The organism is Streptomyces spororaveus (genome assembly GCF_016755875.1).
Taxonomy (GTDB): domain Bacteria; phylum Actinomycetota; class Actinomycetes; order Streptomycetales; family Streptomycetaceae; genus Streptomyces; species Streptomyces spororaveus.
Genome location: NZ_BNED01000005.1, coordinates 5,499,908 through 5,557,030 on the forward strand (window position 1 = coordinate 5,499,908; position 57,123 = coordinate 5,557,030).

The 57,123-nt window shown below is 72.6% G+C and carries 46 protein-coding genes and 1 pseudogene (2 of these 47 only partly in view); 18 read left to right on the top strand and 29 right to left on the bottom strand.

The annotated features are described in order from the left end of the window. From Sspor_RS27285 to Sspor_RS27310, 6 genes are all read right to left on the bottom strand, one after another. Positions 1–259: the start of a siderophore-interacting protein gene (locus Sspor_RS27285; protein ID WP_202201475.1), read on the bottom strand. The gene continues 641 nt to the left of window position 1, outside the view; the window shows 259 of its 900 coding nt (coding positions 1–259); it begins with the start codon at positions 257–259; its stop codon lies off the left edge, out of view. 66 nt (positions 260–325) lie between these two features. Next, a complete protein-coding gene (locus Sspor_RS27290; RefSeq protein WP_202201476.1) occupies positions 326–1,357 on the bottom strand; it encodes an ABC transporter substrate-binding protein in 1,032 nt (343 codons plus the stop codon). 280 nt (positions 1,358–1,637) lie between these two features. Further along, positions 1,638–2,798, bottom strand: a complete 1,161-nt coding sequence (locus Sspor_RS27295) for an acyl-CoA dehydrogenase family protein (protein WP_202201477.1) — start codon at positions 2,796–2,798, stop codon at positions 1,638–1,640. 7 nt (positions 2,799–2,805) lie between these two features. After that, positions 2,806–3,723 (bottom strand): hydroxymethylglutaryl-CoA lyase, encoded by a 918-nt coding sequence (locus tag Sspor_RS27300; RefSeq protein ID WP_202203895.1) that lies wholly within the window; start codon positions 3,721–3,723, stop codon positions 2,806–2,808. A gap of 11 nt (positions 3,724–3,734) precedes the next feature. After that, positions 3,735–5,798 carry an acetyl-CoA carboxylase biotin carboxylase subunit gene (locus Sspor_RS27305; protein ID WP_202201478.1) on the bottom strand — a complete coding sequence of 688 codons (2,064 nt, stop codon included), beginning with the start codon at positions 5,796–5,798 and terminating at the stop codon, positions 3,735–3,737. A 16-nt stretch (positions 5,799–5,814) separates the two neighbouring features. After that, positions 5,815–7,431, bottom strand: coding sequence for a carboxyl transferase domain-containing protein (locus tag Sspor_RS27310; RefSeq protein ID WP_202201479.1), 1,617 nt, complete (start codon positions 7,429–7,431; stop codon positions 5,815–5,817). Positions 7,432–7,543: 112 nt separating this feature from the next. Here Sspor_RS27310 and Sspor_RS27315 point away from each other — a divergent pair, with 112 nt between their 5' ends. After that, complete coding sequence (locus tag Sspor_RS27315) at positions 7,544–8,122, top strand: SACE_7040 family transcriptional regulator (protein ID WP_202201480.1); 579 nt, start codon at positions 7,544–7,546, stop codon at positions 8,120–8,122. A gap of 56 nt (positions 8,123–8,178) precedes the next feature. Further along, positions 8,179–8,991, top strand: coding sequence for a phosphatase (locus tag Sspor_RS27320; RefSeq protein WP_202201481.1), 813 nt, complete (start codon positions 8,179–8,181; stop codon positions 8,989–8,991). A gap of 79 nt (positions 8,992–9,070) precedes the next feature. Here the strand turns inward: Sspor_RS27320 and Sspor_RS27325 are convergent, their stop codons facing one another. Then, entirely contained in the window at positions 9,071–9,604 is a 534-nt protein-coding gene (locus Sspor_RS27325; RefSeq protein ID WP_202201482.1) for a hypothetical protein, read from the bottom strand. Positions 9,605–9,660: 56 nt separating this feature from the next. On the opposite strand from Sspor_RS27325, the gene Sspor_RS27330 reads away from it, so the two are divergent. Continuing rightward, on the top strand, positions 9,661–10,512 hold the full coding sequence (locus Sspor_RS27330; protein WP_202201483.1) for a DUF4253 domain-containing protein: 852 nt from the start codon (positions 9,661–9,663) through the stop codon (positions 10,510–10,512). Positions 10,513–10,524: 12 nt separating this feature from the next. Here Sspor_RS27330 and tesB read toward each other — a convergent pair whose 3' ends face one another. Both tesB and Sspor_RS27340 read right to left on the bottom strand, forming a co-directional pair. After that, positions 10,525–11,403 (bottom strand): acyl-CoA thioesterase II, encoded by an 879-nt coding sequence (gene tesB, locus Sspor_RS27335; protein WP_202201484.1) that lies wholly within the window; start codon positions 11,401–11,403, stop codon positions 10,525–10,527. Positions 11,404–11,429: 26 nt separating this feature from the next. Next, positions 11,430–12,587 carry an acyl-CoA dehydrogenase family protein gene (locus Sspor_RS27340; RefSeq protein ID WP_202201485.1) on the bottom strand — a complete coding sequence of 386 codons (1,158 nt, stop codon included), beginning with the start codon at positions 12,585–12,587 and terminating at the stop codon, positions 11,430–11,432. A gap of 247 nt (positions 12,588–12,834) precedes the next feature. On the opposite strand from Sspor_RS27340, the gene Sspor_RS27345 reads away from it, so the two are divergent. Then, positions 12,835–13,824 (top strand): hypothetical protein, encoded by a 990-nt coding sequence (locus Sspor_RS27345; protein WP_202201486.1) that lies wholly within the window; start codon positions 12,835–12,837, stop codon positions 13,822–13,824. 122 nt (positions 13,825–13,946) lie between these two features. On the opposite strand, the gene Sspor_RS27350 is transcribed toward Sspor_RS27345, so the two are convergent. After that, positions 13,947–15,359 carry a PucR family transcriptional regulator gene (locus Sspor_RS27350; protein WP_202201487.1) on the bottom strand — a complete coding sequence of 471 codons (1,413 nt, stop codon included), beginning with the start codon at positions 15,357–15,359 and terminating at the stop codon, positions 13,947–13,949. Positions 15,360–15,475: 116 nt separating this feature from the next. On the opposite strand from Sspor_RS27350, the gene speB reads away from it, so the two are divergent. Next, entirely contained in the window at positions 15,476–16,438 is a 963-nt protein-coding gene (gene speB / locus Sspor_RS27355; protein WP_202201488.1) for an agmatinase, read from the top strand. 5 nt (positions 16,439–16,443) lie between these two features. After that, entirely contained in the window at positions 16,444–18,111 is a 1,668-nt protein-coding gene (locus tag Sspor_RS27360; protein ID WP_202201489.1) for a thiamine pyrophosphate-binding protein, read from the top strand. A gap of 39 nt (positions 18,112–18,150) precedes the next feature. Here Sspor_RS27360 and Sspor_RS27365 read toward each other — a convergent pair whose 3' ends face one another. Further along, on the bottom strand, positions 18,151–18,381 hold the full coding sequence (locus Sspor_RS27365) for a hypothetical protein (protein ID WP_202201490.1): 231 nt from the start codon (positions 18,379–18,381) through the stop codon (positions 18,151–18,153). Positions 18,382–18,628: 247 nt separating this feature from the next. On the opposite strand from Sspor_RS27365, the gene Sspor_RS27370 reads away from it, so the two are divergent. Beyond that, complete coding sequence (locus Sspor_RS27370; protein ID WP_202201491.1) at positions 18,629–22,546, top strand: ABC transporter ATP-binding protein; 3,918 nt, start codon at positions 18,629–18,631, stop codon at positions 22,544–22,546. Between the two features lie 29 nt (positions 22,547–22,575). On the opposite strand, the gene Sspor_RS27375 is transcribed toward Sspor_RS27370, so the two are convergent. Then, entirely contained in the window at positions 22,576–23,130 is a 555-nt protein-coding gene (locus Sspor_RS27375) for an EF-hand domain-containing protein (RefSeq protein WP_202201492.1), read from the bottom strand. Positions 23,131–23,374: 244 nt separating this feature from the next. Here Sspor_RS27375 and Sspor_RS27380 point away from each other — a divergent pair, with 244 nt between their 5' ends. Together Sspor_RS27380 and Sspor_RS27385 are read left to right on the top strand one after the other, a co-directional pair. Continuing rightward, entirely contained in the window at positions 23,375–23,773 is a 399-nt protein-coding gene (locus Sspor_RS27380; protein ID WP_237404046.1) for a hypothetical protein, read from the top strand. An 84-nt stretch (positions 23,774–23,857) separates the two neighbouring features. Beyond that, a complete protein-coding gene (locus Sspor_RS27385) occupies positions 23,858–25,291 on the top strand; it encodes a serine protease (protein WP_202201494.1) in 1,434 nt (477 codons plus the stop codon). 98 nt (positions 25,292–25,389) lie between these two features. Here the strand turns inward: Sspor_RS27385 and Sspor_RS27390 are convergent, their stop codons facing one another. The 3 genes from Sspor_RS27390 to Sspor_RS27400 all read right to left on the bottom strand — a co-directional run bounded on the left by Sspor_RS27390 (position 25,390) and on the right by Sspor_RS27400 (position 29,416). Next, positions 25,390–27,141 carry a glycoside hydrolase family 3 protein gene (locus tag Sspor_RS27390; RefSeq protein WP_202203896.1) on the bottom strand — a complete coding sequence of 584 codons (1,752 nt, stop codon included), beginning with the start codon at positions 27,139–27,141 and terminating at the stop codon, positions 25,390–25,392. Positions 27,142–27,254: 113 nt separating this feature from the next. Beyond that, positions 27,255–28,250: an AraC family transcriptional regulator gene (locus Sspor_RS27395; protein ID WP_202201495.1), complete on the bottom strand. Its 996-nt coding sequence runs from the start codon at positions 28,248–28,250 to the stop codon at positions 27,255–27,257. A gap of 272 nt (positions 28,251–28,522) precedes the next feature. Next, positions 28,523–29,416: a LysR family transcriptional regulator gene (locus tag Sspor_RS27400; protein ID WP_202201496.1), complete on the bottom strand. Its 894-nt coding sequence runs from the start codon at positions 29,414–29,416 to the stop codon at positions 28,523–28,525. Between the two features lie 100 nt (positions 29,417–29,516). Here Sspor_RS27400 and Sspor_RS27405 point away from each other — a divergent pair, with 100 nt between their 5' ends. Then, positions 29,517–30,497 (top strand): EamA family transporter, encoded by a 981-nt coding sequence (locus Sspor_RS27405; RefSeq protein ID WP_202201497.1) that lies wholly within the window; start codon positions 29,517–29,519, stop codon positions 30,495–30,497. On the opposite strand, the pseudogene Sspor_RS27410 reads toward Sspor_RS27405, so the two are convergent. Both Sspor_RS27410 and Sspor_RS27415 read right to left on the bottom strand, forming a co-directional pair. Next, positions 30,403–30,915 (bottom strand): annotated as a pseudogene (locus tag Sspor_RS27410) (GNAT family N-acetyltransferase); the annotation flags it as partial. The gene Sspor_RS27405 and the pseudogene Sspor_RS27410 sit on opposite strands and share 95 nt — an antisense overlap. Before the next feature lie 56 nt (positions 30,916–30,971). Continuing rightward, positions 30,972–31,523 carry a DUF937 domain-containing protein gene (locus Sspor_RS27415; protein WP_202201499.1) on the bottom strand — a complete coding sequence of 184 codons (552 nt, stop codon included), beginning with the start codon at positions 31,521–31,523 and terminating at the stop codon, positions 30,972–30,974. Between the two features lie 265 nt (positions 31,524–31,788). On the opposite strand from Sspor_RS27415, the gene recD2 reads away from it, so the two are divergent. Next, complete coding sequence (gene recD2, locus Sspor_RS27420; RefSeq protein WP_202201500.1) at positions 31,789–34,047, top strand: SF1B family DNA helicase RecD2; 2,259 nt, start codon at positions 31,789–31,791, stop codon at positions 34,045–34,047. A 182-nt stretch (positions 34,048–34,229) separates the two neighbouring features. Next, positions 34,230–35,519: a citrate synthase gene (locus Sspor_RS27425; protein ID WP_052871576.1), complete on the top strand. Its 1,290-nt coding sequence runs from the start codon at positions 34,230–34,232 to the stop codon at positions 35,517–35,519. Between the two features lie 394 nt (positions 35,520–35,913). Here the strand turns inward: Sspor_RS27425 and Sspor_RS27430 are convergent, their stop codons facing one another. From Sspor_RS27430 to Sspor_RS27440, 3 genes are all read right to left on the bottom strand, one after another. Continuing rightward, positions 35,914–38,193 carry a heavy metal translocating P-type ATPase gene (locus tag Sspor_RS27430; RefSeq protein WP_202201501.1) on the bottom strand — a complete coding sequence of 760 codons (2,280 nt, stop codon included), beginning with the start codon at positions 38,191–38,193 and terminating at the stop codon, positions 35,914–35,916. A gap of 113 nt (positions 38,194–38,306) precedes the next feature. Continuing rightward, positions 38,307–38,540 carry a heavy-metal-associated domain-containing protein gene (locus Sspor_RS27435; protein ID WP_202201502.1) on the bottom strand — a complete coding sequence of 78 codons (234 nt, stop codon included), beginning with the start codon at positions 38,538–38,540 and terminating at the stop codon, positions 38,307–38,309. A 246-nt stretch (positions 38,541–38,786) separates the two neighbouring features. Further along, positions 38,787–39,482, bottom strand: coding sequence for a TetR/AcrR family transcriptional regulator (locus Sspor_RS27440; protein WP_237404047.1), 696 nt, complete (start codon positions 39,480–39,482; stop codon positions 38,787–38,789). A 146-nt stretch (positions 39,483–39,628) separates the two neighbouring features. Here Sspor_RS27440 and Sspor_RS27445 point away from each other — a divergent pair, with 146 nt between their 5' ends. Beyond that, on the top strand, positions 39,629–41,866 hold the full coding sequence (locus tag Sspor_RS27445; protein ID WP_202201504.1) for an MMPL family transporter: 2,238 nt from the start codon (positions 39,629–39,631) through the stop codon (positions 41,864–41,866). Positions 41,867–41,950: 84 nt separating this feature from the next. Here the strand turns inward: Sspor_RS27445 and Sspor_RS27450 are convergent, their stop codons facing one another. The 3 genes from Sspor_RS27450 to Sspor_RS27460 form a co-directional block, all read right to left on the bottom strand. Next, the gene (locus tag Sspor_RS27450) at positions 41,951–42,151 is read right to left on the bottom strand and encodes a helix-turn-helix transcriptional regulator (protein ID WP_030384769.1); all 201 of its coding nucleotides are present in this window, start codon (positions 42,149–42,151) and stop codon (positions 41,951–41,953) included. Between the two features lie 234 nt (positions 42,152–42,385). Continuing rightward, the gene (locus tag Sspor_RS27455; RefSeq protein ID WP_202201505.1) at positions 42,386–43,396 is read right to left on the bottom strand and encodes a Gfo/Idh/MocA family protein; all 1,011 of its coding nucleotides are present in this window, start codon (positions 43,394–43,396) and stop codon (positions 42,386–42,388) included. Between the two features lie 26 nt (positions 43,397–43,422). Continuing rightward, on the bottom strand, positions 43,423–44,337 hold the full coding sequence (locus Sspor_RS27460) for a sugar phosphate isomerase/epimerase family protein (protein WP_202201506.1): 915 nt from the start codon (positions 44,335–44,337) through the stop codon (positions 43,423–43,425). A 41-nt stretch (positions 44,338–44,378) separates the two neighbouring features. Here Sspor_RS27460 and iolC point away from each other — a divergent pair, with 41 nt between their 5' ends. From iolC to Sspor_RS27480, 4 genes are read left to right on the top strand one after another with little or no spacing between them, the layout of a single operon-like run. Continuing rightward, positions 44,379–45,344, top strand: coding sequence for a 5-dehydro-2-deoxygluconokinase (gene iolC / locus Sspor_RS27465; protein ID WP_373318833.1), 966 nt, complete (start codon positions 44,379–44,381; stop codon positions 45,342–45,344). Beyond that, positions 45,328–46,218 (top strand): 5-deoxy-glucuronate isomerase, encoded by an 891-nt coding sequence (iolB, locus tag Sspor_RS27470; RefSeq protein WP_373318834.1) that lies wholly within the window; start codon positions 45,328–45,330, stop codon positions 46,216–46,218. The genes iolC and iolB overlap by 17 nt, the downstream gene beginning before the upstream one ends. Further along, positions 46,215–48,089, top strand: coding sequence for a 3D-(3,5/4)-trihydroxycyclohexane-1,2-dione acylhydrolase (decyclizing) (gene iolD / locus Sspor_RS27475; protein WP_202201507.1), 1,875 nt, complete (start codon positions 46,215–46,217; stop codon positions 48,087–48,089). The genes iolB and iolD overlap by 4 nt, the downstream gene beginning before the upstream one ends. Positions 48,090–48,101: 12 nt before the next feature. Next, a complete protein-coding gene (locus Sspor_RS27480) occupies positions 48,102–49,601 on the top strand; it encodes a CoA-acylating methylmalonate-semialdehyde dehydrogenase (RefSeq protein ID WP_202201508.1) in 1,500 nt (499 codons plus the stop codon). A gap of 110 nt (positions 49,602–49,711) precedes the next feature. On the opposite strand, the gene Sspor_RS27485 is transcribed toward Sspor_RS27480, so the two are convergent. The 6 genes from Sspor_RS27485 to Sspor_RS27510 form a co-directional block, all read right to left on the bottom strand. Beyond that, complete coding sequence (locus Sspor_RS27485; protein WP_202201509.1) at positions 49,712–49,882, bottom strand: hypothetical protein; 171 nt, start codon at positions 49,880–49,882, stop codon at positions 49,712–49,714. Positions 49,883–50,558: 676 nt separating this feature from the next. Next, positions 50,559–51,617 (bottom strand): WxL protein peptidoglycan domain-containing protein, encoded by a 1,059-nt coding sequence (locus Sspor_RS27490; RefSeq protein ID WP_202201510.1) that lies wholly within the window; start codon positions 51,615–51,617, stop codon positions 50,559–50,561. Positions 51,618–51,709: 92 nt separating this feature from the next. Then, on the bottom strand, positions 51,710–53,005 hold the full coding sequence (locus Sspor_RS27495; protein ID WP_237404048.1) for a hypothetical protein: 1,296 nt from the start codon (positions 53,003–53,005) through the stop codon (positions 51,710–51,712). Positions 53,006–53,218: 213 nt separating this feature from the next. Continuing rightward, the gene (locus Sspor_RS27500) at positions 53,219–54,445 is read right to left on the bottom strand and encodes a S8 family peptidase (protein WP_237404049.1); all 1,227 of its coding nucleotides are present in this window, start codon (positions 54,443–54,445) and stop codon (positions 53,219–53,221) included. Between the two features lie 160 nt (positions 54,446–54,605). After that, a complete protein-coding gene (locus Sspor_RS27505; protein ID WP_202201512.1) occupies positions 54,606–56,318 on the bottom strand; it encodes a serine/threonine-protein kinase in 1,713 nt (570 codons plus the stop codon). 172 nt (positions 56,319–56,490) lie between these two features. Continuing rightward, positions 56,491–56,925, bottom strand: coding sequence for a GNAT family N-acetyltransferase (locus tag Sspor_RS27510; protein ID WP_372499657.1), 435 nt, complete (start codon positions 56,923–56,925; stop codon positions 56,491–56,493). A 109-nt stretch (positions 56,926–57,034) separates the two neighbouring features. On the opposite strand from Sspor_RS27510, the gene Sspor_RS27515 reads away from it, so the two are divergent. Then, on the top strand, positions 57,035–57,123 hold the 5' end (the start) of the coding sequence (locus Sspor_RS27515) for an alpha/beta fold hydrolase (RefSeq protein WP_202201513.1). 682 nt of this gene lie beyond the right edge of the window; the window shows 89 of its 771 coding nt (coding positions 1–89); the start codon lies at positions 57,035–57,037; its stop codon lies off the right edge, out of view.

Here is a 57,123-nt window from a genome sequence, read left to right on the forward strand (position 1 = left end):
GCTCCTCGTCCGTCATCCCGCGCCAGGCGGCGAACCAGGTGTCCTCGTCCGTGGACGGGAGCACCGTGTGCTCCTGGCCGGACGCGGGCAGGAAGAGCGACAGGCTCTGGTCGAAGCCGCCCGAGCGGAAGCCCGCGAGGGACTCCCCGCCGAAGGTGACCCGCAGGAACGAGTGGCCCAGACGGAGCGTGCGGAGCACTTCGAGCCCGAAGAACCGGAAGTGTGCGACGGCCGGGGCGTCGGATGCGGTGGCGGTCATGCGGAGAGGTCCCCCTGGGGAGTCGGTACGGCGTGCCTGGCGCCCGGGGTCACCGGGCGCCGGGGGTCAGCTGACCTTCTTGGCGTTCTGGATGGACTTCGCGAGGTCTTCCAGGATCTGCGCGCACTTCTCGTACGAGTAGATCGGCTCGGTCACGCGGGGGACGACCTGACCGGCCTTGACGGCGGGCATCTCGACCCAGGTCGGACGGTCCTTCAGCTGCTCGGGCTGCAGCGTGCCGGTGCGGTTGTCGAGCAGGATGACGTCGGCCTTGTACTTGCCGGCGTTCTCCCAGCTGAGGCTCTCGAAGAAGCCGCCCTCGTCCAGCTTCTCGGGGGTGACGAACTCGACGCCGAGCTGCTTGAAGTACTTCAGGTCGGCCGCGGTGTCCGGGGTGGACGCGTAGAACAGGGCGTCCGAGCCGGAGCCCACGAGCACCTTGACGCCCGGGTTGGCCTTGGTGGCCTCGCGCACCTTCGCGGCGGCGGCCTCGAAGCGGGCCTTGGAGTCCACGGCCTTCTTGGAGTTCATGTCCGCGCCGAGGGACTTGGCGAGGTCCGCGGTGCGCTCCAGCGCCTTGTCGAGGGTGACGTCGCCGCCCACCTTGACCGCGGCGGCCGGGGCGAGCGCGAGGATCTTGTCCTTGGAGGCCTCCGGGACGTACCAGTAGGTGCCGTCCCAGGTGTTGGTGAGCAGCACGTCGGGCTGCAGGGCGGCGTACTTCTCGACGTTGAACTCGTCGTAGACGTTGCCGAGGATCTCGACCTTGGAGATGTCCAGCGAGCCGGCCTGGACGTCGGCCTTGCCGTCGGTGGTCTTGGTCGGGCCGAACACGCCCTTGACCTTGATGCCGTAGTCGTGCAGCGCGGCGGCGGTGCCGGTGTAGGCGACGATGTTCTTCGGCTTGGCCTTGGTGGTGACGTCCTTGCCGAGGTCGTCCTTGAAGGTCCAGGCGGCGGACGCCGAGGCGCCGTTGTCCTTGTCACCCTTCGCCGAGTCGGTGCCGCCGCATGCGGTCAGGACCGCGACGAGGCCGAGGGCGCCACCGGCCGCGACGAACCCGCGGCGGGTGAAGGAGGAGGTTCGGGACTTGGGCATGTCGATGTCCGCTTTCATGCGTGCAGGGGCGGCCACTGGGCCGTTCGGTGAGAAGGTTAGCCTAACCTAAGGCCAAATCCGGCGGCTGGGCAAGATCCGGCCGTGAGTTGGATCACCCCCGGCGGAACCGGCGGTGACCGGCCCGATTTCCCTACCGTCCGGCGCACGGCACCGAGTTGCCGCGAGGCGCCGACCGGACCCCTGACACGCCGATGTCCGGGGCGGGTGTCGTACCCGCCCCGGACACCGGTGCGTTCGGCTCGGCCGGAAGCCGGTCGGCTCAGCCGGCGAAGCCCAGCTCACGGGCGATCAGCATGCGCTGGACCTCGCTCGTGCCCTCGCCGATCTCCAGGATCTTGGAGTCCCGCCACATCCGGGCCACCGGGTACTCGTTCATGAAGCCGTAGCCGCCGTGGATCTGCGTCGCCTCGCGCGCGTTGTCGACCGCGACCGTCGAGGAGTACAGCTTCGCGATCGCCGCCTCCTTCTTGAACGGCTCCCCGGCCACCAGGCGGGAGGCCGCGTCGCGCCAGCCGATGCGGGCCATGTGGGCGCGCATCTCCATGTCGGCCAGCTTGAACTGGATGGCCTGGTTGTCGCCGATCGCCTTGCCGAAGGCGTGCCGCTCCTTGGCGTACTTCACCGACTCGTCCACACAGCCCTGCGCGAGGCCGGTCGCGAGCGCCGAGATGGCGATCCGGCCCTCGTCGAGGATCCGCAGGAACTGCGCGTAGCCGCGGCCCTCCTGGCCCACCAGGTTGGCCAGGGGGACCCGTACGCCGTCGAAGGACAGCTCGCGGGTGTCCGAGGAGTTCCAGCCCACCTTGGAGTACGGGGCGGCCACCGTGAAGCCCGGGGTGCCGGACGGGACGATGATCGAGGAGATCTCCGGGCGGCCGTCCGCCTTGCGGCCCGTCACGGCGGTGACCGTGACCAGACCGGTGATGTCCGTACCGGAGTTGGTGATGAAGCACTTCGAACCGTTGATGACCCACTCGTCGCCGTCCTTGACGGCGGTCGTGCGGGTGCCCCCCGCGTCGGAGCCCGCACCCGGCTCCGTCAGCCCGAAGGCGCCGAGGATCTCGCCGGAGCACATCTTCGGCAGCCACTGCCGCTTCTGCTCCTCGGAGCCGAAGAGGTAGATCGGCATGGCGCCGAGCGAGACCCCGGCCTCCAGGGTGATGGCGACCGAGGAGTCGACGCGGGCCAGCTCCTCCAGGGCGATGCCGAGGGCGAGGTAGTCCCCGCCCATGCCGCCGTACTCCTCCGGGAAGGGCAGGCCGAACAGGCCCATGCGGCCCATCTCGGCGACGATCTCGTAGGGGAACTCGTGCCGCTCGTACAGGTCGCCGATCTTCGGGGCGACGACGTCGTGGGCGAACGCCTCGACGGTGCGGCGGAGTTCCTCGTGCTCAGGGGTGAGCCGGTGGTCGAGGGACATGGTGTGACTACTCCTTGTGGGAGAGGGCGCGGACGGTACGGGAGGGGCTGGGGCGTCCCAGCTGTTCGGCCATCCACACGCTCGTGGCGGTGAGGGCGGTCAGATCGACCCCGGTTTCGATGCCGAGGCCGTCGAGCATCCACACCAGGTCCTCGGTCGCGAGGTTTCCGGTGGCGCTCTTCGCGTACGGACATCCGCCGAGGCCGCCTGCGGAGGCGTCGACGGTGGTCACGCCGTGCTGGAGCGCGGCGAGGGTGTTGGACAGGGCCTGGCCGTAGGTGTCGTGGAAGTGCACGCCGATCCGGTCGGTGGTGACCCCGGCCTCGTTCAGCGCGGCGAGCAGCGCCTGGACATGGCCCGGCGTGGCCACGCCGATCGTGTCGCCGAGGCTCAGCTCGTCACAGCCGAGGTCCAGCAGGGCCTTGGCGACGGAGACCACCTGGTGGACCGGGACCGGGCCCTCCCAGGGGTCGCCGAAGCACATCGACAGATAGCCGCGGACATGCGCCCGGCCCTCCTTGGCGCGGGCCACGACGGGCTCGAACATGGCGAGGGACTCGGCGACGGTGCGGTTGAGGTTGCGGGACGCGAAGGTCTCGGTGGCCGAGCCGAACACCGCGATGCGCGTGGCCCCGAGGGCGAGCGCGCGGTCGAGGCCGCGCTCGTTGGGGACGAGGACGGGCAGCCGCGCGTCGACGTCGGCGAGCTGCGGGAACAGCTCCTCCGCGTCGGCCAGCTGGGGCACCCACTTGGGGTGCACGAAGCTGGTCGCCTCGATGGTCGTCAGCCCGGCGGCGGCGAGGCGGTGGATGAACTCCGCCTTGACGGCCGTCGGGACGGCGCCCTTCTCGTTCTGCAGCCCGTCGCGGGCGCCGACCTCGTGGATGCGGACCCGGGCCGGGAGACCGGGGGCCGGGACGTTCATGGGCAGGCGGTTCACGCGCCCTCCTCCTCGTCCGGGGTGACGACCGCCAGGACCTGGTCCATGGCCACCGTGCTGCCGGTGGACACGTCCAGCTCGGTGACCGTGCCGGCATGCGGGGAGGAGATGACGTGCTCCATCTTCATCGCCTCGACGACCAGCAGGCTCTGGCCCGCCGCGACCTTGTCGCCCACGGCCACCTTGACCACGGTGACGGTGCCGGGCATCGGGGCGGCGAGGGTGTCGGCGCCGGCCCGGCCGGCGCCGCTCAGGTTCGCCACGACGGGGTCGTGGCGCTGGACGTGCCAGCTGTCCGCGTCCCGGCCGAGCCAGGTCCCCTCCGGGCTGGTGGCGTGGCTGAAGCGGTGCGTGACGCCGTCGAGTTCGACGGTGACGGTGTCCGGGGTGCGGCTGACGATCCGGCCGCGGGCCGGTGCGCCGGGGCTCTGCCCCGGACCCCGCGCCCCGATCGCCGGCGAGGCTGAATCCGCCCCGGCGGGGCCGGAAACGAGGATCTCCGCGTCGGTGCCCAGGGAGCGCGTGCGGACCTCCACCGGGTCCTGGCCCGGCAGGCGGAAGTGGTGGACGGTCCAGGCCGGAGTACCGCCGAGGCGCCAGCCGTCGGCGGCGTCGAAGGGGTCGGCCCACCCCGTCGCCCGCGGCTTCGCCACGGTGCCGGCCAGCAGCGCGGCGGCCGCGTACACCTCGTCCGGGACGCCCTCCGGCAGGAGCGACGGGAGGTCGCGCTCGACCAGCCCCGTGTCCAGGTCGCCGGAGACGACGTCCGGGTGGGCCAGCAGCCTGCGCAGGAAACCGGCGTTCGTCTGGACGCCCAGGATCACGGTGTCGGCCAGAGCACCCCGCAGCAGCCGCAGCGCACTGGCGCGGTCCGGGCCGTGGACGATGACCTTCGACAGCATCGGGTCGTACGTCGAGCCCACCGGAACGCCCGCCGTCAGCCCGGAGTCCGTGCGCACCGCACCGCCCGAGGGCTCGGACAGGGCCAGCACGGTGCCGCCGGACGGCAGGAAACCGCGCGCCGGGTCCTCCGCGCAGACACGGGCCTCGATGGCGTGCCCGGTCAGCGTCACCTCGGACTGGGTGAAGCCCAGCGGCGCGCCCGCCGCCACCCGCAGCTGCTGCTCCACTAGGTCCAGCCCGGTGATCAGCTCCGTCACCGGGTGCTCGACCTGGAGCCGGGTGTTCATCTCCATGAAGTAATAGGAGGCGGGGTCGTTGCCCGGCACGATGAACTCCACCGTGCCCGCGCCGACGTACCCGCAGGAGCGGGCCGCGTCGACCGCCGCCGCCCCCATCGCCGCCCGGGTCTTCTCGTCGAGCAGGACCGACGGGGCCTCCTCGATCACCTTCTGGTGCCGGCGCTGCAGCGAGCACTCGCGCTCGCCCAGGTGCACCACGTTCCCGTGGGCGTCCGCCAGCACCTGGATCTCGATGTGCCGCGGCCGGTCCACCCACCGCTCCACCAGCAGGGTGTCGTCGCCGAAGGAGGACCGCGCCTCGCGGCGGGCCGCCGCGATCTCCTCGGCCAGCACCGCCTCGTCGCGGACCAGCCGCATGCCCTTGCCGCCGCCGCCCGCCGAGGGCTTCAGCAGCACCGGCATGCCGATCTCCGAGGCGGCCGCGACCAGTTCGGCGTCGGTCAGGCCACTGCCCGAGGAGCCGGGGACCACGGGCACGCCCGCAGCCTTCACCGTCTCCTTGGCGCGGATCTTGTCGCCCATGAGGGAGATGGCGGAGGCGGGCGGCCCGATGAAGGCCAGCCCGGCGTCCGTACAGGCCTGGGCGAAGGCGGCGTTCTCGGCGAGGAAGCCGTAGCCGGGGTGGACGGCCTCGGCGCCGGTGCGCCGGGCGGCGTCCAGCAGCCGCTCGACCGACAGGTAGCTCTCGGCGGCCGCGGCCGGGCCGATGCGGACGGCCGTGTCGGCCTCCCGGACGTGGCGGGCGTCCGCGTCGGCGTCGCTGAAGACGGCCACGGAGCGGATGCCGAGCTCCCGCAGGGTGCGGATGACCCGTACGGCGATCTCGCCGCGGTTCGCGACCAGAACAGTGCTGAACATCAGTGAGGTCCTCACGTCACATACGGAAGATGCCGAAGCCCGAGTCGCCCAGCGGGGCGTTCGCGCACGCGGTCAGGGCCAGTCCCAGCACCTGCCGGGTTTCCATCGGGTCGATGACCCCGTCGTCCCACAGCCGCGCGGTGGCGTAGTAGGCGTTGCCCTGCTCCTCGTACTGCGCGCGGACCGGGGCCTTGAAGGCCTCCTCGTCCTCGGCGGCCCATTCCTGGCCCGCGCCCTCGATCTGGTCGCGCTTGACCGTGGCGAGCACCGAGGCCGCCTGCTCCCCGCCCATCACGGAGATCTTGGCGTTGGGCCACATCCACAGGAAGCGGGGCGAGTACGCCCGGCCGCACATCGAGTAGTTGCCGGCGCCGTACGAGCCGCCGACCACCACCGTCAGCTTCGGCACCCGGGTGCAGGCCACGGCCGTCACCATCTTGGCGCCGTGCTTGGCGATGCCGCCGGCCTCGTAGTCCTTGCCGACCATGAAGCCGGAGATGTTCTGGAGGAAGAGGAGCGGGATGCCGCGCTGGTCGCACAGCTCGATGAAGTGCGCGCCCTTCTGCGCCGACTCGGCGAACAGGATGCCGTTGTTGGCGACGATCCCGACCGGGTGTCCGTGGATCCGGGCGAAACCGGTGACCAGCGTCTGGCCGAACTCGGACTTGAACTCCTGGAAGCGGGAGCCGTCCGTGATCCGGGCGATGATCTCGCGGGCGTCGTACGGGGTGCGCGAGTCGACGGGGACCGCGCCGTACAGCCCGTCCGGGTCCACCTTGGGCTCTTCCGGCGCCTCGACCGACCAGGGCAGGGCCCCGCGCTCGGGCAGGGTCGCCACGATGTTCCGTACGATCCGCAGCGCGTGCGCGTCGTCCTCCGCGAGGTGGTCGGTCACACCGGAGATCCGGGAGTGGACCTCGCCGCCGCCGAGATCCTCGGCCGTGACCACCTCACCGGTGGCGGCCTTCACCAGCGGCGGGCCGCCGAGGAAGATCGTGCCCTGGTTGCGGACGATGACGGCCTCGTCACTCATGGCTGGGACGTAGGCCCCGCCCGCCGTGCAGGAGCCGAGGACGGCGGCGATCTGCGGGATACCGGCCCCCGACATGCGGGCCTGGTTGTAGAAGATGCGGCCGAAGTGCTCCCGGTCGGGGAAGACCTCGTCCTGCATGGGGAGGAAGGCGCCGCCGGAGTCGACCAGGTAGAGGCAGGGGAGACGGTTCTCCAGGGCCACCTCCTGGGCGCGGAGGTGCTTCTTGACGGTCATCGGGTAGTACGTGCCGCCCTTGACGGTGGCGTCGTTCGCGACGATCACGCATTCGCGGCCGCTGACCCGGCCGATGCCCGCGATGACCCCGGCGGCGGGGGCCGCGCCCCCGTACATGCCCTCGGCGGCCAGCGGGGCCAGCTCCAGGAAGGGCGATCCGGGGTCGAGGAGGGTGTCCACGCGGTCGCGCGGGAGGAGTTTCCCGCGGGCGGTGTGGCGGGCGCGGGCCTTCTCGCCGCCACCGAGCCGGGCCGCGTCGAGCCGGGCGCGCAGGCCCTCGGTCAGCTCGCGGTGGGCGGCCTCGTTGGTCCGCCAGGCCTCGGACGCCGGGTCCGCGGCGCTCGTCAGCACTGGTGCCTGCTGCATCGGTCGAGCTCCCTTGCTCGTTCCACCTGCTCGGTGCACGCTGTTAATGGTCGTTAACGTGTCTGGGCCTTAGGTTAACGACCGCTAACGGCCCTGTCTAGAATGGTTTCCCATGAGCACCAGAGCGGCCGCACCCACCCGTCGCGAGCAGATCCTCAGTGAGGCCGCTCGTCTCTTCGCCGCGCGTGGGTTCCACGGCGTGGGCGTCGACGAGATAGGGGCCGCGGTGGGCATCAGCGGCCCCGGGCTGTACCGGCACTTCGCGGGCAAGGACGCCATGCTCGCCGAGCTGCTCGTCGGCATCAGCGAGCGGCTGCTGACCGGCGGCCGGCACCGGGTGGCGGAGGCGGCGGGCGACCCGGAGCGGGTGCTGTCCTCCCTCGTCGACGGCCACATCGACTTCGCGCTCGACGACCGGGCGCTGATCACCCTGCACGACCGGGAGCTCGACCGGCTCCGGGAGGCCGACCGCAAGCTCGTACGGCAGCTGCAGCGCCAGTACGTGGAGCTGTGGGTGGAGGTCGTACGGGAACTGCACCCGCAGGTCGCCGAGGCGGAGGTACGGGTCGCCGTGCACGCGGTGTTCGGCCTGCTCAACTCCACCCCGCACCTGGCGGCCTTGGGGCGCGAGGCGGTGGAATCGCTGCTGCGGCGCCTCGTCCACGGCGCGTTCGGGGCGCTGTCGGCGTGAGCCGGGGCGTCCGCCGACCGGAATGGACGCGCCGCCTCCGGCCCGGCGGCGGCAGAATGGCCCGTATGCCGAAGCCGATAGAGACGCCCGTACCCACCCGCGCCGAGCTCATCGACCACCTGGTCCGCACCCGGATCTCGGGGCAGGTTGCCACGCCGCGCGAGAACAACCTCAGCCACTACCGCAAGCTCGCCAACGGCGACCGGCACTACTGGCTCGGCCTGGAACTGGGCGACCGCTGGACGGACGAGCAGGACGTGCTCGCGGTGATGGCGGAGCGGTGCGGGGTCGTGGACGACCCGGCGTTCCGGTTCGGCCAGGACACCATCGACCCGGAGCTGACCGTGGCCGGCCTGGACCGCCTGGCGGCGCGACTGCGCAAGGCGGCGGCGGACCGGCAGAGCGTGCTCTTCGCCACCGGCCACCCGGGCGGCCTCCTGGACGTCCACCGGGTGACGGCGGCGGCCCTGCGGGCGGCCGGGTGCGAGATCGTCGTCATCCCGCAGGGCCTGGTGGCGGACGAGGGCTCGGTGTGGCAGTTCGCCGACGTCGCGGTCCTGGAGCGCGGCGCGACGCTGTGGCACACGCACTCGCCGGAGCCGATGGCGGCGATCCTGGACGGCCTCGCGGCGGAGAACCGCCCGCTGCCGGACCTGGTCGTCGCGGACCACGGCTGGGCGGGCTGCGCGGCCCAGCGCGGCCTGGACGCGGTGGGCTACGCGGACTGCAACGACCCGGCGCTGTTCATCGGCGAGGCGGAAGGCACCCTCCAGGTGACGATCCCCCTGGACGACCACGTCCGCGACCCCCGCTTCTACGACCCGATGGTGGCGTACATCCTGGACGCGGCGGGCCTGCTGGGGGAGTAGGGGGCGGGCGAGGGCCTCGCCGGTTCGTCCGTGGCGGCGAACCGGCGAGCCCCCCGCTCCCCGCGCGCGAGGCCTCGTCTCAGTGGGCCGTGGAATCCCTTGTGTAGCGCTCGCCCTTGCCGTCGTCCTGACGCAGGTACATCTGGTCGTAGGGTCGCTTCCCCACCCAGATCGCGTTCAGGGCGCAGTGAGCCGGCCGCTCGTGACCGGTCGCGAATTCGATCCGGACGCCCGGGCGTTCGTCCGGGACGGTATCGAACGTCCATGTGCCGTCACCGGATGCGCGGGGGACGGCGTTCCGCATGTTTTCCGGGACGCAGTACCGGTCCTGCGTGATGTTGCCGAACGAGACGGCTCCGTCCTCCGTGAACACGACCCGGCCGCCTTTGTTGCTCTGCCAGGTGCCGGTGATGTCCGACGCTTCGAGCTCCTCGGTGCCGCGCGGCTCCGACCCGCAGGATGTGACCGCGAAGCTTGTGGCAAGGAGAAGCGCGAGGACTTCGGAGTGCCGTAGGAGTCGTTTCAATGATCGCCTCGGGGTGGATGTATGGATGGCCCGTCGCTCCGGATCTGCCGGAGCGGTGCGGAGCCGGTCGTGCCGATCATCGCCCACTCGCGCGCACTTCCGGGGGGTGACCCGTTGTCAGTGGCGGTGGTTACGGTCGGTTCATGTCGAAGTCTTCGAAGGCGCGCAGCCCGTTGTCCGTGCTGGCCGACGATCCTCAAGGGCGGTCTCTGGGGCTGGAGTTGCCCTCGGGGGTGCTCGTGGATGCGCCCGGACGGCGGCGGTGGGGCAAGGCGTCCGAGCCGTTGTTGTGGGTGTCCGACGAGGCCGTGGGGGTCGGGGCGCTCGCCGCTCACCGGAGTCCGGCGCTCGCCGCCGCCGGGCTGCAGGCCGTGCTGTTCCAGGACCGGCGGGGGCTCGAACGGTGGTGGCAGGAGCGGGAGTTCCGGCCGGAGCGGATGTCCGACCCCGACGACCACCACGTCGAGCCGGTGCTGCGGGAGTTCTGGAGCGCGGTGGTGCCCGACCCCGAGGAGGGTGCGGAGGGGGAGGAGCTCATCGCTCCCTTCGGCCGGGACTGGCCCGGGCTCGCGGAGGGCGGGCCGCAGGCCCCGGACGATCCGGACGCCGTGGCCTGTGGGCTCGCGGACGAGCTGATAGCGAGCGGCGCCCTGCCGAGTCCCCGGCTCGCCCTGGTCCCTGCGGGCCGCGGGGCCGACGTACCGACCGTGATGGGCTGGGGCGGGCCGGCCAACCACGAGAACGACACCGCCCTCATCAGCACCGTCCTGCGCTCCTGGGAGGACCGCTTCGGGGCCCGCGTCGTCGCCCTCGGCTTCGACGAGCTCCATGTGTCCGTGGCGGCCCCGCCGCGTACGACCGCCCACGCGCTCCCCGTCGCCGCGGAGCACTTCGCCTTCTCGCCCGACAACATCTGGCAGGGCTCCGGCAGCATCCGCGCCTACGCCGACGAGGCGGTCACCGGCAGCAACCACTGGGGGTTCTGGTGGGACTGAGACGGGCGCGGGTCACGCACGCGGGACGCGTACGACACCCTCCTGGATGACCGTCACGGCCAGCCGGCCGTCCTGCGTCCAGATGCGGGCCTGGCCCAGGCCCCGGCCCGCGGCCGCCGAGGGCGACTCCTGGTCGTACAGCAGCCACTCGTCCGCGCGGAACGGCCGGTGGAACCACATCGCGTGGTCCAGCGAGGCGCCGACCACGTCGCCCACCGCCCAGCCGCCCCGGCCGTGCGCGAGCAGCACCGAGTCGAGCAGGGTCATGTCGGAGACGTAGGTGGCCAGGCAGGTGTGCAGCAGCGGATCGTCGCTGTCGAGCTTGCCGGCCGTACGGAACCACACCTGCGAGCGCGGCTCCACCGGCTCGCCGACGCTGCCCCAGGGCGGGGTCGTGGCGTAGCGCAGGTCCACCGCCTCGCGGGTCTCGATCAGCCGCTCCACCGTGCCGGGGTCGCGGAAGATCTCGCGGTACGCGGGCAGCGACTCGGCCGCGGTGGGCAGGGACTCCGGGTCCGGGGCGGACGGCATGGCGACCTGGTGGTCGAGGCCGTCCTCGTACTTCTGGAAGGACGCGGAGAGGTGGAAGATCGGCTGGCCGTGCTGGACGGCGACGACCCGGCGCGTGGTGAAGGAGCGCCCGTCGCGGATCCGGTCCACCGAGTAGACGATGGGCGCGGAGGTGTCCCCGGTGCGCAGGAAGTAGGAGTGCAGCGAGTGCGCGGTGCGGTCCGCGGGGACGGTCCGGCCGGCCGCGACCAGGGCCTGGGCCGCGACCTGGCCGCCGAAGACGCGCGGTACCAGCGAAGGCCGGCTGGTACCGCGGAAGATGTTCTCCTCGATCTGCTCGAGGTCGAGCAGATCGAGGAGCGTCGTCAGTGCGTCGTTCATGGGGGAAGGGTAGGTGCCCGGATTCCCTACAGGCCCATGGACTTGGCGATGATGGACTTCATGATCTCGCTGGTGCCGCCGTAGATGCGGTTGACGCGGTTGTCGGCGTACAGGCGGGCGATCGGGTACTCGTTCATGTAGCCGTAGCCGCCGTGCAGCTGGAGGCAGCGGTCGATGACGCGGTGCGCGACCTCGGTGCAGAACAGCTTGGCGGAGGCGGCCTCGGCCGGGGTCAGCTCGCCGGCGTCCAGGGCCTCCAGGGCGCGGTCGGCGACGGCCTGCGCGGCGTCCACCTCGGCCTGGCAGGCGGCCAGTTCGAACTTGGTGTTCTGGAAGTGCGCGACGGGCTTGCCGAAGACGGTGCGCTCCGTGACGTACTGCTGGGCGAACCGGACGGCCGCGGCGGCCTGGGCGTACGCGCCGAAGGCGATGCCCCAGCGCTCGGAGGCCAGGTTGTGGCCGAGGTAGTAGAAGCCCTTGCCCTCCTCGCCCATCAGGTCCTCGACCGGGACCTTGACGTCGACGAACGCCAGCTCGGCGGTGTCGGAGGTCTTCAGGCCCAGCTTGTCGAGCTTGCGGCCGATGGAGTAGCCCTCGGACTTGGTGTCCACGGCGAAGAGGGAGATGCCGAAGCGGCGGTCCTCGGCCGACGGGGCGGAGGTACGGGCGCAGACGATCACGCGGTCGGCGTGGACGCCACCGGTGATGAAGGTCTTGGAGCCGTTGAGGACGTAGTGCGTGCCGTCCTCGGAGAGCTTGGCGGTGGTCTTCATGCCCGCGACGTCGGAGCCGGTGCCCGGCTCGGTCATCGCCAGAGCCCACATCTCCTCGCCGGAGACGAACTTCGGCAGGAAGCGCTTCTTCTGCTCGGTGTCGGCCAGCATCTTGATGTAGGGGAGGGCGAGCAGCACGTGCACGCCGGAGCCGCCGAAGTTGACGCCCGCGCGCGAGGTCTCTTCGTAGAGGACGGCCTCGAACTTGTGGGTGTCCAGGCCCGCGCCGCCGAACTCCTCGGGCACGTTGATGCCGAAGACGCCCAGCTCGCCGAGCTTGTAGTAGAAGTCGCGCGGCGCCTGACCGGCTGCGAACCACTCGTCGTAGACCGGGACGACCTCGGCCTCGATGAAGGCGCGGATGGTCTCGCGGAATGCCTCGTGGTCCTCGTTGAAAACGGTACGGCGCACAGCCGGCTCCCTTCGGTCGCGGCGGTCCGCCGCCATGCCTAAGCGCTTGCTCAGGATAAGTTACCGGCCAGTCAATCTGGCTGTCCAGAGTCGGAGCGCCCGAGAAAGGGTGGGGTGGCTCACCCCGGGCCCGCCGCCCGGGGCTCCGGCAGAGGGGGTTCATCCGTGCCGTGGTGGCCGGAATGTGCTCAAGAATGCCTTGTTCGTGGTCTCACGTACCGATTCGCCCTCCCCTAGCCTGCCCGGCATGCCACTTTTCCGGAGAGCGAAGAAGGCCGGCCCGGATGCGGGCGGAGGGTCGGGGGCGTCGCCGGTACCGCCCTGGTGCGCATGGTTCGGCCCCGCCGACTGGCACGCCTTCGAGGCGCTCCTGAACGACGTCTTCCTGGACGGGAACAAGAGCGGGCCGCCCATGCGCTTCGGGGAGCAGCGCCACCTCTCGCTCGCCGCCGAGGGCGAGCCCGGCGCACCGCTGGACCTCGCGGAGATAGCCGAGCTGGTCCGCGCGCTGCCGCACGCGAACTGGCGGTCGGCCACGGTCTCCTTCCTGAACCAGAAGCAGCGGCTCGCCGACCGCCGGCGCGAGCTGGAGCGGGCGGGCTTCGCCGAGGTCCGCAACCTGCTCATGCCGAGGCTGGTGACGGTCGACGCGGTCGGCGAGGGCCACGGGCTGTCCGTGGCGCTGACCGGGGAACTCGCCGTCGTCGTCGTGATCCACGTGGGCGGAGACCTCTCCGCCCCCGTCCCGCCGGACCAGTTCCGCTCCTGGCGCGTGGACGAGGCCGAGGTGTGGGCCGCCGCCATGGCCAACCTGGAGGCCGCACCGGTCTCCCTCCAGTACAACGAGGACGAGAACCCGCTGGTGAACGTCGAGGGCGAGGGCGGCTACACCTCGACCCACCTGCTGCGCGCCGCCGACCTCGTCGACCGCCCGGCGCCGCACGGCATCCTCGCGATGGTCCCCTTCCACGGCCACCTGATGCTGTGGGCCGTGGAAGGGCCGGAGCTGCACACCTGCGTGATCGCCTACGGGCCGCTGGTGCGGAAGATGTGGGAGGACGCCCCCGAGGAGTACCGGCTGAGCTCGCGCCTGCTGTGGATAGGGGAGGACGGGATCGAGTCGGTCGGGGTGGAGCCCGCGCCGCCCGGCAGTGACGAGCCGGGTGTGATCACGGGCTCCGCGCGCTTCGTGGAGCTGCTCTCCGCCTTCCGCCCGCCGGACGGCCACCGCGGGTGAGCCGGGAGGCCGGGGCCGGCGCGGCGCGGGTGAGCCGGGGGCCGGGGCCGGCGCGGGTGAGCGCGGGGCCGGGGCCGGCCCTCACCCGTCGGGCCCCGCCCGCACCCGTCCCGGCTCCGGCCTCACCCCGCGGTGACGCGCAGCGCGAACCACAGCTCCATCCGGACGTCCGGGTCGTCCAGGTCCCGGTCCAGCAGTTCGGCGGCGCGGCCGACGCGCTGGCGGACGGTGTTGCGGTGGACGCCGAGGGCGGCCGCCGTGCGGTCCCAGTTGCCGTGGTGGGCCAGCCAGCCGCGCAGGGTCTCCCGCAGAGCGGGGGAGAGCGGCCCCAGCAGGGCCTCCGCATGGGCGCGGGCCTCGGCCTCGCCGACCAGGCCCGCGAGGCCGGGGTCGGTGTGGCGGGCCAGCGCGGTACGGGTCGCCTCCGCGCGCTCCAGCGCCCGCCCGGCCTGGGCGTCCGCCGTGGCCAGCCCGGCGGGCGCGGCCGGGGCGCTCACCCCGAGCCGCCAGCCGGGCTGCGCCTCGGGCTCCCGGTCGGTGAGCAGCCGTACGCCGTCCTCGTGCGGGTCCAGCAGTACGGTGCCCAGGGCGGCCGCCAGGGCCCGCGGATCCCCCGACCCGCGGGCGTGGACGGCGTACCAGGGGCCGGCCGTCAGGGCCCCGGCCGGATTCCCGTCGAGCAGCAGCCGGGTCAGGGCCGCCGCCTCGGCCCCGGCCGGCCGCTCGGCCGTGAGCAGGGTCAGCAGCACGGCGGCCACCGATGCCACGGTGTGGTCGCCGGGGGCGCGGGCCGGGGTCGCCGTGCCCAGCGCCGCCCGCCCGGCCAGGGCGTAGGCGGCCAGGTGGTGTCCGCCCGCCCGGTCGGTGGCCGTGGCGGGCCCGCCCTCGCGGCCGACCCGGGCCAGCAGCGCGGACAGGGCCTCCCAGGCCGGAGCAGGGAGCTCCGGGCCCGCCGCCCGGCCGCCCGGCCACAGGGCGACCGACCCGCCCAGGCTGGCCGCGAGCCTGGCCAGCACCGCCGGGACCGGGTCGGGCCGGGCCGCGGCCGCCGCCAGGGCCTGCTGGGCCTCGGTGACCCGGCGCAGCTCCCGGGTCCGGGCCTCCGCCATCAGCCGCCCCACCGCGCGGGCGACCGCCGAGAAGGGGGTCCGCGGCGGGACCTCCAGCAGCGGCAGCCCGTGCCGGGCGCAGGCGTCGGCCAGCGCGGCCGGGACCTCCTCGTGCACCGGGGCCACGCCGAAGCCGAGCGCGGCCGCCCCCGCGCCGGCCAGCCGGGCCACGTACCCGTCGGGGTCGTCGGCGGGGCCCGCCCCGGCGGTCAGCAGCAGCTCGCCGCCGAGCAGGTACGGGGAGGGGTCGGGCATCTCGGAGGCGTGCACCCCGTGCACCCCGGCGGTGGCCGGCCCGGCGAGGTGGCGCAGGCCGAGCTCCCGGTCCCCGAGCAGCGCGGTGAGGAGCACCGGCGGGGTGAGCGGCTCCCCGGCGGGGCCGATGCCGTACTCCGGATCGCGAGGCGCAGCGGGAGGGGCGGGCATGGATACTCCATACATTTCAACACTGCCGGATGGATGAAACGTACACTCCCCACCCCCGGGTGGCCCGCTTACGCTCGAAGTACCGCACACGTCAGGCCAGAGAAAGAGGCACAGCCATGAGCACGCAGCCGCGCGGCCCCGTCGACTCCTCCCGTATCCCGCGCTACGCGGGCCCGGCGACCTTCGCCCGTCTGCCCCGCCTCGACGAGGTCGGCTCCGCCGACGTCGCCGTCGTCGGCGTGCCCTTCGACTCCGGCGTGTCCTACCGCCCCGGCGCCCGCTTCGGCGGCAACGCCATCCGCGAGGCCTCCCGCCTGCTGCGCCCGTACAACCCGGCCCAGGACGCCTCCCCGTTCGCGCTCGCGCAGGTCGCCGACGCCGGTGACATCGCCGTGAACCCCTTCAACATCAACGAGGCCGTCGAGACGGTCGAGGCCGCCGCCGACGAGCTGCTCTCCTCCGGCTCCCGCCTGATGACCCTGGGCGGCGACCACACCATCGCCCTCCCGCTGCTCCGCTCCGTCGCGAAGAAGCACGGCCCGGTCGCGCTGCTCCACTTCGACGCGCACCTGGACACCTGGGACACCTACTTCGGCGCCGAGTACACCCACGGCACTCCGTTCCGCCGCGCCGTCGAGGAGGGCATCCTCGACACCGAGGCGCTCTCGCACGTCGGCACGCGCGGCCCGCTGTACGGCAAGCAGGACCTCGACGACGACGCCAAGATGGGCTTCGGCATCGTGACCTCCGCCGACGTCTACCGCCGCGGCGCCGACGAGGTCGCCGACCAGCTGCGCCAGCGCATCGGCGACCGGCCGCTGTACATCTCCATCGACATCGACGTGCTCGACCCGGCGCACGCGCCCGGCACCGGCACCCCGGAGGCGGGCGGCATGACCTCCCGCGAGCTGCTGGAGATCATCCGCGGTCTGTCCTCCTGCAACCTCGTTTCCGCCGACGTCGTCGAGGTCGCCCCGGCGTACGATCACGCCGAGATCACCTCGGTCGCGGCCTCGCACACCGCGTACGAGCTGACCACGATCATGTCGCGACAGATCGCGCAGGCGAAGGGCAAGTAAGCGAAGTGACGCACGACCACGACCTGGTACTCCGTCCCACCGAAGCCCAGAAGGCGGCCGCGCTCGCGCCGCCGCCGGGGCGGACGGGCGGGGACCTGGTCGTGGAAACGCTGCGCTCGCTCGGCGCGAACACCGTTTTCGGCCTGCCCGGCCAGCACGCGCTCGCCCTCTTCGACGCGGTCGGCCGCTCCGACCTGCGCCTCGTGGGGCTGCGTACGGAGAACAACGCGGGCTTCGCGGCCGACGCGTACGGCCGGATCACGGGCGAGGCGGTGCCCCTGCTGCTCTCCACCGGCCCCGGCGCGCTGATGGCGCTGCCCGCCCTGGCGGAGGCGGCGGCCGCCTCCGCCCCGGTCCTCGCGATCTCCTCCCAGGTGCCGGTGGCGGGCCTGGGCGGCGGGCGGCGCGGGCACCTGCACGAGCTGCGGGACCAGTCGGCGTCCTTCCGGGACGTGGTGAAGTCCGTCCACACGGTCCGCACCCCCTCCCAGATCCCCTCGGTGATCGCCGAGGCCTGGGAGTCGGCCCTGAGCGCCCCGCACGGCCCGGTGTTCGTCGAGATCCCCGAGGACGTACTGCGGGCCGAGACCGTCATTCCGCAGGTCACGGGCGTGGACGCGACCCCGCACGAGCTCGCGCCGCGGCCCGAGCTGACGGCCCTGGCCGCCCACTGGCTGGAGAACGCCACCCGCCCGGTGATCATCGCGGGCGGCGGTGTCGTCCGCTCCGACGCGGCGGGCAAGCTCAAGCAGCTCGCGGAGCGCCTGAACGCGCCCGTCGTCACCACCTTCGGCGGCAAGGGCGCCTTCCCGTGGACCCATCCGCTCTCCCTCCAGTCCTGGCTGGAGGACCGGCACATGACGGACTTCCTGGAGGACGCGGACGTCCTTCTGGTGGTCGGCTCGGGCCTCGGTGAGCTCTCGTCGAACTACCACACGTTCTTCCCGACGGGCCGGGTCGTCCAGATCGAGGCGGACCTCGGGAAGCTGGAGTCGAACCACGCCGGCCTGGGCATCCACGCGGACGCCCGCCTGGCGCTGCAGGCCCTGCTGGAGACGGTGGCCGAGCGCGAGGACGCCGGCGCCCCCGAACGCGTCCGCGCCGTGCTGGCGGACATCGCGGCCCGCCTCGCCACCCAGGACGTGGCCCTGGAACAGGAACTGCTCGGCTCGATCCGGGCGGCTCTCCCCGCCCGTTCCCCGTCCTTCTGGGACATGACGATCCTGTCCTACTGGGCCTGGTCCGCCTTCGACCCCAAGCACCCCAACACCATGCACTCGGCCCAGGGTGCGGGCGGCCTCGGCTACGCCTTCCCGGCGGCGCTCGGCGCGTGCGTGGCGGAACCGGACACCCCGGTGCTGGCGGTGTCCGGCGACGGCGGCGCGATGTACTCGGTCGCGGACCTGGCCACGGCGAAGCAGCACGACCTCGACGTCACCTGGCTGATCGTGGACGACGGCGGCTACGGCATCCTGCGCGAGTACGGCTGCGGGACGGGCACCGAGCTGGCCGGCCCCGACTTCGTGGCCCTGGCCCTGTCCTTCGGCGTCCCGGCCTCGACCACCACCCCGGAGTCCCTGACCGCCGACCTGAGAAAGGCACTGGCGACCCCGGGCCCCTCGGTCCTGGTCCTTGCGGCGACCCTGAAGATGTTCGCGCCGACGCACGTCTGAGGGGGACGACCGGGCCGGCCGGCCCGCGGTCATCGGCCGTCAGTCGCGAGGACGGTCTTCCGGCTCCTCGTAGGTGTGGAGGAGGAGGCTGACCACGGCCACGCCCAGCGCCGTTCCCAGCCGGGCCCACGGGTTCTCGGTCAGCAGCCCGACGATCTTCGCCGCGAGCAGCGCGATGAGGAACGCGGTGACGTAGGGGACGACGGCGCGGACGGTCCGCTGCATGAAGCCGGTGACGGCGCCGGCCGGGTGATGGTGGTGAGTGGACATGGTCCTCGATCCCTTCGCTGCGCCACCGCGATCGGGGGGCGGCCGACTTCCAGCATCGGCAGTGCACTCCGTCCGTCACAGATCCGGAAAGTCGTGACTTGACAGGTTCCGGCCCTGTCTCCCGCCCCCGGTCGGACCCGTTCCGCGCGCCCCCGCCGCACGGCAGTGCGATTGTTGCGGCGGGATGAAATCCGCCGGTCGGAGCGTTGGCGCTTCCGGCAGGACAGGACGAACGGGGAGGCCTCACGTGGCGGCGGCAGAGACAGCGGCTGGGGAGAAACAGGGCTGGGGCAGGCGGCTGGCGGGCTACACCTGGCGGTACAGGACCAATGTGCTGCTCGCGCTCGGCTCCTCGCTGGCCGGCATGGCCGTCATGGCGGTCGTGCCGCTGGTCACCAAGGTGATCATCGACGACGTCATCGGGGACCGGACCAAGCCCATGGGCCCCTGGGCCGGGGTACTCATAGCCGCGGCCCTGCTCGTGTACGTGCTGACCTACATACGCAGGTACTACGGCGGGCGGCTCGCCCTCGACGTGCAGCACGACCTGCGCACCGACATGTACGCCACGATCGCCCACCTCGACGGGCGGCGACAGGACGAGCTGAACACCGGCCAGGTCGTCGGCCGCGCCACCAGCGACCTCCAGCTGATCCAGGGCCTGCTCTTCATGCTGCCCATGACGATCGGGAACTTCCTGCTCTTCGGGATGTCCCTCGGGATCATGCTCTGGCTCTCGCCGCTGCTGACCCTGGTCGCCCTGCTCATGGCACCCGCCCTGTGGTTCATCGCCAAGCGCAGCCGCAAGAAGCTCTTCCCCGCCACCTGGTGGGCGCAGGGCCAGGCCGCCGCCGTCGCCACCGTCGTCGACGGGGCCGTGACCGGCGTCCGCGTCGTCAAGGGCTTCGGCCAGGAGGAGCAGGAGACCGGCAAGCTGCGCGAAGCAGGCCGCCGGCTGTTCGCCGGGCGGATGCGGACCATCCGGCTCAACTCGCGCTACACCCCCGCCCTCCAGGCCGTCCCCGCGCTCGCCCAGGTCGCCATGCTGGCCCTCGGCGGCTGGATGGCCACCAACGGCCAGGTCACCCTCGGCACCTTCGTCGCCTTCTCCACCTACCTCGCCCAGCTCGTCGGACCCGTCCGCATGCTCGCGATGGTCCTCACCGTCGGACAGCAGGCCCGGGCCGGCGTGGAGCGCGTGTTCGAGCTCATCGACACCGAGCCCGAGATCCACGAGGGCACCCGCGAACTGCCCGCCGACGCGCCCGCCACCGTCGAGTTCGACGACGTCCGCTTCGGCTACGACCCCGAACGGCCGGTCCTCGACGGGTTCTCGCTCACCGTCGCGGAGGGCGAGACCATCGCCGTCGTCGGCTCCTCCGGCAGCGGCAAGTCCACCGTCGCGCTCCTGCTGCCCCGGTTCTACGACGCGGACGGCGGCGCCGTCCGCGTCGGCGGCCACGACGTCCGCGAGCTGACCTACGACTCCCTGCGCGGCGCGATCGGCCTGGTCCCCGAGGACTCCTTCCTCTTCTCCGACACCATCCGCGCCAACATCGCCTACGGGCACCCCGAAGCCACCGAGGAGCAGATCGAGGCCGCGGCCCGTGCCGCCCAGGCCGAGGGGTTCATCCGGGCCCTGCCCGCCGGGTACGACACGAAGGTCGGCGAACAGGGGCTCACCCTGTCCGGCGGCCAGCGCCAGCGCATCGCCCTCGCCCGCGCCATCCTCACCGACCCCCGGCTGCTGCTCCTCGACGACGCCACCTCGGCCGTCGACGCCCGCGTCGAGCACGAGATCCACGAGGCCCTGCGCTCCGTGATGGCGGGCCGGACCACCCTGCTGATCGCGCACCGCCGCTCCACGCTCGCGCTGGCCGACCGGATCGCCGTACTCGACCGCGGGCGGCTCGCCGACATCGGGACGCACGAGCAGCTGGAGAGCCGCTCCGCGCTCTACCGCAGGCTGCTCACCGACCCGGACGCGCTCGGCGCCGCCTCGCCGCGCACCCCGGACGCCCGGGTGATGACCGAGTTCGAGCGCGAGCTCGACCGGGACCTCGAACGCGGCATCGAGCTGGAGGCCGAGATCGACTCGGAGCCCGTCAACGCCAAGCGCCGGGTCGCGGGCGGGGTCACCCCCGAGCTCTGGCGCCGCCAGGACGAGCCCGACGGCACGGACTCCACCCCCACGGGCTCCACCTCCACGGGCTCCACCTCCACGGGCCCCACCCCCACGGGCTCCACCCCCACGGCCCCCGCCGCCGCGGGCGGCGCGCCCGGAGCCGGGCACCCCATGGCCGGGTCCGTCGCCGGCATGCCCGCCACCCCCGAACTGCTCGCGCAGGTGGCGGCGCTGCCGCCCGCCGAAGACCTGCCCGAGGTGGACGAGACCCGCGCCGCGGCCGCCGAGGAGAGCTACGGTCTGCGCCGACTGCTCCACGGCTTCTGGGCACCGCTCGCCATCAGCCTCGGCCTCGTCGCCGCCGACGCGGGTGCCGGACTGCTGCTGCCGATCCTGATCCGGCACGGCATCGACCAGGGCGTGGAACAGGCCGTCCTCGGCGCCGTCTGGGTGGCCGCCGGGCTCGCCCTGGCCGTCGTCGTCGCGCAGTGGGCCGCACAGTTCGCCGAGACCCGTATGACGGGCCGCACCGGCGAGCGCGTGCTGTACGCCCTGCGCGTCAAGATCTTCGCCCAGCTCCAGCGACTCGGCCTCGACTACTACGAGCGCGAGCTGACCGGCAAGATCATGACCCGGATGACCACCGACGTGGACTCGCTGAGCTCGTTCCTGCAGACCGGGCTCGTCACCGCCGTGGTCTCCGTCTTCACCTTCTTCGGCATCCTGATCGCGCTGCTCGTCCTCGACGTCGAGCTCGCGCTGATCGTGTTCGCGACCCTGCCCGTCCTGGTCGTCGGCACGATCGTGTTCCGCCGCAGGTCCGTGGCCGCCTACGAGCTCGCCCGCGACCGGGTCAGCCTGGTCAACGCCGACCTCCAGGAGTCCGTCTCGGGCCTGCGCATCGTCCAGGCCTTCCGCCGCGAGGGCTCGGGCGCCAAGCGGTTCGCCGAGCGCAGCCACTCCTACCGTGAGGCCCGGGTCCGCGGCCAGTGGCTGATATCCGTCTACTTCCCCTTCGTGCAGCTGCTGTCCTCGGGCGCCGCGGCCGCCGTGCTGATCGTCGGCGCGGGCCGGGTGGAGGCCGGGACGCTCACCACCGGTGCGCTGGTCGCGTACCTGCTCTACATCGACCTGTTCTTCGCGCCCGTCCAGCAGCTCTCCCAGGTCTTCGACGGCTACCAGCAGGCCACCGTCTCCCTCGGCCGGATCCAGGGGCTGCTGCGCGAGCCCACCACCACCCCGCTGCCCGAGCGGCCGCGCGCCCTGCGGACCCTGGGCGGGGAGATCGCCTTCGAGGACGTCCGCTTCCAGTACGGGACGGCCGAGGAACGGGGCGAGAAGGGCGAAGCCCTGGCCGGTATCAGCCTGCGGATACCCGCAGGGCAGACCGTCGCCTTCGTCGGCGAGACCGGGGCCGGGAAGTCCACGCTCGTCAAGATGGTGGCCCGGTTCTACGATCCGACCTCCGGCCGGGTCACCGCCGACGGCACCGACCTGCGGGAGCTGGACCTGACGGCGTACCGCCACCGGCTGGGCGTCGTCCCCCAGGAGGCCTACCTCTTCCCGGGGACGATCCGTGACGCCATCGCCTACGGGCGCCCCGGTGCGAGCGACGCCGAGGTGGAGGCCGCCGCCCGCGCGGTCGGCGCCCACGACATGGTCGCCACCCTCGACGGCGGCTACCTGCACACCGTCGCCGAACGCGGCCGCAACCTCTCCGCGGGCCAGCGCCAGCTGATCGCACTGGCCCGGGCCGAGCTCGTCGACCCGGACGTGCTGCTGCTCGACGAGGCCACCGCCGCCCTCGACCTGGCGACCGAGGCGCAGGTCAACCAGGCGACGGACCGGCTCGCGGGCAAGCGCACCACCCTGGTGGTCGCGCACCGGCTGACGACCGCGGCGCGCGCCGACCGGGTCGTGGTCATGGACCGGGGCCGGGTCGTGGAGGACGGCACCCACACCGAACTCCTCGCGCGCGGAGGCCGGTACGCCGAGCTGTGGCGCACCTTCGTCGGCGAGGACGAGCGCGCGGCGGCCTGAGCGGACACACCCTCAGGGACGTCCCGGGATCAGAACTCGCCGAACAGCAGGTTCCCCGGGGCGTCCTCGTCGGTGCCGGTGTAGTACTCGCGTACCGCGTCGAGCAGTTCGTCGACGGTGAGGCAGCCGTCGCCGTTGGCGTCGATGCGCCGGAAGAGCGCCTCGGTGTCGGCGGGGCTCAGCCGCGTGTCGAAGGCCTCCTGCGCCCGGTGGAACTCCTGCGGGCTGATGAACCCGTCGCCGTCGGTGTCGACGATCGTCAGGATCGCCCGCATCATCGGCCGGAACGAGCGGTCGTAGGCGGGCCCGCCCTGCGCGTACAGGCGGGTCATGCCCTGCTTGTACTCCTCGGGCGTGACCTTGCCGTCCCGGTCGATGTCCAGCTCGGTGAACAGGTCCTGCCAGAAATCGGCCAGCCCGCCCATCACCAGCTCCGCCTTGGGGGAGCCGGCCGGCTCGGCGAGGGCCGTCAGCAGCCGGGAGCCGAGCGCGATGATGTCGTCGGCGTCGATCACGCCGCTCCGGTCGGCGTCCAGGTGCGTGAAGGCGCGCGCCAGCTTGCGGTCCAGCAGGTCGTTCGTCATCTCATGGCCTTTCACGGCTGCAGCCACGGCTGCGGTCACGGCGAGCGGGGTATGGGTCACCTAGCGTAATCGCCTGCCCGGGTGTGAACTCCCGCTGTTCCACCGGGAGGTGGCGGATGCACCCGTACGAGGGAGGGTGGCCGGTGTCGGTCGCCGCTCCCTTGCGCCCGGCAACCATCCGGGTGGTTCGGGCGTCGTACGTGCGTGCGTGCGCTGTACGTATGGCCGATCGGGGGACAGGGTGTTGCAGGCATGGAGGAGGCGCGGCCGCAGGGTCGCGTCCCTGGGGGTTTTCACGGCGGCGCTGTGGCTGTGTGTGGGCGGGCTGTTCACGCCGCCGGCGGCGCAGGCCGCGACCGAGGGCTGCGGGGGCCGGCTGGCCCGGACGGTGGCGTTCGAGACGGGTGAGGTGCGGGTCTACAAGAGCCGCAACCAGGCCTGCGCCATGACCGTGGCGCGGGTCTCCGGCGAGCGGCGCCGGATGGCGGTGAGCATCCAGCCGCGCGGCGGGGCCCCGGTGCGCGAGGCCGGGAGATTCACCCGGTACGCCGGTCCCGTCACCGTGGGCGCGATCAACCGCTGCGTGTATGTAAAGGGGAGCGTGGGGGCCGGATCTGTGGACTCCGGCTGGATCCTGTGCTGACGGACAGGCCCAACTAGGTCTGGTCAGTGGTGCGTTGACCCGGCTAGGTTCACGGCGACCGAAGTGAACTCAAGGGGAGGGTGAATGCGCAAGACGCTCGGATGGCTGCTGTCGCTCGTGGTGCTCATCGGCACCATGGGCGCGGCCGGCTTCACGGCGCAAGCGGCCACCGCCGCGCAGCCCGCGGCCGCCACGGACATCAAGGACCAGATCCTCGGCATTCCCGGGATGAGCCTGATCGAGGAGAAGCCGTACACCGGCTACCGCTTCTTCGTACTGAACTACGAGCAGCCGGTGGACCACCGGCAGCCGTGGAAGGGCACCTTCAAGCAGCGCCTGACCCTGCTGCACAAGGACGTCTCGCGGCCGTCGGTGTTCTTCACCTCCGGCTACAACGTCAGCACCAGCCCGCGCCGCAGCGAGCCGACGACCATCGTCGACGGCAACCAGGTGTCACTGGAGTATCGATTCTTCACACCCTCCCGGCCCGACCCCGCCACCTGGTCGAACCTGGACATCTGGCAGGCCGCCAGTGACCAGCACCGCCTGTTCACCGCGCTGAAGAAGATCTACAAGAAGAACTGGCTGGCCACGGGCGCCAGCAAGGGCGGCATGACGGCGACGTACTACGAGCGCTTCTACCCCCGCGACATGGACGGCGTCGTCGCGTACGTCGCGCCCAACGACGTCGTCAACAACGAGGACTCGGCCTACGACCGGTTCTTCGCCAAGGTCGGCACCAAGGAGTGCCGCGACAAGCTGAACGCGGTCCAGCGCGAGGCGCTGGTGCGCCGGGAGCCCCTGGAGGCCAAGTACGCGGTCGCCGCCGCCGAGAACGGCTGGACCTTCACCACCGTCGGCGACCTCGACAGGGCCTACGAGGCCGTCGTGCTCGACTACGTGTGGGCCTTCTGGCAGTACAGCCTGCTCGCCGACTGCGCCTCGATCCCGGACGCCGCCACCGCGAGCGACCAGCAGATCTGGGACTCGGTCGACGCGATCTCCGGCTTCTCGGCCTACGCCGACCAGGGACTGCAGACGTACACGCCGTACTACTACCAGGCGGGTACGCAGCTCGGTTCCCCGGACATCAAGCTGCCGCACCTGAAGGGTCTGAGCCGCTACGGCTACCAGCCGCCGCGCAACTTCGTGCCCCGCGACATCCCCATGACCTTCCAGCCGGGGGTGATGGCGGACGTGGACAAGTGGGTGCGCGGCAACGCGAACCAGATGCTGTTCGTGTACGGGCAGAACGACCCGTGGGGCGCCGAACCGTTCCGCCTCGGCTACGGGGTGCGCGACAGCTACGTCATGATCGCGCCGGGTGCCAACCACGGGGCGAGCGTCTCCAAGCTGATGGAGGGCGAGAAGAACCTCGCCACCTCGAAGATCCTCCAGTGGGCCGGGGTGGCCCCGGCCGCCGCGCTCGCCGACGCGGGGAAGGCGGCGCCGCTGGCGGCGCCCGACGCGCAGCTCGACCAGCGCGACCTGGAGCGCGAGCCGCAGCTGCGGCCGTAACGGGAAGCCGGAGCTCCGATCCGGGAGCTCCGATCAGCGAGCTCCGAGCCCGGAGTCCGGAGCCGGGACACGCGGGCCGCGGGCCGGCGCCTGAGGGATCAGCGCGTCAGCCCGTGGCCCAGCGGGTAGCGGCCCGGGACCGGCACGGGGAGCCGGCCGGCGGGCCGCAGCGCCCCGGTGAGCACCCGGGCCGCCGCCCGCATCTCCACGTCCGTCCAGGAGTACGTCGCCAGCTCCGCCGCACAGGCCGGCAGCCGGGCCGGGTCGTACGGGTTGCGGACCGCCAGCGTGACGACCGGGACGCCGGACGCGATCAGGTCCGCCACCAGCGTGCGCTGCGGACTCTCGCCCTCCGGGACGTTGTACGTGCACACCAGCACCGCCGCGTGACCCGGCGCGGCGGCCACGGCGCGGGCGGGCGGCACCGCCGTGGCCCGGCAGCCCAGGGCGGTCAGCTCCCGGGCCAGTACGGCCGTAGGGGGCCCGGTGGTACCCGTGGGGGAGGCCGGGTCGGCCCCGGTGACCAGCAGACGTGGCCCGGCCGTCGCATCGAACGGCACCAGCCCGCGGGGATCGGCCAGCAGGGTCGTCGTGGCGCCCGCGATCGCGTCGGCGGCGTCGAGATGCTCCTGCGCGCCCACCACGGCGTCCACGTCCCGGCCCGTGGTGTACGCCTCGTCGAACAGCCCCCGGCGGGTCTTCAGTTCCAGGATCCGCAGTACCGATTCCTCGATGCGCGCCTCCGTCAGCTCGCCCGACTCGACGGCCGCCCTCACGCTGCGCTGCGCGAGCGCCAGGTCCGGCGCGTTCAGCAACTGGTCGCAGCCGGCCAGCAGGGCCAGGACCGGCACGCGGTCGTCCCCGTACTTCTGGCGGACCCCGGCCATGTCCAGGGCGTCGGTGACCACCACACCCGTGAAGCCGAGGCGTTCGCGCAGCAGCCCGGTGACGATCGGCCGGGAGAGGGTCGCCGGGTCCCCCGAGGGATCGAGCGCGGGGAAGACGATGTGCGCCGTCATGATGGCGTCCACGCCCGCCTCCACCGCGGCCCGGAACGGCGGCTCGTCCAGCTCCTCCCAGGCGGCCCGGGTGTGCCGCATCACCGGCAGCCCGACATGGCTGTCGGTCTCGGTGTCCCCGTGGCCGGGGAAGTGCTTGGCGGTGGCCGCGACCCCGGCCCCCTGGTAGCCGCGGACCTGGGCGGCCACCAGCTCCGCCACGGCCCGCGGGTCCGAGCCGAAGGACCGTACGCCGATCACCGGATTGGCCGGGTTGACGTTCACGTCGGCCACCGGCGCGTAGTCCTGCCGGATCCCCAGGGCGGCCAGTTCGGAGCCCGCGATGCGGGCCGCCCGCCGGGCGTGGGCGGTGGAGCCGGCCGCACCGAGGGCCATCGCCCCCGGGAGCAGGGTCGCGGGCTTGCCGATCCGGGCGACGGCGCCGTGCTCCTGGTCGGTGGAGAGCAGCAGGGGGATCCGGGCACCGGTGGTGAGGGCGGCCTGCTGGAGACCGACCGAGAGCGCGGCGATCTGCTGAGGGGCTCGGGTGTTGTGGGCCCAGGCGAAGTAGATGATCCCGCCGAGGTGGTGGCGGGAGACCACCTCGGCGGCGGTGCGCACCCCGAACGCCGCCAGGTTCTGCTCGGCGTCCGCCGGATCGGGGTCGGTCGCCGAATGCCCGTAGGCCCGTGAGACGAAGAGCTGCCCGATCTTCTCGTCGAGGCTCATCCGGTCCAGGAGGGCGCGCAGCGCGCCCCGGCCGGGACGGCGCCCGGGGGGCCGTGCGTCGTCGGGGACGTGGTGGGGGTCCACCGCGGCGGAAGCCGCCCCGGCGGCCGTGACGGCGACCATGGCGGCCGCGGCGAGCAGATTCCGGCGCGAGGCGTGGTACGACACGCGCCGGACCCTACCGGTGCTGTTCGCGCCGGGCCGGGCGTGTCGCTGCGTGTCGCCCCTCCGGGGGCCTAGGCGTCCGCCCCGGCCAGGTCTTCCGCCCGGGCCTGCCCGCGGAAGGCCGCGGGCGGCAGGCCGTAGGCCTCGCGGAACGCCCGGCTGAACGCGGACGCGTGCCGGAAGCCCCGCCGAGCGCCGATGACGTGCACGGGCACCTCCTGGTGCAGCGGGTCCGCCAGGTCCTGGCGTGCCCCCGCGAGCCGCCGGCCCTGAAGGAAGGCCGCGACCGTGACCCCGTCCCCCTCCTGCTGGAACACCCGGTGGAGATAGCTGACGGAGATGTGGTGGGCGGCGGCGATCGCGGGGACGTCCAGCAGCGGATCGTCGGCGTTGTCCCGGATGAAGGCCTTCACGCGGAGCGCCAGGGCGCGCCGGTGCGTCTCCGGGGTCAAGGACCGGTCCGCTTCGAGGACGCCGGCGAAGAGCGAGGCGACGAGATCGGCCAGTACGCCGCTCAGGCGCGGGCCCTCGGCCGGCCGGTAGGACCGGCTGTCCTTGGTCACCTGGCCGAGGAAGGTGGCCAGCAGGGCCCCCATTCCCTCCCGGGCCGAGATGCGCCTTCCGATGACCCGGCCGGCGGTGTGCGGGGGCAGCGGCAGCAGCGCCTTGGGGACCTCGACCCCGATGATCTCGACGGAATGCGGGCCGGAACTGATCTCGAACGGCCGCGACGTGTCACTGGTGTGGATGTCGAACACACCGTGCACCACGGTGTCCTTGCCCAGCGTCACCGCTCCCGCCCCGCGTTTGATCAGCGAGAGGTGGAACGCCTCGGGGTCCGACCTCGCTATCAGCTTCGGTGTGCGCTTGAAGGTCAGGGGACGGCATTCCATCGGATAGACCGCGATCCCGCCGAGCGAGAGGACGCGCTGGTTCACCCAGAAGTCGGCGGCGTACTCACTGCGCATCTCCATGGGCGCATGCGTCTCCGACATCAGAGCCCGCCAGCTCTCGAAACGGTCGGCGGGCGCTAGTTCCGCGCTGCGGAACGTTCTCTCGGGCAGCATGATCACGGGTTTACACCGGCCGTCGCGGCCCGCGCAACAAGTGCCGGCCCCGGGGCGCGGGCGGCGGGGCGACTCTCCGTCAAGACACTGTGCACGCCAGGCCAATGCGCGGTGCTCCGGGGCTTGGCAGAGTGGGCGCCGAAGGGTCGGTGAGGGGCCGGGAAACCGGAGCCCCCGCCGACGACCGGGGGCCTCTCGCGGGCCCGGCACTGAGCTGACGCCGCCCGAGGACGGGGGTTTCGGGCGGCGTCAGCTCAGTGCCGGGACACCCCCTAAGCCCAGTGCTCCTGGAGGCTCCGCACGGCCTCGGTGATCGCGGGACGCCGGGCGGCCCCGGTCCGCCACAGGGCGTACAACCGGCGTACGGGGCCCGGCTCCAGCGGCACGGCCACGGCCCCCGGCGGCAGCGCGCCGGTGCCCAGCCGTGGTACGACGGCCACCCCGAGCCCGGCCGCCACCAGGGCGACGATGGTGTGGTTCTCCTCGGCGACATGCGCGATGTCGGGCTCGAACCCGGCGGTGCGCAGGGTGCGTACCAGCCAGTCGTGGCAGACCCGGCCGGGCGGCTGGCAGACCCAGCGCTCGCCTCCGAGGTCGGAGCGCCGGATGGCCCGGCGCGTGGTGAAGGGATGCCCGGCCGGCACGACCAGGTCGCAGAGGTCGTCCCCGATCACCGCCTGCTCGATGCCCTCGGGCGCGGGCAGCGGGGCGATGTCCCAGTCGTGGGCCACCGCCAGGTCGGTGACGCCCCGGGCCACCAGCTCCACGGACAGGTGCGGGTCCACCTCCGTGAGCCGGACGTCCAGCGCCGGATGCCGGCGGGCCAGATCGGCCAGTACCTGCGGTAGCAGCCCGCGCGCCGCCGAGGCGAAGGCAGCCACCGTCAGCAGCCCGCCGGGCTGCCCGCGCCGCTCCTCCAGGGTGGTCTCGGTGCGCTCCACGATCGCGAGCAACTCCTGGGCGGCTTCGGCCAGATGGCGAGCCTCCTCAGTGAGCGCGACCCCGCGCCCGCGCCGCTCCAGCAGGGTGGTGCGGGTCTCCCGTTCCAGCTTGGAGATCTGCTGGGAGACCGCCGAGGGGGTGTAGCCGAGGGCGGCCGCCGCGCCGGCGACCGAGCCGTGGACGGAGACGGCGTGCAGGGCGCGCAGCCGGGCGAGATCGAGCATGTCTCCATGGTGGCACCGCGGGTATGCGTAAGCAACGCTTCATCCATCCCGGAAGACATCCGAGCTGGTGCTACATGGTCCGGTGGTCGATGCTCACAGCATGCGCCCCGTTCACACCGCCCTCGCCGTGCTCGTCGCAGCCGTCTGGGGCTTCAACTTCGTGGTCATCGAGATCGGCCTCGACCACTTCCCGCCCCTGCTCCTGTCCGCCCTGCGCTTCCTCGTCGCCGCCCTGCCCGCCGTGTTCTTCGTCGGGCGGCCCAAGGCCGCCTGGAAGTGGATCATCGGTGTCGGGATCGCCCTCGGCGTCGCCAAGTTCGGCCTGCTCTTCACCGGCATGGACGCCGGCATGCCGGCCGGGCTGTCCTCGCTGGTCCTCCAGATCCAGTCCGTCTTCACCGCCGTCCTGGCCGCCGTCGTACTGCGCGAGCGGCCCGGCCGGGTCCGGGTGCTGGGGATGGCCGTCGCGCTCGCCGGGATCGCGGTCGCCGCGGTGGACGGCGGAACCTCGGGGCCGGTGCTCGGCTTCACGCTGGTCGTGGCGGCCGCCGCCTGCTGGGGCGTGTCCAACGTCCTGACCCGCAAGGCCGCCCCGCCCGACGCCCTGAACTTCATGGTGTGGGTGTGCACGGTCCCGGTCCTGCCGCTGCTCGCGCTCTCGCTCCTGCTGGAGGGGCCCGAGCGGGACCTGGCCGCGCTGCGGGCCCTGGACTGGTCCGGGGCCGCCGTCATCGGCTACGTGGCCTGGGTGTCCACCGTCTTCGGCTTCGCCGCCTGGAGCTACCTGCTGCGCCGCTACCCGGCCTCCGCGGTGGCCCCGTTCTCGCTGCTGGTCCCGGTCTTCGGGATGTCCTCCGCGGCCCTGGTCCTCGGGGAGTCCGTCTCGGGGCTGCGCTGGCTGGCGGCCGTACTGCTGGTGGGCGGGGTGGCGCTCACCTCGCTGGCCCCCGCGCGCGCCGTGAACCGTACGGGGGTCGGTTCGGGCGTCAGCGCGGGGAGCCCTCCCGCAGCGGCAGCCGCCAGTCCTGTCCCGTCAGGCTCACCCCGTACGAGCGGTGCGGCCGCTCCGCGATCAGGGTGAACCCGGCCTTCAGGTAGAGCGCGCGGGCGTCGGCCAGGACGTCGTTGGTCCACAGCACCAGCTCGCGGTAGCCGACCGAGCGGGCGAAGGCCACGACGGTGTCGACCAGCAGGGTGCCGACGCCGTGGCCGCGGCCCTGCGGGTCGACCAGGAGCAGCCGCAGCCGGGCGGTGCCGGGCGCGCCCTCCTCCCGTACGCACATCACCGAGCCGACGGGCCGGCCGTCCAGCTCGGCGATCCACACGCGTTCGAGGTGGGGGTCGTGGTCCTGGGCGAAGTCCGCGACGATCCGGGCGACCAGGCCCTCGAAGTCGCTGTTCCAGCCGTACTCGGCGGCGTACAGCGCGCCGTGGCGCTGCACGATCCAGCCCAGGTCCCCCGGTTCCGGGTCGCGCAGCCGCACGCTCTCAGCCATGGGGCAACTCTAGGGGGAGGCTGTGGTGCGGGGGCCCCGAAGTGGCCATTTCCCGCCGTCTACTTCTTGCCACCGCCGAGGATCTCGCCGAGCAGGTCGCCGAGGCCGCCGCCCGCGGCGGGGGCCGCCCCGGGAGCGCCGGGGGCGCCCGCGGAGGGCGCGCCGGCCGACCGGCCGCCCGGGGCCCTGCCGGAGGCGCGCCTGGCGAGGACCGCCAGGATGACCGGGATCAGCATCTCGATGACCCGGCTGATCGTGGCCGCGGGGATGCCGGTCCGCTTCGAGACGGCGGCGGCCACTGGCTTGCTCACCTTGGCCAGCACCCCGGCCATCATTCCGCCGCTGAGCAGGCCGCCGAGGCCGCCGAAGGTGGCGACGCCCTCCAGCGGCGGCTCGGCCTCGGCCACCTCGGCGAGGGCCTGGCGCGCCTCCGCGCCGTCGGCGTCGTCCGCGTCGACCCGCTGGGTGAGGTCGCCGGCCATGACGCCGAGCGTCTCCGCGACGGTCTCCCGGGCGCCGGAGGTGTCCGTGCCGAGCAGGCCCGCGATCTCGGTCAGCCGGTCGTCGCCCAGTTCGCCCAGCACGTCGTCCTGGAATGAAGATTCGCTCATGCCGGAAACGCTACTTCTGTGCCGATTCACCGGCACCTTGAGTAGGCGTTTGGTAACGGAAACGCAAAGCTGTGGTTCCGGATGCAACCCTGCGGGCGCATCGCGGGTCGTATGGTGCGTCGGTGCTTCCGGGGAGGGATCTGGGGGGATCGGGAAGTCCGGCACGGGAGGGGTAACCGTGAGGGGGTCCGGCCGAGAGGCGGGACCCCCTTTGCGTTGTCCACAGGACCGGCGCACTGTCGGCGCCGCCCGGTAGTTTCGGGGCATGGCAGCAGCAGAGGGGGCGCCGCGGGCGGTGCAACTGGCGGTGGTCGACGGCGTGCTCGAACGCATCACCTACGCCAACGAGGAAAGCGGGTACACGGTCGCCCGTGTGGACACCGGCCGCGGCAGCGGCGACCTGCTGACGGTGGTCGGCGCGCTGCTGGGCGCGCAGCCCGGCGAGTCCCTGCGCATGGAGGGCCGCTGGGGCTCCCACCCGCAGTACGGCAAGCAGTTCACCGTGGAGAACTACCGGACCGTGCTCCCGGCGACCATCCAGGGCATCCGCCGCTACCTCGGCTCCGGCCTGATCAAGGGCATCGGCCCGAAGATCGCCGACCGGATCGTGGAGCACTTCGGCACCGACACCCTCGACGTGATCGAGGCCGAGCCGAAGCGGCTGATCGAGGTACCCGGGCTCGGCCCCAAGCGGACGAAGCTGATCGGCGCCGCCTGGGAGGAGCAGAAGGCCATCAAGGAGGTGATGGTCTTCCTGCAGGGCGTCGGCGTCTCCACCTCCATCGCCGTGCGCATCTACAAGAAGTACGCCGACGCCTCCATCTCCGTGGTGAAGAACCAGCCCTACCGGCTCGCCGCCGACGTGTGGGGCATCGGCTTCCTCACCGCCGACCGCATCGCGCAGGCCGTCGGCATCCCGCACGACAGCCCCGAGCGGGTGAAGGCCGGACTCCAGTACGCCCTGTCCCAGTCCACCGACCAGGGGCACTGCTTCCTGCCCGAGGACCGGCTCATCGCCGACGGGGTCAAGCTGCTCCAGGTGGACACGGGGCTGGTGATCGACTGCCTGGCCGAGCTCGCCGCCGACCCGGAAGGGGTCGTACGGGAGCCCGTACCGGATCCGCAGGGCGGGCCCGACCCGCTGACCGCCGTGTACCTGGTGCCCTTCCACCGGGCCGAGCTGTCCCTGGTGGGGCAGGTACGCCGGCTGCTGCACGCCGAGGACGACCGGATGCCGGGGTTCCAGGACGTGGACTGGGACAAGGCCCTGGGCTGGCTCGCCGGGCGGACGGGGGCCACGCTCGCCCCCGAGCAGCGGGACGCGGTCAAGCTGGCGCTGACCCGCCGGGTCGCCGTCCTCACGGGCGGGCCGGGCTGCGGCAAGTCCTTCACCGTGCGCTCCATCGTGGAGCTGGCCCGGGCGAGGAAGGCCAAGGTGGTGCTGGCCGCGCCCACCGGCCGGGCGGCGAAGAGGCTGGCCGAGCTCACCGGGGCCGAGGCCTCCACGGTGCACCGGCTGCTGGAGCTCAAGCCGGGCGGGGACGCGGCGTACGACCGGGAGCGGCCGCTGGACGCGGACCTGGTCGTGGTCGACGAGGCCTCGATGCTGGACCTGCTGCTGGCCAACAAGCTGGTCAAGGCGGTGGCGCCGGGGGCGCACCTGCTGCTGGTCGGCGATGTGGACCAGCTGCCGTCGGTCGGCGCCGGGGAGGTGCTGCGGGACCTGCTGGCCGAGGGCGGCCCGGTGCCCGCGGTGCGCCTGACCCGGATCTTCCGGCAGGCCCAGCAGTCCGGCGTGGTCACCAACGCCCACCGGATCAACACCGGGTTGCCGCCGATCACGGACGGCCTGCCGGACTTCTTCCTCTTCCCGGAGGAGGACACCGAGGCGGCCGGGGTGCTGGCCGTGGACGTGGCGGCCCGGCGGATTCCGGCCAGATTCGGGCTCGACCCGCGGCGGGACGTCCAGGTGCTCGCCCCGATGCACCGGGGCCCGGCCGGCGCCGGGAACCTGAACGGGCTGCTCCAGCAGGCGATGACACCGGCCCGGCCGAACCTGCCGGAGAAGAGGTTCGGCGGCCGGGTCTTCCGGGTGGGCGACAAGGTGACCCAGATCCGGAACAACTACGAGAAGGGCGCCAACGGCGTCTTCAACGGCACGGTCGGCGTGGTCACCGGCCTGGACGTGGACGAACAGCGCCTGACGGTACGGACGGAGGAGGATGAGGAGATCGTGTACGAGTTCGGTGAGCTCGACGAGCTGGCGCACGCGTACGCCGTCACCATTCACCGTTCACAGGGGAGTGAATATCCGGCGGTGGTGATCCCCGTCACCACCGGGGCCTGGATGATGCTCCAGCGGAACTTGCTCTACACGGCGGTCACCAGGGCGAAGAAACTGGTCGTCCTCGTCGGGTCCCGCAAGGCCCTCGGCCAGGCGGTGCGTACCGTTTCCGCAGGCAGGAGGTACACGGCGGTCGCTGCCAGGCTGTCCGGCCGGATACCGGTGGGAAACATCACCTAGATGATCGATCATTTGGGGTTCCGGCACCGGTGTGGAGGGGGCAGGATGAGTAGCTTGACGGCACTGAGTGCCGTCGAAAGCACCAAACGCCGACCCCGAGTGCACTCTCCTGCGCCAAATGGGGGAAGGTAGAGGCAGTCAGGGCACCTCGAAGAAGAGGCACTACGTCGGTGAGGGATGACGTGAGCGACAACTCTGTAGTACTCCGGTACGCGGACGGTGAATACACCTACCCGGTGGTCGAAAGCACCGTCGGTGACCAGGGCTTCGACATCTCGAAGCTGCGGGCCCAGACCGGGCTCGTCACCTTGGACAGTGGGTACGGCAACACCGCGGCCTACAAGTCCGCGATCACCTACCTCGACGGTGAGCAGGGCATCCTGCGTTACCGCGGCTACCCGATCGAGCAGCTCGCCGAGCGTTCGACCTTCATCGAGGTCGCGTACCTGCTGATCAACGGCGAGCTGCCGACCGTCGACCAGCTCGCGTCGTTCCGCAACGAGATCACCCAGCACACGCTGCTGCACGAGGACGTGAAGCGCTTCTACGACGGCTTCCCGCGTGACGCGCACCCGATGGCGATGCTGTCCTCCGTGGTCAGCGCGCTGTCGACGTTCTACCAGGACAGCCACAACCCGTTCGACGAGACGCAGCGCAACCTCTCGACGATCCGGCTGCTGGCCAAGCTCCCGACGATCGCGGCCTACGCGTACAAGAAGTCGGTCGGCCACCCGGTGGTCTACCCGCGCAACGACCTCGGCTACGTCGAGAACTTCCTGCGCATGACCTTCTCCGTGCCGGCCCAGGAGTACGACCTGGACCCGGTCGTGGTCTCCGCGCTCGACAAGCTGCTGATCCTGCACGCGGACCACGAGCAGAACTGCTCCACCTCCACCGTGCGTCTGGTCGGCTCCTCGCAGGCGAACATGTTCGCCTCGATCTCCGCCGGCATCTCGGCCCTGTGGGGTCCGCTGCACGGTGGCGCCAACCAGTCCGTTCTGGAGATGCTGGAAGGCATCAAGAACGACGGCGGCGACGTCGACGCCTTCATCCGCAAGGTGAAGAACAAGGAGGACGGCGTCCGCCTCATGGGCTTCGGACACCGTGTCTACAAGAGCTTCGACCCCCGGGCGAAGATCATCAAGGCGGCGGCGCACGACGTCCTCTCGGCGCTCGGCAAGAGCGACGAGCTGCTCGACATCGCGCTCAAGCTGGAAGAGCACGCGCTGGCCGACGACTACTTCGTCGAGCGCAACCTCTACCCGAACGTGGACTTCTACACCGGTCTGATCTACCGGGCGATGGGCTTCCCCACCGAGATGTTCACCGTGCTCTTCGCGCTCGGCCGCCTTCCCGGCTGGATCGCCCAGTGGCACGAGATGATCAAGGAGCCGGGTTCCCGCATCGGTCGCCCGCGCCAGATCTACACCGGCGAGGTCCTGCGCGACTTCGTTCCCGTCGAAGCCCGCTGACCCGAGGCTTTCCTCCGCGCGGCGTGCGGCCGCGCGGAGCGCACCGCAGGCAACCCTGAGCATGCGAGAAGCGCCCCGCCGTCGATCCCCCCACGGGTCGACGGTCGGGGCGCTTCCCTTTTCCCCGAAACGGATTCCCCCCACGGGACCCGAGCCGGGGCGTCGGTGTGCCGGGACCCGTTTCGTTCGGGAGGGCCGCTCAAAGCCTCCCCGCGGGTACGTGTCCCGGCCGGCTGATACCCACGGAAACCTCCCCAGGTCTCCGTGAAACGTCCCCCAAGACGTTCTTGGCATCGCCCCATTAGACCCATGACGACCCCGGATGGTTACGTTGCGGTCACTGTGATCTGCGTCTCCCGTGAAGGAAGTGTGCGGACCGTGGGGAGGAGGGCCACTAGCGGAAGGACCGCAACCGGAGGCTGTTGGTCACCACGAAGACCGAGGAGAAGGCCATCGCGGCCCCCGCGATCATCGGGTTGAGCAGGCCGGCGGCCGCCAGCGGCAGGGCCGCCACGTTGTAGCCGAAGGCCCAGAACAGGTTGCCCTTGATCGTGGCCAGGGTCCGGCGCGAGAGCCGGATCGCGTCCGCCGCGACCCGCAGGTCGCCCCGTACCAGGGTCAGGTCGCCCGCCTCGATGGCCGCGTCCGTGCCGGTGCCCATGGCCAGCCCCAGGTCGGCCTGGGCCAGTGCGGCCGCGTCGTTGACGCCGTCGCCGACCATCGCGACCGTGCGGCCCTCGGCCTGCAGGCGGCGTACGACGTCCACCTTGTCCTGCGGGAGGACCTCGGAGATCACCTCGTCGATGCCCACCTCGCGGGCCACCGTCTCGGCGACGGCCTTGTTGTCGCCGGTCAGCAGGACCGGGGTCAGGCCCAGCGCCCGCAGTCGGGCGACCGCCTCGGCGCTGGTCTCCTTGACCGCGTCGGCCACGGTCAGGACCCCGCGCGCCGCGCCGTCCCAGGCCACCAGGACGGCGGTGCCGCCCGCGGCCTCGGCGGCCGCCTTGGCCTCGGCCAGCCCGGCCGGCAGCTCGATGGACCAGTCGGCCAGCAGCCGCTCGCGGCCCACCAGGACGGCGTGTCCGTCGACGACGCCCCGGACGCCGAGCCCGGCGACGTTCTCGAAGGACTCCGGGACGGGCAGGGAGCCGGCCCGCTCCGCCGCCCCGGTGGCGACGGCCCGGGCGATCGGGTGCTCCGAAGCGTGCTCCAGGGACCCGGCGAGGCGCAGGAGTTCGCTCTCGTCGACGCCTGCGGCGGTGAAGACGCCGTCGAGGGTCATCCGGCCGGTGGTGACGGTGCCGGTCTTGTCCAGGACGACGGTGTCCACACGGCGGGTGGACTCCAGGACCTCGGGGCCCTTGATGAGGATGCCGAGCTGCGCGCCCCGCCCGGTGCCGACCATCAGCGCGGTCGGGGTGGCCAGGCCCAGGGCGCAGGGGCAGGCGATGATCAGGACGGCCACGGCGGCGGTGAAGGCGGCGGCGGGGTCGCCGGTGATCAGCATCCAGGTGATCCAGGTGCCCACGGCCAGCACCAGGACGACGGGTACGAAGATCCCGGAGATCTGGTCGGCGAGGCGCTGCACCTCGGCCTTGCCGTTCTGCGCGTCCTCCACCATCTTCGCCATGCGGGCGAGCTGGGTGTCGGCGCCGATCCGGGTGGCCTCGACGACCAGGCGGCCGGAGGCGTTGACGGTGGCTCCGGTGACCGAGTCGCCCACGGCGACGTCGACCGGGACGGACTCGCCGGTCAGCATGGAGGCGTCCACGGCGGAACTGCCCTCGACGACGGTGCCGTCGGTGGCGATCTTCTCACCGGGCCGGACGACGAACCGGTCGCCGACCGCGAGCGTGCTCACCGGGATCCTCACCTCCTGGCCCGCGCGCAGGACGACGACGTCCTTGGCGCCCAGCTCCAGCAGGGCTTTGAGGGCCGCGCCCGCCTTCCGCTTGGAGCGGGCCTCCAGGTAGCGGCCCAGGAGGATGAAGGAGACGACGCCGGCCGCGACCTCCAGGTAGAGGGCCGAGGAGCCGTCCGTACGGGAGACGCTGAGGTCGAAGCCGTGCCGCATGCCGGGCATGCCCGCGTGCCCGAAGAACAGGGCCCACAGCGACCACGTGAAGGCGGCCAGCGTGCCGACGGAGACCAGGGTGTCCATGGTGGCGGCGCCGTGCCGGGCGCTGGTCCAGGCGGCCTTGTGGAAGGGGAACCCGCCCCAGACGACGACGGGGGCCGCGAGGGTGAGGGAGAGCCACTGCCAGTTGTCGAACTGGAGGGACGGGATCATCGCGAGCAGGACCACGGGCAGGGCGAGCGCGGCGGAGATCAGCAGGCGCTGCCTCAGCGCGGCGAGCACCGGGTCGGGGGCCTCGGTCCGTACCTCGTCGCCGTCTTCGCCCTCTTGGGGGGAGACGGCGGGTTCCGGGGCGGGCGGCGGGGGCTCCTCGGCGGTGTAGCCGGTCCTGACGACGGTCGCGATCAGGTCGGCGACCTGTACGTCACCGGTGTAGGAGACGCGGGCCTTCTCGGTGGCGTAGTTCACCGAGGCTTCGACGCCGTCCATCCGGTTGAGCTTCTTCTCGATGCGGGCGGCGCAGGAGGCGCAGGTCATCCCGCCGATCGAGAGTTCGACCGCCGTTATCGGTCCGTCGTGCACAGTGCTGCTGCTCATGTTCCGGCTCCAGGGGGATGGCCGGGCCGTACGGGACCAGTATGAGCTGGCCGGCACGGCCCGGCAGGGTGCCGCGGGGCTGCCGCGGGTGCCGTGCGGGTGGGGCGCGCCGCTCAGGCCTGTCCGGCGAACTCGTAGCCGGCCTCGTCCACGGCGGCGCGGACGTCCTCGTCCGCGAGCGGGGCGGCGGAGACCACGGTGACCTCGCCGGTCGCGGCGACGGCCTTGACCGTGCTGACGCCCGGGAGGGCGGAGATCTCGGCGGTCACCGCGCCCTCGCAGTGCCCGCAGGTCATGCCGGTCACCCGGTAGACGGTGGTGGTCTGGGTGTCCGTCTCGGCGGTCATGTCGTTCTCCTCTTCAGGGGCGTGTGCCGGTCACCGGGAGGGCGGCCGATGGGCTCCGCCGTCCTCCCGACCCTTCGAGACTATACCCCTAGGGGGTATCAAGGCGAGCGACGGCTCCCACTGTTTCGATCCTGAGGGGAAAACGGGGCGGTGGGGGCGAACTGTATGTAAATGGCCGATACGGATCACCCGATGGGCGCGCGGGGGTGCCGGGGCGGTGCGGGCCGGGCGGGTCGGCCGGGCGGGTCAGTGCGGGGGAGCCGTGGTGATCATCGGCTCCAGGTAGCGCAGCAGGACGGTCTTGAGCTCGGCCGTGTAGGCGGCGCGCTCGTCGCCCTCGTGCGCCAGGATCAGGTCGAGCGACGACTTGAAGATGCCCAGGATCATGTTCGAGGTGTGGGTGATCTCGTGGGCCGCGGCCTGGGGGCAGAAGTCGCGCAGGACGGTCTCGATGCGGGTGAGCAGGCCGGTGTGCAGCTCCTCGTGCTCCTGGGCGATGCCGGGGACGCCGGTGCCGTGCATGAGGGCCCAGAAGGCCGGGTTCTCGCAGTTGAAGGCGATGACCGGGTCGAGGACGGCGTCGAGCAGCTCGGGCAGGGGGCGCTGGAGGTTCTCCGGGCTGAAGGCCTGTCCGTGCGTCTCGTGCGCGCGCTGGAGCAGCTGGCCGCCGAGCTCGATCGCGATGGCCTCCTTGTTGGGGAAGTACTGGTAGAGGGTGCCCGGCGACACGCCCGCCTCGCGGGCGATGGCGTTGGTGCTGGCCGAGGCGTAGCCGGTACGGCAGAACACCCCGGCGGCGGCCGCCAGTAGCTGGGAGATCCGGCGTTCGCCGCGGGCCTGGCGGCGGCGCGGAGGGGCGGCGGTGCCGGTGTCGGCGGCGGTGGTCGTGGCCGTTGCTGCGGCGGCAGGGCTCTTGGTCCCTTTTTCGGAGTTTTTGCCCATGCGTGTCCCCGGCATGTCCAATCCCCTGCTTCCCGTGGGTGATTGACAAACACGAGAGATCGCTCGCATTCTTGAGAAACGCGAGCGACTGCTCGTGTTTGCCAGTCTAAGTGGCCTGGCAATCACGGTGAAGGGGACACCGAGTCATGTCCGAAGTCAAGAAACCGCCGTCCTCCGGGACGGACGCGGGGTGGACCCGGTTCGTCACGGCCCGGCCGCGGCTCACGCTGCTGCTCGCCCTGCTGGTCACGGCCCTGGCCGTGGTCGCGGGCGGCGGCGTCGCCGACCGGCTGGGAAGCGGCGGCTGGGAGGACCCGGGCGCCCAGTCCACCTACGCCACGAAGGCCCTGGAACGGGAGTTCCCGGACTCCGAGCCCAATCTGCTCCTGCTCGTCGACGCCGGGGAGGGCACCACCGGGGTCGACGACCCCGCCGTCGCCGCCGAGGCCGAGCGGCTCGCCACCGCACTCGCCGCCGAACGGGGGGTCGTCGGCGTCGGCTCGTACTGGCGCACCCGGCAGCCCGCACTGCGTTCCGAGGACGGCCGACAGGCACTCGTCGTCGCCCGCGTCCAGGGCGACGAGAAGACGGCCACCGCGGCCCTGGACCGCATGGCCCCGCACTTCGAGGGCGAGCACGGCCCGGTGCGCGTGTCCCTCGGCGGCCCCGCGGCGGTCCAGCGCGAAGTCACCCGGACCATCCAGGAGGACCTGCTGCGCGCCGAGCTGATCGCCCTGCCGGTCACCCTCGTCCTGCTCGTCCTCGTCTTCGGCAGCGCGGTCGCCGCCCTGCTGCCGCTCGGCGTCGGCATCGTGGCCATCCTCGGCACCAACGCCGTACTGCGCGGACTCACCGAGGTCACCGACGTCTCGGTCTTCGCCCAGAACCTGACCACCGCGCTCGGCCTCGGACTCGCCATCGACTACGCCCTGTTCATCGTCCGCAGGTTCCGCGAGGAACTCGCCGCCGGGCGCGATCCGGTCGCCGCGGTCGGGGCCACCCTGCGCACCGCCGGCCGCACCGTGCTCTTCTCGGCGCTCACCGTCGCCGTCTCGCTCTCCGCGATGCTCTTCTTCCCGATGTACTTCCTGCGCTCCTTCGCCTACGCCGGGGTCGCGGTGGTCCTGCTCGCCGCGGCGGCCGCGCTGATCCTGCTGCCGGCGGCTCTCGTGCTCCTCGGCGAGCGGGTCAACGCCCTCGACCTGCGCCGGCTGTGGCGGCGCGGCCGGCCGGCCGCGGCCCCCGCCGGGCCCGCGGAGACGGGCAGGGGCTGGAGGTGGACGGCCGCCCTCGTGATGCGCCGCGCCCCCGTGTTCGCCATAGCCACCACCGCGGGCCTGCTGCTCCTGGGACTGCCCTTCCTCGGGGTCGAGTTCGGCACGGTCGACGACCGGCAGCTTCCCGAGAACGCCCCGTCCCACGTGGTGCAGGAGCAGATCCGCGACGGCTTCCCGAACAGCCCCGGCGGCGGTCTCACCGTGCTCGCCGAGGGCGCCTCCGGTCCCGCGGACCTCGCGGCCTACCGGGACCGGCTCGCCGCCCTGCCCGGGGTGGTCCGGGTCGACGGGCCGATCGGCTCCCCGACGGGAAGCGCGTACACCTCCTTCTCGGTGTCCGTCGAGGGCGAGGCCGTGGGACAGACGGCCCGGGACCTGGTCGACGACGTCCGCGCCGTGGACGCCGACTTCAAGACCTCGGTGACCGGGCAGGCGGCCGTCCTCGTCGACGCCCAGCAGGCCATCGCCGGCGCACTGCCCGCGGCGGCGGCCCTGGTGGTCCTCGCCACGCTGCTGCTGGTGTTCCTGCTCACCGGGAGCCTGCTGATACCGCTGCAGGCGGTGCTGCTCAATGCCCTCAGCCTGACCGCCATGTTCGGCGCGGTGGTGTGGGTGTTCCAGGACGGCAACCTCTCCGGACTCCTCTCCTTCACCGCCACCGGCGACATAGAGACCACCCTGCCGGTGCTGATGTTCTGCATCGCCTTCGGGCTCTCCATGGACTACGGGGTGTTCCTCATATCCCGTATGAAGGAGGAGTACGACCGGACCGGGGACCACGAGAGCGCCGTGCGGACGGGGCTGGCCCGCACCAGCGGGCTGATCACCGCGGCGGCCGTGATCCTGGCGGTGGTGATGGTGGCCATCGGCACCTCCCGGGTGACCAACACCAAGATGCTGGGACTCGGGATCGCGCTGGCGGTCCTCATGGACGCCATGGTCGTCCGCAGCCTCCTGGTCCCGGCGGTGATGAAGCTGACCGGACGGGCCACCTGGTGGGCCCCCGCCCCGCTGCGCCGCCTGCACGAGCGGTTCGGCCTGAGCGAGGGCGAGTCCGCGCCCCCGGCACAGGAACCGGAACGGATCCCCGTGGCGGTCGGCACCTAGGAGGAGCGGGGAGGGGGGGGCGAGCAGTGGGGTCGGGGCGGGACGGGTGAGGCCGGGAGGGGCACCTCACCCGTCCCCGCGGGGTCAGTCCTCGCGCCGGCCCCGGTTCCCGGGCCGGCGGGCCACCCAGGCGCGCACGGTATCGGCGTACCAGTAGGGTTTGCCGCCCTCCACATGGTCCGGCGCGGGCAGCAACCCGTGCTTGCGGTAGGACCGCACGGTGTCCGGTTGGACCCGGATGTGGGCGGCGATCTCCTTGTACGACCACAGCTGTCGGTCGCTCATGCTGGACACCTCCTCGTCCACGCCGCGGGGGCCGGCCGGGAGGCCGTCGGGGGAGCCGGCGCGTGGACACTGACGATCACTCGGGTTGTGCCCGGGGAACGACGCGGAGTGATCACAGGGGAGGGGCTGTCGACCTCCTGTGACGGAAGACCCGCGTAATGCGGACATGAGTGACAGAAGGGTGATCCCTGTGACAAGAGAGTCACAGGGATACGTGGGGGAACCGGCGTTCCGTCAGCGGTACAGGGCCGGGCGTTCCGTCAGCTCCACCGCGGTCCGTACGCCGCCGCGTGCCGCCGCGAGGCCCGCCTCGGAGACGGCGGCCGCCGCGTAGCCGTCCCACGCGTCGGGCCCCGCCACCCGGCCGCGCCGTGCCGCGGCCACCCAGCTCCGCAGCTGGCGGTCGTAGGCATCGGCGAAGCGCACCGTGAAGTCCTGGTCGATCGCGCCGCCCCACCGGCCCGCCGACTGCACCACCATCGCGTGCCCGTCACCGATCCGGGCACTGCCCGCCTCACCCACCGCCTCGCACTGCACCTGGTAGCCGAAACCGCAGTTGACGAAGATCTCCACGTCGACGACGGCCCCGCCGGAGGTTTCCAGCAGCACCAGCCGGGGATCGCTCAGCCCCTCCGGGGCGGCCGCCGAGGGCCGGGGCGAGAGCACGGTGACCGCGGTGATCTCCTGCCCCAGCAGCCAGCGGGCCGCGTCCACCTCGTGCACCACCGAGTCGCTGATCAGCATGTCGCTCGTGAAGAACGACGGCGAGGAGGCATTGCGGTGCCGGCAGTGCAGGAAGAGCGGACGCCCGATCCCGCCCGCGTCCAGCAGCTCCTTCAGCCGTGTGTACTCGGCGTCGTACCGCCGCATGAACCCCACCTGCACCAGGCGCCGCCCCAGCCGCTGTTCGGCCTCCATGACGCGCAGCGCCCCCGCCGGGTCCGGGGTCAGCGGCTTCTCGCACAGCACCGGCAGCTCCCGCTCCAGGGCGTGCAGGATCGCCTCCTCGTGCGCGGGTCCGGGCGAGGCGATCAGCACGGCCTGGACACCGGGCGCGGCTATGGCGGCCGCCGGGTCCGTGTGCGCCGTCGCCCCGTCCAGGGTGCCCGCGACCTCCTTGACCCGGTCCCCGTCCGGGTCGGCCACGGCCACCACACGGGCCCCGCCCACCGTCCGCCCGATCCGGCGGACGTGGTCGGCGCCCATCTTCCCGGTGCCGATGACGGCGATGCCGAGCGTGCTCATCTCGTACTCCTCTTCCTTCCGAAGGGTCAGCGGGCGCCGCAGGACCGGAGGTAGGCGCGGGTGCGCCGGGCGATCGGCAGCGGACGGTCGGGCGAACAGGGGTACATGTCCTGCTCCACGATGGCGAAGAGGTCCACGTCCAGGCGCTGGGCCGCCGCGAGCACCGGTTCCAGCGCGGGCACCCCCGAGGGCGGTTCGCACATCACCCCGCGGCCCACGGCCGGCCCGAAGGGCAGCTCCTCGGCGAGGACTTCGGCGAGGATCCGCGGATCCACCTGCTTGAGATGGAGGTAGCCGATCCGCTCCCCGAAGGTCTCCACGGCCCGCACGCTGTCCCCGCCGCAGTACGCGTAGTGCCCCGTGTCCAGGCAGAGGGAGACGAGCCCGGGGTCGGTGGCGTCCAGGAAGCGGGCCACGTTCGCGGGGGTGTCGATGTGGGTGTCGGCGTGCGGGTGGACGACGATCCGCAGCCCGTACCGGTCCTGGACCTCCCGGCCGAGGCGCTCGGTCTGCGAGGTCAGTTCACGCCATTGGCCCGGGGTCAGGGTGCGGTCCTCCAGCACGTCCCCGGTCTTGTCGTCCCGCCAGAAGGAGGGGATGACCACGAGATGGGCCGCGCCCATGGCCCGGGTGAGCGCCGCGATCCGCGACACGTGCTCCCAGGTGTCCTCCCACACGGACGGCCCGTGATGGAGTCCGGTGAAGACGGTGCCGGCCGAGACGCGCAGCCCGCGCTTGGCCGTTTCCTCGGCGAGGCGGCCGGGATCGGTGGGCAGATAGCCGTAGGGGCCGAGTTCGATCCACTCGTACCCGGCGTCGGCGACCTCGTCGAGGAAGCGTTCCCACGGGGTCTGCCGGGGATCGTCGGGAAACCAGACACCCCAGGAGTCCGGAGCCGAACCGATGCGGATACGGGTCAACGCGGGCGGGGAGGACGTCATAACGGCCACCTTAGGGTGGAGGACCAACAGGAGGACTGACTGTGACCGGGACCGGCGATCCGTTCGCGTTCGACCTGATCACGATGGGCCGGATCGGGGTGGATCTCTACCCGTTGACGGCGGGCATACCACTGGCCGAGGCGGAGACGTTCGGCAAGTTCCTGGGCGGCTCCCCGACCAACGTGGCCGTCGCGGCGGCCCGCCTGGGGCGCCGGGTCGCGGTGATCACCCGTACCGGCGCAGACCCCTTCGGCGGGTATCTGCGCTCCGAACTGAGGGGGTTCGGGGTGGACGACCGGTGGGTCGCCGAGGTCCCCGGGCTCCCGACCCCCGTCACCTTCTGCGAGATCTTCCCGCCCGACCACTTCCCGCTGTACTTCTACCGGTCGCCCAAGGCCCCGGACCTGGAGATCGCGGTGGACGAGGTGGACCTGACGGCGGTACGGGCGGCCCGCGTCTTCTGGATGACGGGGACGGGCCTGAGCGAGGAGCCCTCCCGGGCGGCGACACTGGCGGCGCTGGAGGCCCGCGCCCGGACCGGGACGACGGTCTTCGACCTGGACTGGCGGCCGATGCTGTGGCGGGAGAAGCCCGAACCGTACTACGAGCGGGCGCTGCGCTCGGCGACCGTGGCCGTGGGCAACGTGGAGGAGTGCGCGATCGCCACGGGCGAGTCCGATCCGCACGCGGCGGCGCGGGCGCTCCTCGCCGCGGGTGTGGAACTGGCGGTGGTGAAGCGCGGCCCGGAGGGCGTGCTGGCGGTCCACCGCGACGGCACGGTCGCGGAGGTCCCACCGGTACCGGTGGAGGTGCTCAACGGGCTGGGCGCGGGAGACGCGTTCGGTGGGGCGCTGTGCCACGGGCTGCTGGCGGGGTGGGAACTGGAACGGGTGATGCGGTACGCGAACGCGGCCGGGGCGATCGTCGCCTCGCGGCTGGCGTGCGCGGCCGCGATGCCGTTCGCGGACGAGGTGGAGGAGGTGGCAGGGCGTGCCGGTGGTGTCTGAGTGGCGCATGGAATGGACGAGGCTGATGGTCCTCGACCTGGCCCCGAGAGAGGTGTACGCGCATGCGTGCGGGGAGGCGGAGTGGATCGTGCTCCCGCTGTCGGGCGGATGCGAGGTCCGCTGCCCGAATCCGGCCCCGACGGCGTTTGGGGCGCGGGGCCCGGGGCAGAGCCCCGGGAACGGACCGGAGGTGTTCCAACTGCACGGACGGACCGGGGTGTTCGACGGACCCACCGACTTCGCGTACCTGCCCCGGGACGGCCACGCCGAAATCGAAGCGGCCGCCGGAGGGCGCTTCGCCCTCGCCGGAGCCCGCTGTGAGACGCGCCTCCCCGCCCGCTACGGCCCGGCCGGAGCCGTCCCCGTGGAGCTCCGCGGCGCCGGTCACTGCTCCCGCCAGGTCAACAACTTCGCCGCCGCCGACTCCTTCCCCGCCGACCGTCTCATCGCCGTCGAGGTGCTCACGCCCGGCGGGAACTGGTCCTCGTACCCGCCCCACAAACACGACGAGCACCACCCCGGCGAGGAGTCCCGCCTGGAGGAGATCTACTACTTCGAGATCGCCCCGCACGGGGACACCCCCGGGCTCGGCTACCAGCGCGTCACCCCCTCCCCGGCCGGGAAGACCGACATCCTCACCGAGGTGCGCACCGGGGACGCGGTGCTGATCCCCGACGGCTGGCACGGGCCGTCCATGGCCGCCCCCGGGCACGACATGTACTACCTGAACGTCATGGCCGGACCGGGCGGGACCCGCGAGTGGCTCATCCGCGACCACCCCGACCACGGCTGGATCCGCGGCACCTGGGACGGCCAGGACATCGACCCCCGGCTGCCCTACCCCACGTACCCCCGAGCGGAGGACCACCGGTGAGGCTCACCGTCGCGCAGGCGCTCGTCCGCTTCCTGTCCTCCCAGTACACCGAGCGCGACGGGCACCGGCACCGGCTGATCGCCGCCACCTGGGGGATCTTCGGGCACGGGAACGTGGCCGGCATCGGCCAGGCCCTCCTGGAGTCCGGCCCCGAGGCCATGCCGTTCCTCCAGGGCCGCAACGAGCAGGCCATGGTGCACGCCGCCGTCGGATACGCCCGCCAGTGCGGCCGCCTCTCCGCGCACGCCGTCACCACCTCCATCGGGCCCGGCGCCACCAACCTCGTCACCGGCGCCGCCCTCGCCACGGTCAACCGGATCCCGGTCCTGCTGCTGCCCGGGGACACCTTCGCCACGCGGCCCGCCGACCCCGTGCTCCAGCAGCTGGAGGTGCCGTACGCCGGAGACCTCTCCGTCAACGACACCCTGCGCCCCGTCTCCCGCCACTTCGACCGGATCACCCGCCCCGAGGCCCTGATCCCGGCCGCCCTCCAGGCCGTACGGGTGCTCACGGACCCGGTGCAGACCGGGGCCGTCACCCTCGCGCTGCCGCAGGACGTGCAGGCGCAGGCGTACGACTGGCCCGAGGAGTTCTTCGCCGAGCGCGTGTGGGGCGTGCGCCGGCCCCGGCCGGACCGGCACGAGCTGGCCCGCGCCGCCGAGGCCGTACGGGGCTCCGCGCGCCCGCTGATCATCGCCGGCGGCGGGATCCGGCACAGCGAGGCCCGCGCGGCCCTGGCCGCCTTCGCCGAGGCCACGGGGATCCCGGTCGCCGTCACCCAGGCGGGCAAGGGCGTCCTGCCGTACGGGCACCCCGAGGACGTCGGCGGGATCGGCCACACCGGGACCTCCACCGCCGCCGCGCTCGCCCGGGAGGCCGACCTCGTCATCGCCGCCGGAACCCGGCTGACCGACTTCACCACCGCCTCCGCGACCCTCTTCCAGAATCCGGCCGTCCGCTTCGTCGGCCTCAACCTGGACCCGTACGACGCCCACAAACTCGCCGCCCTGCCCCTGGTCGCCGACGCCCGCGAGGGGCTCGACGAGCTCCGGGTCGCGGTCGCGGGCCACCGTACGGACCCGGCGTACGGGGCCGCGTACGCGGCGGAGCGGGGGCGCTGGGAGAGCCGCGTCGAGCGGGCCTACGCCGTCCCGGAGGGGCAGGAGGACACCGCGCCCACCCAGGCCCAGGTGCTCGGGCTGCTCGACTCCCTGGTCGACGGCACCGACATCCTGATCAACGCGGCCGGATCCCTCCCCGGAGACCTGCACAAGCTGTGGCGGGCCCGGTCCCAGGACCAGTACCACGTCGAGTACGGGTACTCCTGCATGGGCTACGAGATCCCCGCGGCCATCGGGGTGGCGCTGGCCGCCCCCGGCCGGCCCGTGTGGGCGCTGGTCGGCGACGGGACGTACCTGATGAATCCGACGGAGATCGTCACGGCCGTCCAGGAGGGGATCCCGATCAAGGTGGTGATCCTCGACAACCACGGCTACGCCTCCATCGGCGGCCTGTCGGGAGCGGTGGGCGGCGAGGGCTTCGGCACCGCGTACCGGTTCCGGGCGGCCGGCTCCGGCTACACGGGGGACCCCCTTCCGGTGGACCTCGCGGCCAACGCCGCCTCCCTCGGAATGGCCGTGATCCGCGCCCGCACCACGCGTGACCTGCGCGAAGCCCTCGCCGAGGCCCGCACCGCGACCCGCCCCACATGTGTCTACGTACAGACCCGAACGCCCGACACTGTGTCGGGCCCACCCCCGGCACAGGCGTGGTGGGATGTTCCTGTGGCCGAGACCGCGACCCGCAAGGCCGCCGCCACGGCCCGTGAAGAGTACGACCGGCAAGCCGCTCAGCGACGTCGCCATCTGTGAAGGAGCAAGGCAATGAAGACCGTCAACCACTGGATCGGTGGCAAGACCGTCGAGGGCGCGTCGGGCAACTACGGCCCGGTCACCGACCCGGCCACCGGCGAGGTCACCACGCAGGTCGCGCTCGCCTCGGCCGATGAGGTCGACGCCGCGGTACAGGTCGCCCGGGAGGCCTTCCTCACCTGGGGCCAGTCCTCGCTGGCCGCCCGCACCAAGGTGCTGTTCGCCTACCGGGCCCTGCTGGACGCCAACCGCGACGAGATCGCCGCCCTGATCACCGCCGAGCACGGCAAGGTCCACTCGGACGCGCTGGGCGAGGTCGCCCGCGGCCTGGAGATCGTCGAGCTGGCCTGCGGCATCACCACCCAGCTCAAGGGTGAGCTGTCCACCTCCGTCTCCAACCGGGTGGACGTCTCCTCGATCCGCCAGCCGCTCGGCGTCGTCGCCGGCATCACCCCCTTCAACTTCCCGGCGATGGTCCCGATGTGGATGTTCCCGCTGGCCGTGGCCTGCGGAAACACCTTCATCCTCAAGCCGAGCGAGAAGGACCCGTCGGCCGCCAACAAGCTGGCCGAGCTGGCGAGCGAGGCCGGTCTGCCGGCCGGCGTGCTGAACGTGGTCCACGGCGACAAGGTGGCCGTCGACGCGCTGCTCGCCCACCCCGGCATCGCGGCCGTCTCCTTCGTCGGCTCGACCCCGATCGCCCGCCACATCCACACCACCGCCTCGGCCAACGGCAAGCGCGTCCAGGCCCTGGGCGGCGCCAAGAACCACATGCTGGTGCTGCCGGACGCCGACCTGGACGCCGCCGCCGACGCGGCCGTTTCCGCGGCCTACGGCTCGGCCGGCGAGCGCTGCATGGCGATCTCCGCCGTCGTGGCCGTCGGCGCGATCGGCGACGAGCTCGTCGAGAAGATCCGCGAGCGCGCCGAGAAGATCAAGATCGGCCCCGGCAACGACCCGACCTCCGAGATGGGCCCGCTGATCACCGCCGCCCACCGCGACAAGGTCGCCTCGTACGTCAAGGGCGCGGCCGACCAGGGCGCGGACGTCGTCCTCGACGGCACCGGCTTCACGGTCGAGGGCAACGAGAACGGGCACTGGATCGGCCTGTCGCTGCTGGACCGGGTGAAGACCGACTCCGACGCCTACCGCGACGAGATCTTCGGCCCGGTGCTGTGCGTGCTGCGCGCCGAGACCTACGAGGAGGGCGTGGCCCTCATCAACGCCTCGCCCTTCGGTAACGGCACCGCGATCTTCACCCGCGACGGCGGCGCCGCCCGCCGCTTCCAGCTGGAGATCGAGGCCGGCATGGTCGGCGTCAACGTCCCGATCCCGGTGCCGGTGGGCTACCACTCCTTCGGTGGCTGGAAGGACTCGCTCTTCGGCGACCACCACATCTACGGCAACGACGGCATCCACTTCTACACCCGCGGCAAGGTCGTCACGACCCGCTGGCCGGACCCCTCCGAGGGCCACCTCGGCGTGGACCTGGGCTTCCCCCGCAACCACTGACCCACCCCGCCCCCAGCAGCCAGCAACCCCCGGCCACCCCTCACCGGCCGGGGGTTCCCGCTGTCCCCGGCCACAGTTCCTCAAGCCTGCTGTCCCCGGCCGGGTGCCTGCTACTTCCGCTTCCAGAAGGTCATCAGCTCGGCAAGGGCCCGGATGATCTCGGGGCGTGTGCGCGGCGGGGCCTTGTAGAGCGCGATCGTCAGGCAGCTGATGAACATGAGCGCCAGCACCAGCAGGAACCACAGCAGCAGCATGCCGCCGTTCAATGCCAGCTCACCCATAACGGACCACATGAACGTCTCCCGGGACGTCTCAGGTCGTCTTCGTGGGAGGAATGCCCGACTGTGTCAGAACAGCACGGAGCGACCTCAACGAAGACAGACGAATCTGTCGGAAGCACAGCGCCCGCACGACTGTGCTCCGCCCGTGGAGGGCGTACTCGTTGAGGTCGGAGACGGCAGGGTCCGACCTTGCAGCTTGCGTTACTACCAATCACAACGTGGGCTGCGGGCTGGCACACGCACGCCTGGGGGCGTGCATGCGAAATGACGCATGTCGGGACTTGGGGCCGCGTTGCCCCATCGCCAGACGATCCTCTGTGTGCCTCCGGTACCGCGCTCACGCGGAAACCGGCGGGAGTTGGACCCAGCATCACGCTGGACTCCCCTGGCGGGCCACACGCGAGAAACCGTAGTCGTCCGCGCACGCTGAGCACAACTCACCAGGCCACAGGCGAGGGAGGCGACAGGCCTTCGCTCCTGGGCGTGACGGCGCCGCGATCGTTTCCGGCGGCGCGGCTCAGCACGACATGGGTGAGCCCCCGCGCGGGTGAGGCGCGGGGGCGGTCCGACGGCCAGGGCACCCGGGAGCCCCCGGGCCGCAGTGCAGGCGTTGCATGAGGTGCCTACCCGCCCGTCGGTGAGGGCGAAGGAGGTCACCCGGGGGCATGCGCGCCGGTCAGTGCGTTCCGGCCACGTCCGGTACGGACTGCGGCTGTTCGGGCGCCGCGCGGCGCCGGCGGCGCAGCGCCCACACCGTGGCGCCCGCGCCCGCCAGTACCAGGAGCAGGCCCACGGCCGGCCAGGGGACGGCGACGAACTCGGTCCCGGACTCCGAGACCAGATCGGGGTGGGCCGCCGCGCCCGCCGTGACCTTGACGGTCACCCAGTCCGACTGGGGGGCGTCCGGCCACGGTTCCGTCAGCTCGATCCGCTGACCCGGCAGCAGGCTCAGCTTCAGCTCTCGGGCGGGCCGGTCCAGCACCTGGCGCCCGAACAATCCCTCCGCGGACACCGCCACCCGGGGCTCGACGACCACGTTGCCCCGGTTGACGAGCGCGTACGAGACGGTGGCGCGGGCGTCGCGCACCCAGGGCAGCAGCGGCGCCGAGCGGCTGACCCGCACGTCCTCCACGCTCAGCCCCGCCGTGACGGGCCCCGGCACCCGGAAGTACAGCCGGGCACCCACCGAGCGCTTCACCCCGACCTGGACCTTGCCCTCCTGCTGTACGCCCTCCACGGCGGTGCCGAGGGCGACGATCCCGCCGACGTGGTCACCGGGCGTCGCGTCCGCCGGGACCTTCACGGTGAACGGGATGTCCTTGCGGCCCTTGGCGGGCACGGTGACGGTGCTCGCGGTCTCCGGTGCCAGCGTGACCCACGCGCCGACGTCCTTCGGCTTCGTCTCGACCGGCAGCAGCGCGAAGGCGCCGCCCGCCGGGGTGTTCACGGCGTCGGTGGCGAAGACCTGGAACGTCAGCTCCTTGTCGGAGGAGTTCACGATCGTCACGCTGTCGCCGAGCGTGCTCCCGGCCGCGCCCTGATGGAAGAAGTACGCGCGGTCGGTCATCGCCGCCCCGGCCGCCGGCGTCGGGAAGACCCCCCACGTGCCGTTGTCCGCGGCGCTCGCCACGGTGGGCGGCAGCAGGCCCGCGCCGCCGGACAGCAGGCCGAGGAGCAGACCGTACAGGAGGGTGCGGATACGGCTACGAATGCGGGTGCGGGCGCGGGTGCGCATGGGCGGTCTCGTCTCCGGTGGGCGCGGAAAGGGGAAAGGGGTGGTGCGGCGCCGGAGCGCCGCACCACCCTGGGGCCGAGCGGCCGGACGGGTCAGGCGATCGAGAAGGTCACGACCGTCTGGTAGGTGTCCGCGAACATGAAGGGCGGGAGCTGGATCATCCCGGCGCCGCCGACGGCGAACTCACCGCCGGTCAGCTCGTCCCCGCCGGCGGCCTGGGAGGCCACCTTCATCGGGACGTCGGAGATCGCGCCGGGCGTGCCCGCGGTGCACGTGCTCGGGCTGTCCGGGTTGGTCACGGTGCAGGACGGCTGGATGCCGATCTGCGCCTTCGCCATCGAGTGGCCGGTGGTCTGGTTCAGGAACGGCGTACGCGTCGCCGTCACGTCCCAGCCGAGCGAGCCGCCGCGGAAGTCCTGGACGGTCGCCGCGTTGAAGACGCCGACCACCGACTGGGCCTTTCCGTTGATGGTGACCGCGCCGAAGCTGACGGCCGGCTGGCCGTCCTTCGGGCCGAGGGCCAGCGGCCCCGGCAGGACCTCGACGTCGACCGGGTTCTTCACACCGGCCTGCTCCTCCAGGAACACGAAGGCCTTGTACGGGGTGATCGAACCGTCGATCCTGATCGCGTCGGCCTTCTTGGTGACCGTGATGTTGCAGGTGGCCGCGCCGGACGCGTCGGCCGTGCCCGCGCCGGTGTCACCGGTCACCGCACCCGCGAGCAGGGCGGAGCAGGTGACGGCGCCGGCCGGGAAGTTGGCGCCGGTCACGGTGACGGCGGTGCCCGCCGGGCCGCTGTTGGGCGTCAGCTTCGTGGTGACCGGGTCCTTGGGCAGGGCCTCGACCGCGACCGAGCCGAGCGAGGCACTCGGGCGCGGCGCCGGGGTACAGGTGGTGGTGAACACCGAACCGGAGAGGTCCGCGTCGGTCACCGCCAGGTCGAGGGCGACCTGGACCGTGGTTCCCTCGGTGCCGTCCGGAATCCGGATCGTTCCGGAGAACGCCTTGGGGTCGAGCGGCTGCCCGGCCACGACGCTGACGGTCTCCGGCGGGCTGGTCACCACCTGGGTGGTGGTACCGACCTTGAGGGTGATCTTGGAGGTGTTCACCGTGGTGACGGAGAACCCGGGGATCAGCGGGCTCGCGCCCGGGTCGATCGTGATCGGGACGACGTCGCCGGCCTTGGCGCCGTCGGGCAGGGTGACCGTCCAGTTCTGGTTGCCCGAGCCGTCCGGCTGCGGCGCCGGGGCGTCGCAGTTCTCGAAGACAGCCGTGGTCTTGGTCGCGGCCTGCGCGGATCCCGTCAGGGCCACCACGCCGCCCGTCAGGGCCAGAGACAGGGCTCCCGCCCCGGCCAGCACTCTTCGTCTGAGCGTTCTCGTACTCACTGGGTCGCGACTCCTTCGTCATGACGAACCCCTCCCCCCACCCGCTGTGTGGGGGAGGCCGAGCCGGTGCGGTGGCCGATATTGACGCGTCGCCGTGATGAGAAGTCAATGACTTGCTTTCGCCCGAAGCACACAGAAATTGATGGGCCATCAGGGGGAGTCTGATGGCCCATCGGATACCGACCGGTCGGGGCGGGCCGGGCGCGGTTCGGACTAGCGCGCGGTGGGGGTGTGGAGCAGCAGGTTCGGGGTGCCGGCCGGGAGCTGCGCGATCCGGTCGGGTACGGCGCTGTGCAGCAGTTCCTGGGACACCCGCGCCGGGGTGCGTGCCGTACCGCGGGCCAGGATGAGTGCGGCGACCCCGGCCACGTGCGGGGCGGCCATCGAGGTGCCGGAGGCGCGGGCCGTGGCGGTGGCGGAGTCCTTCCAGGCCGAGGTGATGCCCACGCCCGGAGCCGAGAGGTCCACGCAGCGGCCGTGGTCGGAGAACGGCGCCCGCCGGTCCTGGGCGTCGGTCGCGCCGACCGTGATGGCCTGGGGCACGGCGGCCGGGGATCCGCCGCAGGCGTCCCTGCCGTCGTTGCCGGCGGCCGCGGTGACGGTGATCCCGGAGGCCACGGCCCGGATCACGGCCGTGTCGAGGGCGCGGCTGCGGGTGCCGCCGATGCTCAAGTTGGCCACGGCCGGGGTGGCCGGGGCCTTGGCGGCGTCCTTCACCACCCAGTCGAGACCCTTGAGGATCGCCGACAGGCGAGCGTCACCACGGCAGTCGGCCACCTTCACCCCGACCAGCGAGACCCCCTTGGCCACCCCGTACGTCGCCCCGCCCACGGTCGCCGCGACGTGCGTGCCGTGGCCGCTGCAGTCGCGGGAGCTGCCGAGGAACACCGCGTTGTAGCCCGTGCGGGCCCGGCCGCCGAATTCCAGGTGGCCGGTGTTGATGCCGGTGTCGACGACGTAGACGGTGACGCCCTCGGCCCTGCCGGGGTACGTGTACGAGCCGTCGAGCGGGAGTTCGCGCTGGTCGATCCGGTCCAGGGACCAGGGGGCGGGAGCCTGCCGCAGCACTTGCGGTTCGGGGGCTCCGGGAGCTCCGGGGGTGTCAGGGGTGTCGGTGGCGTCGGTGGTGTGGAACCTCGCGTCCGGTTCCACGGAGGCCACCCGGGGGTCGGCGGCCAGGGCGGCGGCCCGGCCGGCCGTCGTGCGGACGGCGAAGCCGTTCAGGGCGGCGTCGTAGACGGCTCCGACCTCGTCGCCCGCGTCCGCGGCCTCGGCGGCCAGGACGCGGGTCGGCGCGCGCGAGGTGGTGTCCTTGAGAACGACGACGTAGGAGGCGGTGGCGGAGCGGAGAGCCGCAGGGGCGCCCGTGACGGGAGCGGTGGCGGTGGTGGCCGCCGCGAGAAGGGCGGCGGCGGGGAGCAGTGCGGCGAATGCGGTCATGCGGCCGATGCTCTGCGAGCGGTGGCGCGGGCGCGCGGAGGGTGCGCCGAGCGGGCGCACGACACGCCGACCCGCGGGTGGATCCCGGCCCGCGCCGGGACGGCACGCCCGGACCCGGCACGCCCGGGTCCGGCACGCCCGGACCCGGACGGTCGCTCCGTCAGGCCGCCCGCCAGACCGTCATGTCCGCCCTCAGGGAGCTCGGGAGGCCCAGGTCCGCCGTCCACGGAGTCGACTTGAGCGTGAGCACGAGCAGCGCGATGTCCCCCGTCGCGCGGTGCTTGACGCAGAACTCGCTCCCGGCCGCTGCCGAGCCCAGGTCCTGGCTCCGTGTGGCCGTTCTCCCCTCCACGGCGGTCCGGCAGGAGTCGAGGGAGCCGTGCGGCTTGCCCGTCAGCTGGGCGATCACACTGGTGTCGCTCTCCAGCGCACAGCCCACGTCCTCGCAGTTCAGGCGGAGGTCCCCGGAGCGAGTGGCGAGCTGGACCGGTTCCTTGAGGGCGATCGAGTTCTCCTCGTCCAGGACCAGCGAGGGGTAGGGCACGGCCTTCGGGGGCGAGCTCGGGGACGGGCTCGCCGGCGGACTCGGGTTGGGGCTCGGGTTCGCGTTCGCTTTCGAGTCCGGCGAGGATCCGGTGCTCTTCCGGGTCGGGTCGCCGCTCGCCGGGCGGGTCGGCCCCGTCGGTGTCTTCTCGGTGGCCGGGGACTTCGCCCGGTCGCGCAGGCCGTCCATCGCCTTGTCCGCGACCGACCAGAGCCCGCCCAGCATCAGTGCGAGGGTAGCCACCGACGCCGCGGCGATCAGCGCGTTGCGCCACCGGCGCTTGCGCCGTTGCCCCGGTTCTTCCGGAGCCGACGGCTCCGGAGGCTGCCACACCTGGTGCAGCGTGTACGGCTGGGCCGCCGGCGCGAGGGGCGAGGCGGCGGGGGCCGGGCCCGGCTCCGGGGCCGGCTCCGGTACGGGTACGGGTACGGGTTCCGGGACCGTCAGCTCCGGTCCGGTCACCTCGCGCCAGAGCGCCGGGCCGCCGTCCTCGTCGGCGTCCTCGCCCAGTTGCTTCCGGCACCACGCCACGATCTCCGCGGGGGTGGTCCGCTCCTGCGGATCGATGGCCAGGCACCGGGCGATCAGCGGACGCAGCTCCTGCGGGATCCGGGAGAGGTCGGGCGCGGAGTGCACGATCCGGTACAGCACCGTCGCGGAGGGGCCGGTGCCGTACAGCGGCTCGCCCAGCGCGGCGAACGCCGCGGTCTGGCCCAGCGCGAAGACGTCGGCGGCTGCCGTGACCTCACCCGCCGACGCCTGCTCGGGGGACATGTACTGGGGCGTGCCGATGGTGGCGCCCGTGGCGGTGTGCGTGGTGGCGTCGGCGGACAGCGAGATGCCGAAGTCGATGACACGGGGCCCGTCGGCGGCCAGCAGCACGTTCGACGGCTTCAGGTCGCGGTGCACGATGCCCGCGCCGTGGATGGCCTGCAGGGCCTCGGCCACACCCGCCATCAGCCACAGCACGGCGGGCACCGGCAGCGGTCCGCGCCGGTTCACGGCCTGCGACAGCGAGGGCCCGGGCACGTAGAGGGTGGCCAGCCAGGGCGGCGTTCCGTCCGCGTCGGCGTCGATCAGCTCGGCGGTGTAGGCGCCGCGGACCCGCCGGGCGGCCTCCACCTCGCGGCGGAACCGCCGCCGGAACGTGGCGTCCTCGGCGAGTTCCGGACGTACCACCTTGATCGCCACCGGGCGGCCGCCCCGGGTGTGCGACAGGTAGACCCGGCCCATGCCGCCCGCGCCGAGCCGGGCCGCGATGCGGTATCCGGCCACGGTGGACGGATCGTCCGCCCGTAGCGGCTCGAACACCTCGGTCGCGCTGTTCATCGGCCTCCCCCGATCCCCTGGCCGCCCGACGGGCCGACCAGCGAACACCCTAAGCGCCGGGCAAGGGCCGGAGGTTGCCGGGGAGGCGGTGCGCGGAGGGGTGTGCGGGGCGGGTGCGCGGGCGGGTGTGCGAGGCGGTGTGCGGGTGGTGCGCGGCCCCCGGGCCCCGGCGCTACGGGGCGAGGGGCCAGCCGCGCATCGAGAAGACGCCCTCGTCGCGGGCGCCGGCGGCCCCGTACGTGGCAAGGGCGGCCTCATTGTCGGTGTCCACCCCCACCCACATGCCGTAGCAGCCGCGTGCCCGGGCCTCCTCGGCGAGCGCCAGGGTCAGGTCGCGGCCGATGCCGCGACGGCGGTACCCCTCGTCCACGGAGAGCTCGTACAAGCACATCTCGGTGCCCTTGTCGGGGTGGCTCATCTCGATGCCGGAGACCATGCCGGCGGGCACGCCGTCGACGTAGGCGATGAGCATCACGTGCCCCGGGGCGGCGAGGAAGCGCTCGGACCACTCCGTGCGGGCAGGCCCGTCGAAGAGGGACTCGGCGGCTGTGAGCTCGGCGGAGGTGAGGGCCCGGCGGATGTCCATGGCGGCCACGATAGTGCGCACATGACGGATGGTCAGCCGATGGACGGCACGGCGTGGCGGCCGCGGCACACGCCCGTGCCCCGGGTGGCCCGTAGCCTGTCCGGGTCGTCGAGACCCGAGGGGGAGCATCGTGAGGAACGCCGTGGTCACGCCGGAGGGCGACCGGATCCGCTGGGTCGAACTGGCGGGGGAGGAGCCGGCGCGCGTGTACGTGCACGG

What these genes read in the sequence shown, in the direction of transcription:
- Sspor_RS27290 (WP_202201476.1), bottom strand. Translation starts at nt 1,357, where the DNA reads ATGCCCAAGTCCCGAACCTCCTCCTTCACCCGCCGCGGGTTCGTCGCG.
- Sspor_RS27295 (WP_202201477.1), bottom strand. Translation starts at nt 2,798, where the DNA reads ATGTCCCTCGACCACCGGCTCACCCCTGAGCACGAGGAACTCCGCCGC.
- Sspor_RS27300 (WP_202203895.1), bottom strand. Translation starts at nt 3,723, where the DNA reads ATGAACGTCCCGGCCCCCGGTCTCCCGGCCCGGGTCCGCATCCACGAG.
- Sspor_RS27305 (WP_202201478.1), bottom strand. Translation starts at nt 5,798, where the DNA reads ATGTTCAGCACTGTTCTGGTCGCGAACCGCGGCGAGATCGCCGTACGG.
- Sspor_RS27310 (WP_202201479.1), bottom strand. Translation starts at nt 7,431, where the DNA reads ATGCAGCAGGCACCAGTGCTGACGAGCGCCGCGGACCCGGCGTCCGAG.
- Sspor_RS27315 (WP_202201480.1), top strand. Translation starts at nt 7,544, where the DNA reads ATGAGCACCAGAGCGGCCGCACCCACCCGTCGCGAGCAGATCCTCAGT.
- Sspor_RS27320 (WP_202201481.1), top strand. Translation starts at nt 8,179, where the DNA reads ATGGCCCGTATGCCGAAGCCGATAGAGACGCCCGTACCCACCCGCGCC.
- Sspor_RS27330 (WP_202201483.1), top strand. Translation starts at nt 9,661, where the DNA reads ATGTCGAAGTCTTCGAAGGCGCGCAGCCCGTTGTCCGTGCTGGCCGAC.
- tesB (WP_202201484.1), bottom strand. Translation starts at nt 11,403, where the DNA reads ATGAACGACGCACTGACGACGCTCCTCGATCTGCTCGACCTCGAGCAG.
- Sspor_RS27345 (WP_202201486.1), top strand. Translation starts at nt 12,835, where the DNA reads ATGCCACTTTTCCGGAGAGCGAAGAAGGCCGGCCCGGATGCGGGCGGA.
- Sspor_RS27350 (WP_202201487.1), bottom strand. Translation starts at nt 15,359, where the DNA reads ATGCCCGCCCCTCCCGCTGCGCCTCGCGATCCGGAGTACGGCATCGGC.
- speB (WP_202201488.1), top strand. Translation starts at nt 15,476, where the DNA reads ATGAGCACGCAGCCGCGCGGCCCCGTCGACTCCTCCCGTATCCCGCGC.
- Sspor_RS27365 (WP_202201490.1), bottom strand. Translation starts at nt 18,381, where the DNA reads ATGTCCACTCACCACCATCACCCGGCCGGCGCCGTCACCGGCTTCATG.
- Sspor_RS27375 (WP_202201492.1), bottom strand. Translation starts at nt 23,130, where the DNA reads ATGACGAACGACCTGCTGGACCGCAAGCTGGCGCGCGCCTTCACGCAC.
- Sspor_RS27385 (WP_202201494.1), top strand. Translation starts at nt 23,858, where the DNA reads ATGCGCAAGACGCTCGGATGGCTGCTGTCGCTCGTGGTGCTCATCGGC.
- Sspor_RS27390 (WP_202203896.1), bottom strand. Translation starts at nt 27,141, where the DNA reads ATGGTCGCCGTCACGGCCGCCGGGGCGGCTTCCGCCGCGGTGGACCCC.
- Sspor_RS27395 (WP_202201495.1), bottom strand. Translation starts at nt 28,250, where the DNA reads ATGCTGCCCGAGAGAACGTTCCGCAGCGCGGAACTAGCGCCCGCCGAC.
- Sspor_RS27400 (WP_202201496.1), bottom strand. Translation starts at nt 29,416, where the DNA reads ATGCTCGATCTCGCCCGGCTGCGCGCCCTGCACGCCGTCTCCGTCCAC.
- Sspor_RS27405 (WP_202201497.1), top strand. Translation starts at nt 29,517, where the DNA reads ATGCGCCCCGTTCACACCGCCCTCGCCGTGCTCGTCGCAGCCGTCTGG.
- Sspor_RS27415 (WP_202201499.1), bottom strand. Translation starts at nt 31,523, where the DNA reads ATGAGCGAATCTTCATTCCAGGACGACGTGCTGGGCGAACTGGGCGAC.
- recD2 (WP_202201500.1), top strand. Translation starts at nt 31,789, where the DNA reads ATGGCAGCAGCAGAGGGGGCGCCGCGGGCGGTGCAACTGGCGGTGGTC.
- Sspor_RS27430 (WP_202201501.1), bottom strand. Translation starts at nt 38,193, where the DNA reads ATGAGCAGCAGCACTGTGCACGACGGACCGATAACGGCGGTCGAACTC.
- Sspor_RS27435 (WP_202201502.1), bottom strand. Translation starts at nt 38,540, where the DNA reads ATGACCGCCGAGACGGACACCCAGACCACCACCGTCTACCGGGTGACC.
- Sspor_RS27440 (WP_237404047.1), bottom strand. Translation starts at nt 39,482, where the DNA reads ATGGGCAAAAACTCCGAAAAAGGGACCAAGAGCCCTGCCGCCGCAGCA.
- Sspor_RS27445 (WP_202201504.1), top strand. Translation starts at nt 39,629, where the DNA reads ATGTCCGAAGTCAAGAAACCGCCGTCCTCCGGGACGGACGCGGGGTGG.
- Sspor_RS27450 (WP_030384769.1), bottom strand. Translation starts at nt 42,151, where the DNA reads ATGAGCGACCGACAGCTGTGGTCGTACAAGGAGATCGCCGCCCACATC.
- Sspor_RS27455 (WP_202201505.1), bottom strand. Translation starts at nt 43,396, where the DNA reads ATGAGCACGCTCGGCATCGCCGTCATCGGCACCGGGAAGATGGGCGCC.
- Sspor_RS27460 (WP_202201506.1), bottom strand. Translation starts at nt 44,337, where the DNA reads ATGACGTCCTCCCCGCCCGCGTTGACCCGTATCCGCATCGGTTCGGCT.
- Sspor_RS27480 (WP_202201508.1), top strand. Translation starts at nt 48,102, where the DNA reads ATGAAGACCGTCAACCACTGGATCGGTGGCAAGACCGTCGAGGGCGCG.
- Sspor_RS27485 (WP_202201509.1), bottom strand. Translation starts at nt 49,882, where the DNA reads ATGGGTGAGCTGGCATTGAACGGCGGCATGCTGCTGCTGTGGTTCCTG.
- Sspor_RS27490 (WP_202201510.1), bottom strand. Translation starts at nt 51,617, where the DNA reads ATGCGCACCCGCGCCCGCACCCGCATTCGTAGCCGTATCCGCACCCTC.
- Sspor_RS27500 (WP_237404049.1), bottom strand. Translation starts at nt 54,445, where the DNA reads ATGACCGCATTCGCCGCACTGCTCCCCGCCGCCGCCCTTCTCGCGGCG.
- Sspor_RS27505 (WP_202201512.1), bottom strand. Translation starts at nt 56,318, where the DNA reads ATGAACAGCGCGACCGAGGTGTTCGAGCCGCTACGGGCGGACGATCCG.